The organism is Coprococcus sp. AM97-35, assembly GCF_027697525.1.
Lineage (GTDB): Bacteria > Bacillota > Clostridia > Lachnospirales > Lachnospiraceae > Allocoprococcus > Allocoprococcus comes.
The window spans coordinates 57,672-98,752 of sequence record NZ_JAQESL010000003.1; the positions used below are offsets into that span (position 1 = coordinate 57,672).

Here is a 41,081-nt window from a genome sequence, read left to right on the forward strand (position 1 = left end):
GAATATAAGTAATTGCTTTGTTATAAAGTACATAAAGGATACCAAGCGGAATCGCCGCACCGACAAGACCGATCAGGATACCTTCAATGATGAACGGTGCCCGTACAAAACCATCCTTCGCACCGATATATTTCATGATTGCAATCTCTTCCCTTCGGACAGTAATACCCATTGTGACCGTATTGCTGATCAGGAAAATGGATACTGCCAGAAGAATCGCGATGATAACAACCGATACATACCATACCAGCTTGTTCACGCTGTTCAGTGTATTGGCTACGGTATCTGATTTGTTAACCTTACGAACCCCGTCAAGGCTTTCTGCAAAGGAAACCAGCTTCTTCTGTGAAGCCACATCTGTCATATATACTTCATAGTTGTCAGATCCTGCCAGAGGGTTATCATTTTTAAATCCTTCTGCAAGGTCACTTGATTCGCCAAAATACTGATCTTTAAATGTCTCCCATGCTTCGTCCGCAGACACATACTTGATCTCTTTTACACCATCCTGCTTTTTAAGCTGTGCGCCAATATTATCAATCTGCTCCTGCGTTGCATCATCATTAAAAAATACAGTGATTGCCACACCTTCTTCTGCTTTGTGTACAATATACTGAAAGTTCATAATAATTGAGAAAAACAGTCCGAACACAAAGATACATGCAGCCATAGTTGCAACAGATGCCAGTGAAAACATCTTATTTCTTCCAATATTCTTAACTCCCTGTTTCACGGAGTATCCAACTGTACTAATCCTCATGCTTATACCCACCTTCTTGTTCGTCGCTGACAATGACACCCTTCTTCATCGTAATAACGCGCTTTTTCATCTCGTTTACAATTTCCTGGTTGTGAGTAACTACCAGAACTGTAGTTCCTCTCTCGTTCGCTTCTTCAAGAAGTTTCATGATCTCCCATGAGTTGGTTGGATCCAGGTTTCCTGTCGGCTCATCAGCCAGCAAAATAGCAGGCTCATTTACAACAGCTCTGGCAATTGCAACTCTCTGCTGTTCCCCACCGGACAATTCCTTCGGGAACGCTTTGTACTTCTGTGCCAGTCCGACAAGTGACAGAGCCGCCGGCACTTTCTTTTTGATGACACGGGTTGATTTTTCTGTAACCCGCTGTGCAAATGCAATATTCTCATAAATATTGCGGTCTTTCAGAAGTCTGAAATCCTGGAATACAACGCCGATTCCTCTTCTGTACTGCGGAATCTGGCGATGTTTCATACGATTCAGATTCTGACCGTTGACAATAATCGTACCTGACGTTGGTTCGATCTCCTTCATCAGAAGACGTATCAACGTAGACTTTCCGGAACCGCTGTCTCCAACTACGAATACGAACTCTCCCTGTTCGATCCGAAGGTTGATACCATTGAGTGCAGCAATACCCTTCGAGTATTCCTTGGTAACTTCTTTAAGTTCTATCATATGCTCCTCCTAATTATCCATACTCCGATATAACTTAATACTCCAGTGTTTCCATGTATTTCATATATTTGACTACCATCAGCGCGATCTTAAATGTGATTGCGTCCTCAAATACGCGCAGATCCAGTCCTGTGCTCTTCTGCAGTTTGTCAAGACGGTACACCAGTGTATTTCTGTGAATATACAGCTGTCTTGATGTCTCGGAAACATTCAGGCTATTCTCAAAGAACTTATTGATGGTCGTGAGCGTCTCTTCATCAAATTCGTCCGGAGATTTCCCCTCAAAAATTTCGCGGATAAACATCTTGCAGAGCGGAATTGGGAGCTGATAGATCAGTCGTCCGATTCCAAGCGCACTATATGCAATAACTTCCTTCTCGTCGAAGAAGATCTTTCCTACATCGAGCGCAAGCTTCGCTTCTTTGTAAGACTTGGATACTTCTTTGATGTCATTGACGATCGTACCATATGCGATACGGATATTCTCTTCTCCTTCTGCTTTCAGAAGATCAAGAATCTCATGCGCAGTCTTGTCCATCTCCGGATATCCATCGCCAGGACCTAATTCTTTTACTACGATGATGTTCTTCTCATCAACAGCTGTAATAAAGTCCTTGCCCTTTCCACCCAGAACAGAACGGAGACTGTCAAGCGCACTGACATCTCTCTCCCGAGAAGTCTCAACTATAAAGATATCACGTTTTACCTCTGTGTCAATATGTAATTTTTTGGCGCGATTATAAATATCCACCAGAAGAAGGTTGTCAAGAAGGAGGTTTTTGATGAAATTATCCTTGTCAAAACGCTCCTTATATGCTACCAGAAGATTCTGGATCTGGAAGGCTGCAATCTTGCCAACCATATAAACATCTTCACTGCCGCCATTGGCGATCAGAATGTACTCCAGCTGGTGTTCATCATAAATTTTGAAAAACTGATACCCCTGAATCACCTGGCTTTCTGCCGGAGATTCTACAAACGAAAGAACGGCATTCTCATAATCTCCAGGCTCCGGAAATGTTGTCGCCAAAGTCTTTCCATCTGTATCCATCACTCCAAGATCAATCCTTGTAATTGATTTCAACCCTTCAATCGTATTCTGCAGTATCTGATTTGATATCATATTCTCTCTCCTCCATCCTCCGTGGTTCTATACACTTTGTACAATCTTCATCCCCCGCAACTGTGGACTTAGCCATATACATATAATACTTTAATACATATTACCAAAAAAATAAAGAGGAAATCACATTTTTTTATGCATTTCCTCAATTGAGTTTATTATAAAATTTATTCTATCAAAAAAGATTTTTTGATTTTTTTTATTATTTTCAGTCTTTTGTCGCTTCAATTATACTTCTTTTCTTTTTTGCTCTTTTTTGATCTCCCGTTTTAAAATCCTTTTACCGATAAAATTTTTCAGGTGATCTGCCCAGTTCTCACCATTTGCAAAGGAAGCAATACTATGTCCTGTTCCAAACCACATTCTGGTATTCAGCTGCTCTTTGCACCGGTAAACAAACTGTTCCTGCCAAGGGAAATCCATGCTGGCAATCACACAGTCTACTTCTCCGCCGTTGACCAGATTGGTGATCCTGTCATCTTCACTTTCGTCTGCCGGTACTGCTTTCATACCGACAACCTGAATCCCACTGTATGCCTCATGCAGATAGCCCTGCAGTCTGTCTCCTTCTTCCTCAGATCCTGCCAGTATAAATATCTTACAGCGGTTCTTATGAAAATAATGGAATACCATCTTCAGCATCGTCTGATCCTCCATCTCCTGGATCCGCTTTCTATCTGTGATCTTTGCAGCTTCAAGAATCGTCATATCTCCCGGAAGCAGAAGATCCAGTTTCTCCAGCTCTTCTTTCATACCGTCAAGCTGTGTCGCTCTCATCAGGGTATCCACCGTAACAATATCTACTGTGTTAAGTTCTTCTGTCTGCATATATTCTGCAATGATCTTCATCGCATCTTTTGCCGTACAGTTATCAAGCTGTACGTCCAGTACGTTCATTTTTTCATTCATTTGCCTCACCCGTTCCATTTTCTCGGTTTTTGCGGTCAAGCGATTATATCAAACATACAGTGCTTTTTCAACAAACGTTGCAAAATATTCACATTTTTTAAAATTTGTAATATTATTGTAAATTCCCAGTCTCATTCTTCCTGGATTTTTTTGAAATGATTCCTCCGATCCGCCCGGTTTCTTTTGATGACAGACTCTTCCAGCCATCTTCCAGAACCTTATCGAGAAGTCCAAGCTCCTCCGCAATCTCGTATTTTACCCGCTCACTTGTTTCCAGATTGGGGATATCTTCGCGTCTGATTTTCTTTGTCTTTGTGCTTTTCATACCTTTCAACTCCTTTTTCAGAGTGTTTCCCCAATTACGGATTTTATACATTTATACCTGATTATTATAAAAGAAGCCGAAAACATTACTTCCGACTTCTTCTCCTTCTGCCTTTTCTTTATCGGCAAAGCTCTCTTATTTTTTATTCCGGATCCGGAATGATAACTGCTGCAACAAAATAGGCAACCACGGCAGTCCCACAGCTTACGCAAGCCAGCAAAACACCTCCAAGCCGGATCAATGTAGGATCGATATTAAAATATTCTCCAAGGCCTCCACATACACCGCAGATCTTACGGTTTGTTACGGATCTGTATAATCTTTTCTGTTCCATAAAAATTCCTCCTAAAAGTTTCTCCTATTTTTGTGTTTCTTCTATTATATATGTGTTTCATCTGATACATTTTTCTGTCTATGTTAATTCTAATGGAAACAGATCTCCACGCTGCCTGCTCCGTTCGATATCTCAATCGTGCGTTTACTGCCATTATCGATTGACTTCTCTGTGCTTAAGCCGCCAAGATCTATATCTTCTCCAATTTCTACCGAACCGGCACTGCTATCCAGTTCATAATTATAATCCTCCACTTTTCCTTCCAGATTCAGTGTGACGCTTCCAGCACCACAGTCAATGTCCACTTCTTTTTCCACTGTTCCATAAAAATCCAGACTTCCGGCACCTGTTTCTACATCTAACTCCTCTATATCTGCATTTTTTATTGTACAGCCTGATGCCCCGCTTTCAATCTTAAGGCTTTTCGCATTTAGTCCATCGATCTCTGCTGTTACTGCACCATATTCCATGTCCACCTGATCGAACTTGTAATCTCTTGGAAGATAGATCACAAGTGTTCCCTTTGCGTTTCTCACATTTTTGAAACTGAAACTGCTGCGCATTTTCGTTGTTATTTCCAGAGTTTTTCCGTCATGGGACAGCGTTTTCTGCACTGCGTTTTCCGTTTTCATTCCGGAATCATCCACATGGATCTTGTCATCTGTCCCCGTCTTGATCCGCACCTCACTTGCACCGATATCAAGCTTCAGATTCTCCACACCGGAAAATGCCTCTTCCGATACAACATTTTCTGTATCATCCAGCTCATCATCATCATCCCAATCGTCATCAAAAGAAACATAATTCTTTCTCATAATACCAATTCCATTCGGATATGCTTTTTCAAACTGTGAAAATGTGACTCCAAGGCATAACGCAATGATACAAAATACAACTCCTGCCCCTGTCAGGCTTATAATAACTGTCCAGAAAATCTTCCATCCTTTTTTCATCTGCATTCACCTCTCTTTTTCTGAAATGGTATGCGACAAAGATTTACAAATCCACGGAACATCATTGGAATCAGTTTGATGCATCCCCATCCGATCAATACTGTAAATACTGCCCCAAGTGCCAGCAGCAGGCAGCCGACACCAAGCATTCCGATTCCAAGAGCCGGGGAATAAAACAGCTGACCAAATCCATGAATCCCCAACAGAATCCCTACGGCTGCGGTTGCAACTGCTGCCACCCAGATCGCTATTGCTGATATTGCAAGTGCGACCAGAACTCCAAATGCCGCTAAAAGAAGACCAAGTGCTGTCGGAACTACAATTGGAAGCCCAATCACAAGGATACAGATGATCAGAATGATCTTGCCGGCACTGGATTTCTTCCGTGGCATTTCTGTCATCTGACCCGCACCATATCCCTGATTTCCCGCATATGTATATCCCTGATTAGAATTAGCTGTATAAGAATACTGTCTTTCCGAAAATGGATTCCTGTCATTCTGTGACTGTCTTTCTCCATATGTCTCCGAATAGCTATCTTTATAATAGTCATCTCTTCCTGCCGGATACTCACTGCTGTCAAAACGCCTGTCCTGATATCCTCGCTCTCCGTACTCTCCATAACTTTCCGCCTCATCGGTATTGCCATTTATCCCGGCACGGATCGTTTCGGCAAGCTTTGCAGGACTTCCCAGCTCTTCGATTACTTTTTCTTCATTCTCGCTTCCGGCGTCATCAAAATAATCATTGTAATACTGCATTGCTTCTTCTCTTTCTTCTTTCGAAATTCCATGAAGCAGTGCATCTAATTCCCTCATATACTCTGTACGGCTCATTCGGCTGCACCTCCCTCGAACATCTCTGTAATCTTCCTTGTGTAGTTCTTCCATTCGACTTTATATAAATTCAGCTGTGCCATTCCTTTTTCTGTAACTTTATAGTATCTGCGGTTTCTTCCGTCAAACTGCATATCATAGACCTCCAGACATTCATCTTTCTGAAGTCTTCTGAGTACCGGATACATTGTTGACTCTGATACATTCAGAACTTTCCGGACATCCTGGGTAATCTTATATCCATAGGTTCCTTCCTGCTCCCGCGACACAACAGCAAGCACGATCGCATCAAGGAGGGCAGCTCCGGTGTTAAATACCATATGATTCACATCCTTTTATTGTTTGTTATATTGTTTTGTTAAGTATATTATACGTTATATAATATAGTGAGTCAATATAATATTGTATAAGACTTTCTGAAGATTTCCTAAAGAAATGGGTGGGAGACGGATGGTGGGAGGAAGGTTGTGACAGCTTGCGGATAGAAATAAAGTCCACCGCTTCCCACGGGGCGAAGGCATTCCGATGAGCCTCTGAATGCAAACATTGTGTCAGCAATGGCTTCCACAATGTTTGAGTCTCATCTCCATTGCCCCTCAAGGGAAGTGGTGGACTTTATTTCTATCTGCAAGCCGCTCAAGGTTATAGAATGACCAGCCATCCGCTTGGGCGGGATGCCAGGGCTGATGCTGGGGCGAAATTTGAAGGATTGTGAACGGGGACGGGACGGCTGCAAAATTTTTCAGGAAGGAAAGTTATATAAAGGAGGCGCAGCGTCCCTGAGTGGGAGAGTTTCGTTTGGTATTATGTTTTGGATAAAGGGGACGCACAGCGCCTGTAAGGCGACTGTGCTGGGGAATCAAATATTTTAAATATTTGGGTAAAGAAAAAATGTGATTATTATTTGAATGATTAGAATAATAGGGATTCCTAATTTGAATTTCAGGTGGCGGGTTTTGTGGTGGTAGTGTTTCATGGCAAGGAGGGCGGCGGGGGAGCCGCCCAGAAGGGCCAGGAGGATGAGGGTTCGTTCGGGGATTCGCCATTTGTTTTGGCGGGCTTTGGTTTTATCGGCGGCGTAGGTGAAGTAGGTGATGATGTTGATCAATAGCAGGTATGCCAGGAGTATTATTTTAATCATTTTTGTAGCCCTCCAGGTGGATTTCTTTGCAAAGGGTGAAGGAGTAGATGATCTGTTCTTTTACTTTTTTCCGGGTGATCTGTTCGAGGGCTTTGGTGTAAAGGCGGAGCTGTTCCTGGTAGCGGTCTTTTAGTTCGGCTTCGGTTTGTACACGGTCGGTTTTATAATCGAGTACGATGATTTCTCCGTCTTCTTCAAAGTAAGCATCAATAATTCCCTGGATCAGTACCATTTCACCCTTTTTCTGATCCGGATAAAATTCTTTTGCATCTACACCGAGAACAAACGGCTGCTCGCGGTAAAGTGTTTTTGCCCTGGCTGCATTTTGCATTCTTTTTCCTACATTCGTATTAAGAAACTCCATAATTTCTTTTTTTTGAATACACCCGGCTGTTCCCGCATCCAGGTATCCTTCGTTTTTCAGATTCTCTATGTTTTCCTGCAGTAAATCCAACGTATATATTTTCGTAAAATCAAGAAGCTCCATTACTTTATGATAAGCTGTTCCTTTTGTTGCTCCTTTTACCTCTTCTTCCTCTTTCATAAAATTCGGAAGGATTGGAACAATCTCCTCTTCCGGAATCAGTATTTCTCCATCTTCTTCTTCCGAAGCTGCCGCATATTTTTTCAGCTCTGACACGGTGTACTTCATTTTCATCTGATCTTCACCCTGATACGGATATCTGTAGGAAAATGCTTCCTCGATTTTTGCCCGAAAACGTTCATCCGTCGCAGCCATCGGATGTTCTTCTGCTTCTATTTTTTCAAGGAACACCTCTTTTTCCAGATAATCTGCTGCTTCATTATCCACTTCACCTTCTACAAGCGTATCAACACCAATCACTTTTAATTCGATTGGAACTTCTTCTATTTTACGCACTGCCGCCGGAAGGATCCAGTCATAATAAGACGTTGCACGTGCAAGTTTTGTAAAGTCCAGTGTTTCTTTCTGACTGTTTTCCTGTTCCAGCTGACAGGCTTCCAGCTTGTCTGCCGCATGTGGAACCGTTCCGGTAAGAATCAGCTTTTCCTTTGCACGTGTAAGTGCTACATAAAGCACACGAAGCTCCTCACCAAGATTTTCCAGACCGATTTCATTTTGAATAACTTTCTTTAATAGTGTCGGAGATTTGGTTCGCCGCTCCAGATCGATCGCATCGATTCCAAGCCCCAGATCCGGATGGATCACAACGCTTGCCGTGGTATCCTGAATGTTGAACCTCTTTCCCATTCCGGCCACGATCACAACCGGGAATTCCAGTCCTTTACTCTTATGGATACTCATCAGACGAACTGCATCCGTCTGCTCATCGTAAAGCCCGGCTTCCCCAAAGTCTACATTATATTTCTTGAGCTGATCAATATAACGGACAAAATGATACAGTCCCTTATAGCTAGTTGCCTCAAATGCCTTTGCCCTGGTGATCAGCATATCAAGATTCGCGCGCCTTCCTTTTCCTCCTGGCATTGCCGCGATATAATCCCGGTATCCTGTCTTTTTCATGATCTCCCACAGGAGATCATGGATTGCCGTGTACGGTATCCGCTCCCGGAAATAAAAAAGCCATCCAAATACATCGCGCACTTTTTTCAGAATGCCCGCCGGAAGATCTGTCTTTTTTTCCGGATCCGCTGTTTCCAGTACATTCTGATAAAATGGTACTTCTGTATTCAATTCTCTGATCTGTGCCAGTTCCTCATTTGTCATTCTTCCAAACGGAGATTTCAGCACCGCAACGAGTGGGATGTCCTGACGAAAATTGTCAAGTACACGCAGATAGTCCATCATCCATCCAATTTCCAGAGTTTCAAAATACCCATCTGCCGATTCAGCCAGAACCGGTATTCCCTCCTCCTGCAAAATTCGTGTAACAGTATCGGTCCATCCTGCAGGGCTTCTTGTCAGGATTACAATATCCTGATAGCGTACCGGTCGCAACATTCCCGTTTCTTTATCTACAATCTGCTGACTTTCCATCAGCTCTCCGATTCTTTGTGCGATCAGACGGACTTCCAGCTCTTTTGCCGTCTGGCTTCCGCTTCGCACAGAAAGCCCGGTATCCTCTTCCTCACTTTTTGTATCCAGAAGAAGGATTTCTGTCTCATTCTTTTCAGATTCTGGGTAAGAAGCTCCCACATAAAGTGCAGCATTCTCATCGTATGTGATCCTTCCAAGCTCTTCGGTCATGATCTGTCGGAAAATGAAGTTTACCGCATCCAGCACTTCTGCCCGGCTTCGGAAATTTTTGTGCAGATCGATTCGCCTGTTTCCTCCGTCCGTCAGACTGTAGGTATTGAATTTTTCCATGAAAAGCTCCGGCCTTGACAAGCGGAAACGGTAAATACTCTGCTTCACATCTCCTACCATGAAGAGATTATTTTCCCCTCTGCTGATCCGGGACACACTGGTAAGGATCGCCTCCTGGATCAGGTTACTGTCCTGATATTCATCGATCATTACTTCCTCAAATGTATTCTGATACTCCTTGGCCACCTCAGAAGGCACTCTTTTTCCGTTTTCTTTTCTTGTCAGGATCTGCAAGGCAAACTGTTCCATATCCCGGAAATCGATCAGATTTTTTTCTGCCTTCTTAGCTGCAAGTACCCTCTGGTATTCTTTTACCAGACTGACCAGCTCATGTATCACCGGAATGCAGATTTTCCGGTCTGCTTCCATCTCAGATGGCGGCTGGAAAAAATAATTGTTTCGAATATCATCGATAAGTTTCTTCCAGGTATCCCGATAGGCTCTTACCTGCTCTCTTTTTGTCGGATCTACTGCGTCATCTTTCTTTCTGGACAGAGTTTTCCATGCCGGCTTTTCTTTCAGTGCCTCATACATTTCTTCATAGCTCTTTGCCGCAAAAAGCTTTCTCAGAACTTTCTGATCCGCTTCCAGCATTTCTCCATACATATACGGTCCGTCCGGTTCCATGCAGATCTGGTCCGCTTTTTCCATCAGCATCTGCATATCCGCAACTGTTCTCCGGATATACTCCATCACCTTTTCAATATAAATAGCTTTTTCCCCGCTCTCTTCGTACATCCTTGCACAGTCATCCAGCCACTCCTCCGGATCCGGATAACTTCCGGCAAATTCATACAGTCTGCTAATGATTTCTTCCACCTGCAGATCTTCCCTTCCGGTTGCAAAAGTCTCCACAAAACACAGGAAATCCTCGTTTCCTTCTTCATATTTTGCTTCCAGAAGCTCTTTCATCACGTCCTGCTTCAAAAGCTTTAATTCTCCTTCTTCCGCAATACGGAATCCCGGATCCAGATCGATCGTGTGAAAGTACTCCCGGATCACAGACAGGCAGAAGCTGTGGATCGTTGTAATCTTTGCTGTATGGATCAGGGCAGACTGCCGCTTCAGATGTTCACTTGACGGATCCTCCTCCAGCTCCTTCTCAATCGCAGCACCGATCCTTTCTTTCATCTCAGCCGCCGCCGCTTCAGTGTAGGTCACGATCAGCATATGGTCGACATCCACCGGATTTGCATCCCTTGTCAGTCTCGCAATAATCCGCTCCACCAGAACAGCAGTTTTCCCGGAACCAGCGGCTGCTGACACCAGAATATTATGATCACGCAGGTCGATCACCTGCTGCTGTTCTTCGGTCCATTTTACTCCCATGTCTGCTTCTCCTCTTCCAGCTTCGCCATAATTTTCTCCATTACAATTTCCTTCGGAAGCTTCTCAAGCTTCCGGTATTCATATCCTTCGATCTGCTCATCAAATCCGCAGATATCCCGGTATGGGCAATACGTACAGCCATTTTGCGTACCCATCTCATACGGTAGTGCCTCCGCCTTTCCGCGGTACATTGCTCCCTGAAGATCAGTCCGTCTTTTCTGTGCATAAGTCAGCACTGCATCAAACTCTTCCGGCAGGAGCATTTTGGATGCTTTAGAATAGCCGCTTTTCGTCTTTCCTGCCGGAATCACAAGCGAATTCCCCGAAAAATCCGCATCCAGTCTCTGAATCACGGCATCCTCCTGACGGATGATTCCATCCAGCCGAAGCTCCTTTAAAATTGCCTCTTCCAGTTTTTTTTCATCCAGCTCTTTCCCGACGATCGGATCCTTCATCCGATAGTAGAAAATACCTGCCGGCACAATCTTTTTACCCGGATGTTTTCTTTCCTCCAGTCGGACTGCTTCTTCCATATACACCACCAGCTGCATCTGCAGACCATGATAAAAAGCTGCCATATCAAAACTCTTTGCCCCGGTTTTATAATCCAGGATCTTCACATAGACCTGATCTTCCGTCTCACATGTATCGATCCTGTCAATCTTTCCGCTTCCAAAGCTTACCTCATAGCCCTCCGGTTTAAAGCTTCCCTTCCGAAGCTGCTTTGTCATCGCCCAGACCGTCCGGTTCATCATACGTTTCATACGTGGCACGATATACGCGTTCCGCGCACTGCTGTAGATTACGGTATTGCTGTAATCTACGATACTCTCATCCACGCTTTCCGACGCAAACTGTTCCTGCTGCTCCTTTGTAACCTCAGTCCATTCCAGGCCTTCCCGCTCTACCCGTCGGGCATATTTTTCCAGTGCTTTATGAAAAATATTTCCAAAATCAAGAGCAGCAAATTCATAGACCTCTCTCTCCTTAAGGCGAAGTCCATAGGTCAGAAAATGCGCACAGGCACAGGCAGCAAATTTCTCCAGTCTTGAAATGCTTGGTGCCCAGTCTCCATAAAGCTTCTGTGCAGTCTGCAAAGTCAGATTGTCCTCCGGCCTGCGGTATCTGCTGATCCTTGCCAGATCGTGCACCTTTTCGCTCCAGTCCTCCTGCGCACAATACCAACGGTACAGCTCCTGCCAGCTGCCTTCCTCCATCTTTTTCGGGTTCTGTAATCCTTCGATCAGTGACCCGATCCCGGTCTGTGGAAGCATTTCTTTTGTCTCCATCCCATACTGATCCATATTAAATACAGGAAGCTTTGTATACATCCGCTTCAGATCCCCGACCAGATATGCCGCCCTCCTGCTCTTTCCATCGGCCGATACTTTACTGTAGGTCAGCATCAATTCTTCCGTCGGCTTTGTCATGTGCAGATACAGATAAAATTTCTGGATGTAACTTTTTTCTCTTGTTCCCGGTGCAAGCGCAATTCCTCTTTCTTCAAAACGCTCCCGGTCTCTGTCTGAAATCAGTCCACCTGCGGATGCATTTCCCGGAATCAAAGAATCATTGACTCCCAGAAGGATCAGCGCCCGGATATCTTTCAGTCTCGTTCGCTCAATATCTCCTGCCATCACTTCATCCAGACTTGGCGGAATTACACCGATCCTTGCCTCTTCCATTCCGGCATCCAGAAGCTCCCTGTACTCTTTGAGCGCAATCCGCTCATCTCCAAGAAGACTTACAAACTTGTCAAACAGCTCCATCACCACACGATAGATCTGTGCATATTCTTTTGCAAGTGCAAGCTCTCCTGCTTCTGTAAATTGATTCTCCAATACTTTTACCTGCTTCTGGATTTCTTCTTTTTCCAGAAATTCACAGATTGCAAGCGTCACATCCCGCACTGTCTTCTGACGCTGCTTTAAGACAAACACCAGATCTTCTGTTTTTTCCACAAAGCATACCCGGAGATGATTCAGTACCTCCAAATCTTCCTCGGTCGTATCCTTCGCTCTGCGGATCCATTTTTCCTGCCATTTTTTGTAGCCACGGATGCCCAGAGCAAGTACATAATTTTCCAGAAGATCCAGTTCCTCACCGGTAAATCCGGTCAGATCCGTTCTTAAAAACCGGAACACACTTTCTGCCGAAAAATTCTGTTCTGCCATCGCAAGAAGACTCCGGATATACTCCACAAAAGAATTTAAAAGTACATTCCGCTTATAATCCATGAAAACCGGAATCTCATACTCCCGGAAAGTCTTCTCGATCTCATCCGCATAGAAATTCATGTCACTTGCGATCACCGCGATCTCCCGGTAACGATATTCTTTCTTACGAATTAAAAAACGTATCCTCTGGGCAGCGCATTCTACTTCCATCCTGGGATTTGCCGCTGCATAAACCCGCACATTTGACTGCTTTTCCCTGTAAGTCCTGCCACTGTAACGGAACAGTTCCTTCTCCAGAAATGCAAGTGCCGGCGCATTTCTAAAACGCCAGACCGGCTCCTGGTACAGACAGACCGGCTCTTCGACCAGCACCTTTTCCTCCCCTGCAATCTTCACAAGAGACGTCACCATCTGCTTACTCAGCGCAAACAGCTGATACTTGTCTTTCATCACGTAAGGATCTTCCCTCTTATCCATCGTGACAGTAATCATCACCTTCTGACAATGATGCAGCATTTCCCCCAGCACCTTGTTCTGAAGCGGCGTAAATCCGGTAAACCCATCCAGCGCGATCACACTGTCCTTCAGCATTCTCGATTTGTCCATCACATTGCAGAGAATGTCCAGAATTTCTTCTTTTGTAATATATTTATCTGCAAGATATTCTTCAAATACCTGATACATCACCTGGATATCCTTCAATTTCCAGGCAAGATACGAAGACTCATCTGCCTCCGTGATCATATCATCCATGCCATCCGGGGAAATGTTGTACTGCGTCAGCTCGGAAATAACGGATTTCACCTCACTGATGTAACCTGGCTTTTTGATATTTCCTTTTAAAACCTTTAGCGAATCTTCTTTTTTCCCCGCGAGTCGCCTGAGGATCAGATTCTTTCCTTCATCATCCAGAATCTCCCTGCTTCCATTCCCTGTTTCTTCCAGAACACGAAAAGCAAGACGTGCAAAACTCAGCACGTCTATGTTCATAATTCCATGTCTCGGATGCCGCAGGACCAGTTCCTTCTGCGTCTGCATCGTGAACTGTTCCGGCACCAGAATAATATAATTAATATCAGGATGTTTCATTGATTCCCGAATGATATGTTCATATAGATAATGTGACTTGCCCGAACCCGGATTTCCAAAAATAAACTGTAAAGCCATCTGTTATACCCTCCCGTCAAGCTCTTTCGGCACGTATGCAGATACATGGATTCCATCTTCTTTGTATTCTTCCTCCAGCAGTTCTCCATACTTCCGTATGAGCTGGATTTTCCCGGATTCCTGATAGGAATAAACTCGTTCGATATAAATTTTCTGCTCCCGCAGGATCTCTTCTATTGCCTGAAGAAGCGCCTCCAGACCTTCTCCGGTCTTTGCAGACACCTGTACGATCCGGTCTGCCTTAAAGTCCCGTACCGTCAGGCTTTCCCCGATCCTGTCCATCTTGTTAAATGCCGTGACCACCGGTTTGTCCATTGCCTCCAGACGTTGCAGTGTCTCATACACCACATACATCTGCTCGTCCATCTGTGGATTGGATGCATCGACTACATGCAGGATCAGATCCGCATACTTCGCTTCTTCCAGCGTACTTTTAAATGCATCGATCAGATGATGAGGCAGCTTCCGGATAAAGCCTACCGTATCTGTCAGAAGAATCTCCTGTCCGCTTGGCAGCTTCCGGCTTCTTGTCGTCGGATCAAGAGTTGCAAAAAGCTGATCCTCCTGCAGCACACCGGCTCCGGTCAGTGTGTTGAGAAGCGTGGACTTTCCGGCATTGGTATAACCAACAATTGCCACAACAGGGATCCGGTTCTTCGTCCGCTGCTCACGTGTCAGTTCCCGGTGTCTCTTCACCTCCCTGAGTTCACGGTTCAGCTGTGCGATCCGGTTCTTGATGAGTCTCCGGTCCATCTCCAGCTTCTTTTCTCCCGGTCCTCTGGTTCCGATTCCGCCTCCCAGACGTGACATCGCCCTTCCTGCCCCGGTAAGCTGTGACTGCCGGTACTTAAGCTGTGCCAGTTCTACCTGGATCTTTCCTTCACTTGTAGAAGCCCGTCCTGCAAAAATATCCAGAATGACCATCGTCCGGTCCATTACCTTCACATCCAGAATATCCGTCAGATTGTTCATCTGTGCCGGAGACAGCTCATCATCACAGACGATCCCGGTTGCGTCAAGCTCCCACAAAAGCTCCCGGATCTCCTCAATCTTGCCTTTTCCGACATAAGTTCCCGGATGGACAAGCTCTCTTCTCTGGATTACCCGTCCGACCGCTTCCGCACCTGCCGTCTTCACCAGATCCTTTAACTCATCCAGAGAATCTTCCGTGTCATCGTTCTCCCTTGTACTGACACCGACCAGAATTACCCTTTCCTTTTCTTCTTTTATTTCATAAAGTGCCATATTATTCTCCCCTGCCAGATTTCTTTCCGTCCCGGATCAGATCTGCTCATCCAATCCGCTCTACTGCTGATCTCCTTCCGAAATCTGTGTATTTAAAAATTCCTGCTCTTTCAGCGCTTTTTTGTCATCTGGATTTGCTTTCAGATAACTGTCCAGCTTCTCTTTTGCAGACTGGTAATCCCCTGCTTTTTCATAGGCAACTACCAGATTATATGCCATTTCTTTTAACAGCTCTTTTCCTGCGCCTGAAAGCTCCTGCCCATTTTCAAAATAATACACTGCCTTTTCCGGTTTATCCAGTTCCAGATCGCAGATTCCCAGAATATTATAAAGAGTTGCCGTCTCTTCCGTTCCATTCTTCAATGCTTTTTCCAACGCCTTCTCTGCCTTTTCATACTTTTTCTGTTCCCAGTAGCAGAGTCCGAGTCCGCGATAAGCCTCTCCCAGATTCTTCTTTTTGTCTATCGCATCCTGGAATTCCACCTCTGCATTTTTATAGTCTTTTTCTTCCAGATACTTCGTTCCTTTTTTTACAGAACCGGCGCATCCCGTTACTGTCATACAAAGCGCTACAAGGATCCCTATGATTACCTTTTTCTTTCTTCCTGCTGTCACTGTTATCGTTTCCTTCCTTCTATATTGATATATCATCTGTTATTCCAGAATATGCTCCATTCCCTGGTTCATGATGGTCTGGATATGATCATCAGCAAGGGAATAGAACACCGTTTTTCCTTCCCGTCTGTTCTTCACAAGCTTCATCTGCTTGAGCATCCTGAGCTGATGGGAAATCGCGGACTGCGTCATTCCAAGAACTTCCGCCAGATCACAAACACACATTTCAGACTGAAAAAGAACACATAAAATCCGGATCCGTGTGGTATCTGCAAATACCTTGAAAAAATCAGCAAGATCCTTCAAAACTTCTTCATCCGGTATATGCCCCTCTGCCTTATGTACAAGTTCTTCATGTATACAAAATGTATCACAACATTCTACTTCTGTCTTTTTCATAGTTACCCCTTTCATATGAATAAGTATTCATATATCTATTATGCCAAATGATCTCTTTACGGTCAACTATTTCCATTGATTCCGGCATGCAAAGTAAAAAGGAAGTTACTGTTCACTCCCCAATGTCATTTAATTAAGTTACAGGGTTAGCCCCTAATTGTGGGTCTAACCCAAATTTTTTCAAAAAAGCTACCCAAAGGGTTGACATAGGGTGCAAAATGTGCGGCCGCTCTCGCTACTGATAAATTTGTTGAGGTAGCGAGAGCGGCCCTTGAATTAGTGGTATATCACTTTCTCAAGGAGGCACATGATCATGATCCATCAACAAATCAAAGAACTGTTTTTTTCTTCTGTGGAACACATTGTTTCTGATATTTCACAGTATGCTGTCCATCCTGATTCCGATTTCAAGAGAAGCAAAAAAATCCCTGCCCAGAAACTTATTTCCTTTCTCGTTTCACAAGGCTCATCTTCCACCAGGGTTGAAATGTTTTATCCCCAATTAGGTGTAAAACTCTGCTCGATGGCGGGCGGCGGCGTACAAAAAATCTATATGGTGTTGTTAAGAGAACCGTCCCGGCGGGACAGGTCAGGCAGTGACCTGTTCCACCTCCGGGATGGGTTTGAGATTAAAATGAATTTCGATAGAAATGTGTCTTGTTTTATCTTCGTCAATGCGCTCATGCACGACGATTTCTTTGATTAAGCGGTTGAGGGTGGCTGCGTCCAGCTCTGTGATGTTGGCGTATTCCTGAATGGCGTCCACCCATTGTTTTGCGTCATTGGCAAGCTGGACTTCATCGGACAGCCGCTTTCTGCCCTCGGACACTTTTGCTTTAAGCTCCGTCTGCTCGGTCTGTGTCTTTTCCAGCATGGTGTTGAAATTCTGCTCACTGATACGCCCTGCAATCATATCCTCATAAAGCCGCATGACCATTTTGTCCAGAACCTCAATCCGTTCCTCGTCCCTTGTAAGGGAGCGTTCCATTGCTTCCCGCTGTTCCCGCTGCTCGGCTTCACAGGTATTGGTCAGGCGGTCAGCAACCGCTTCCCCGTCCATCAGGGCAGCTCTGGCACATTCCCGGATTTTCCGCAGCACATGGCTGTAAAGGGTGTCATAGTCAATCCGGTGCTGGGTGCAGTGGTTCTTTCCAAAGGCATTGTAGGTCTTGCAGGAATAAATCCGCTGGGGATGTTTTGCGTTTGTGTAGCGTACCGTCAGCGACTTCCCACACTCGCCGCATTTTAACAGTCCGGCAAACAGGCTGATTTCATTAGTCTGCCCCGGACGCTGGCGGGATTTCAGCTTGTTCTGCACAATGTCAAAGCTCATGCGGTCAATCAGCGGTTCATGCTGCCCCTCCACCACAATCCAGTCCTCCGGCTTCTTTTCCCCAATCGTGCCGATTTTGAAACGGTAGTCCTTTTTCTGGGAAGCAATCGCCCCGGTGTAGACGGGATTCATCAAAAGGTCTTTGATAACGGAGAAGTCCCACATATACCGCCCGTTTTCCGGGTCTTTCTTTTCCCATTTGGTGCGGGTATTGCGAAGCCCCCGTTCCCGGTTCCACCATGTGGGGCAGGGGATTTTTTCTTCCTCCAGCCGTCTGCGGATATAGTTCGGACCATGACCGTTCAGGGCATATCCGAAAATCAGCCGCACAATCGGGGCGGTTTCCTCGTCAATGAGCAGATGGTTTTTGTCCTCTGGGTCTTTCCGATATCCAAACGGGGCAAGACACCCGGTAAACTGTCCTTTCTGCGCTTTCAGAAGATAAGAGGAATGGACTTTCTTGGAAATATCCTTGCTGTACATCTCGTTCAGGATATTCTTGAACGGGGCAATATCGTTGTTATCACGCAGGGTGTCGATACCGTCATTCATGGCGATATAGCGGACGCCGTTCCTTGGGAAAAAGTCCTCAATCAAATGCCCGGTTTGCAGATAGTTACGCCCCAGTCGGCTGAGGTCTTTCGTGATGACAAGGTTGATTTGCCTGCGCTCAATGGCTCTCAACATTCTCTGTAAATCAGGACGCTCCATATTAAGACCTGTGAAGCCATCGTCCTGATAGACTGCCACAACCTCCCATCCCTGCTTTTCGCAGTATTTTTCCAGCATATCACGCTGGTTTGCGATACTGGCACTTTCGCCTTGCAGGTCATCGTCCTTTGACAGCCTGCAATAGACCGCCGCACGATAGCCCCCGGCAAGTGCTGAACCGATTGTTCTGTATTCCATTTCGTTCATCATAGCCATTTACCCACACAATCCAGACGGTATCTGGCTCTGTTGAACCTCATCTTCATTATACTTCAAATCTTTCTTTTTAGCAAGATATTCTTTTGTATTTGTTTTGCCGTATTTCTGGGAAATCAGGCTGACGAACACATCGGTGGCGTCCAGTTCCCCGTCAAATACGGTTGTCACTTCAATCTTGGTCTTATTTTTCGCCATAGGCAGTTATCCTCCATACATGAAAATAGCCAGACAGAGAACGGTCGGCAACGAAGTCCGGCAACGGGCTTCAAAAGACCTTGCAAACAATCTCAATCTGGCGTTGATTACTATTTATACTTTTCTTTTATTTTTCTGTTGTTTTGGTTGTCAGAGAGGGAAAAAGCCCGGAAATAAGGGATTTTCCCCGGCAACCGGCTCGGCAACGGGATAGCAACGAAGTCGGCAACGGGCTGTCATTTTCAGAATGGAAGCTCCATCTGCTCTGTGACCTCCACAAAACCGTCCATAGATTTTTCGGGCGGGTTGTCGGTGTCCGTTGCCGGGATTTCACGCTCCCAGCCCTTTTGTCTGCCGTATTCCACAAACATCCTCGGATTGGAAAAGTAGTTCCACCCGGTAATGCACTGGTTCATTATCTCGTTGATTTCCCGGATTTCCCATTGCTTCGGCTCATCAAAGGTGTGGTTTAAGGCTTCCTTGTAGAGCTGCTTGGAGCAGACCGTTTCCCCGGTGTACTTATCAAGGTAAGCCTGTATCATCCCGGCTTTGGTGTCCTCCGGCATAAAATCCCGCTGGTGTTCTTTGAGATACCGCTGTATGGCTGGGCTGAATGATAGCTTGAACATGCCGCTTCGGTAAATCTCCATTGCTTCCGCCCACATCTGGCTGATATAGGCTCTGGAAGCGGCTTCGTCCTCCAAAATGTGAACCTCGGCTTGCTCCGGGTACACCATGACCGGGATAAATCGGCGGTTGCCGGAACGGTCAAGGGGGAGAAAGTCAAGGGCGTTGGAAGTGCCGCCGAACACGCATTGACGGGGGCGGTCTGCCGGGTGAGTTTCATAGGGAATTTTGTAAACCTCTTTCTGGCGGCTTAGAAAGGACTTGATTTCCTCAATGCTCTTGGCATTGGCGGTTGCCATCATTTCCGACATTTCAATTATCCAGTGACCTTGCAGCTTGCGGTACACGTTATCATCGTCCAGCTTCCGCAAATCATCGGAAAACCACTCGTCCCGGACTGCCAGCAGCCGGAAGAAGGTGGATTTGCCAGCCCCCTGACCGCCTACCAGACACAGCATGATTTCAAACTTGCTTCCGGGCTTAAATGCCCTTGTAATCGCCCCCAGCATGAACAGCTTCAAGGCTTCATAGGTGTAATCGTCCACATCAGCTCCCAGAAAGTGCCGCAGACAGAAGCGGATGCGCTCAGTCCCGTCCCATGCAAGGCTGTTCAGAAAATCCCGGATGGGGTGGTACTTATTCTCATTCGCCACAATCCCGATGGCGGTTTCAATCTTTTTCTCACTGGTAAGCCCGTAGGTTTCCTCCAGATAGAGAAGCAGATACTTCATGTCCGTATCGGTCAGGGCTGTGCTTTCTCTGTGAAAACCGATGGGCTTTATGATGTCCTTGCGGTCGGTCAGGATGTTGTAGGCGATTGCCCCGGCAAGCACAGGGTCACGCTGGAATACGGTCAGGCAGTTCCGTATGCTCTGGCGGACGCCGCCTTTCTCGGTGGTTTCCAGAGTTGCCTTTACTTCCTCAACGCTCTGGGGCGGCTGCATGGCGTTCATGGTGTTTTTTAGTTCTTGCTGCGTCTGCGGCTGCAAGCTCTGCCATTCGCTGTTCAAGCTGTATCACATCCTTTCCGTAGTCCATAATCAAAACCGCTTTTTCCTCTGTCTCCCCGAACAGCAGCACATCCAGCAGATATTCCACATGGGCTTGCTTCTGCAAGGCTTCCACGAACCGGGGATGAAACGCTTCCTCCGGGGAGTGCGGGGCATAGTCGGTTTTCCATACCCGTAAGAGGTGTAGATAATCGGCAAGGACACGGAAGCAATGTGCCTTTGCTTCCCGGAACTGTTCTTCCGGGGATTTCTGCCGGGGCTTGGGCTTCCTTGCCCTGCCCGGTGGCTTCCAGTCCTCATAGGCAAGCCCGAAGTCACTCGCCAACTGTGCGGCGGCTTCCTTTTTCCCCAGCCCGTACAGGGCAGCTACAAAATCAATCACATCCCCATCTGCACCACATCCGAAGCAGTGGAAACGCTTGTCCAGCTTCATGCTGGGGGTCTTATCGTTGTGGAACGGGCAGCAAGCCATCCCGTTTCTGTTTACCCGGATTCCGTAATGCTCCGCAGCCTGTCTTGTCGTAACGGACTGCTTCACAGCTTCAAATACATTCAAATCAATTCCTCCTTGTAAAAAAGAAAAGGCACTTATCATTCTCAATCTGAAAATGGCAAGTGCCTGTTAAAGTTCCATATCCTGTTGTTTGTGTTTCGTCTGCGCCGGGGCGTTTTTCTGTGCTTTCTTCTCGTCAGCCTTATCCTGCAAGACTTCTTTGAGGGGCTGCTTCTTGGGCGGCTCTTTGCTTTCCTCTGTGTCGGGTGTGGCTTTCCGTACCCAGTAGCGGATGTCCCGCAGCTTCTTCAAATCTTCCTGCACCTCGGTCAACGGTACTTTCAAGTCTGCGATTTCGCCCACAAGCTTCGCCTGTTCCTGCAAAAGCTCCTTTTTCGTGCTGTCCTTATCATCCGGGTGCTTGGCAAGGTAGGCACTGGCTTTCTCAAACCGGGCAACCTCCGGGTGTTCCAGCTTGAATTTTTCCTTAGTTTTCTTGAAAAATATCTTCTGGTATTTCTCATAAACGGGCTTACATTCCTTACAGTCCGTCCGGGCGGCAAGGATAGCGTCAATCACGTTGCTGCGGGTTTCCTTTGGCTTCATCTGCTTTCGGTAGTCGGCGGCAGATTTCCCGGACGTTTCTATAAAGTTTTCCAAATCCTCCACGGTGGAAAGTCCCTTTCTCTGAAGATAGGACAGGGCTTCGCTGACTGCCTTTAAGTCTTTGGAAGTTCCACGGTTTTGTCCCGCCCGTGTCCAGTCGCTCCGTTCTGCCTTTCGTACCTCCATGTACTTCATCAACAGATTGGGAAGAAATACCGCTTCCTCCGCAGCTTTTTCCGCAAGCAGTTCTTTTCGTTTTTCACTAAGCTCGATAATCCAGCCTTTGAGATTTTTAATAAGCTGCCGGATAGACTTCATCAGGCTGTTGGCGGCTTTGATTTCCCGGTTCAGATTTCCGATGTTGGTCTGAATCCCTCGCTTTTCCATCTGCCGGACAGCAGCACCCTCATGGACGGTAGGGATAATATCAAGCCCCTGTCTTTCATAAGAACGGAGATCCACCCGCTCCGGGCGGTTGTTGGCTTCCAGATAGCGGTTCTGGATGATCTCCCATTCATGCCGCCAGATTTCACAATACTTGCGGTCGTTCCAGTCAACCGTATCTTCCTTGTGACTTTTCCATCTGCCGGACGGAAGTTTTATCCGTTCCCCGTTCTCGTCAAGGTCATAAACCTTGCGGCTCTTGGGAAGCCATTTCCCATGTTCATCCATTGCCCGCATAGTCAGCATGACATGAGCGTGAGGGTTTCCGTCCCCTTTGTCATGGATGGCAAAATCCACGCACATTCCTTTGGAAACAAACTGCTGATTGCAGAAATCCCGGACAAGGGCGGCGTACTGGTCGGGCGGTATCTCTCTGGGGATGGTAAGCACCCACCGCCTTGCAAGCTGGGAATTCCATTGCTTCTCCACCGCTTCGGCGGCGTTCCATAAAGTATTGCGGTCTGCATACGACCGTGGGGCATTTGCCGGAAGCAAGATTTCATTGTGGACGATACCACGCTTTTCCGGGTAGTGCTTCACTTCCTGATCGTATCCGCAGAACAGCTTTTCGCCGCTCTGGTAGGCAGCGGCGGCAACCGCAGACTGCTGTTGGCTTCGCTGCACAATCGAGATTTCGTTGTGTGGACAGGGCATTTCGTGTCCCTCCTTTCGGTAATTGGTGGATGGGGTGGCGTTTTACCACCTCATTTGGGGCAGAAAAAAAGCAGGAGACCTTTTCAGATTTCCTGCTCGGTGGTGCCGCCGGTGGGCGGCTGGTATTCAGTTTTGAAAGTTCGGGTCAGGGTGGCCCGATGATGAAATAAAATATCTGCATGAAGATTATTCAACTTCTTTTAGTAATTCTTCAACAGAAATACCGTAAAGTTTTGCAAGTGCAAAAAGATTTGATGTGGAAGGGTCGGATGTTCCATTTTCCCATTTTGAAACAGCCTGCCTGCTAACACCAATCGTTTCAGCAACAAATTCCTGCGTCATTTTGCACTGTGTTCTGTGTACTTTGAGTGCTTCACCCAACGATTTCCTCACTACGGATTTTTCCTGCCGTACATCTTTTGAATGGATATATTTGAGTAATGCACGAACAATAAGGGTAAGCAAACCAACAAAGATACATAAGAAAATTATTCCAACGATTATCATAAATACGGTTACTTTCATTTGACCACCTCCTAATGTTGCTGTTGGCTTCATTTCTCTGTACGGATATATTTAAGCAATGCACGAATAACAAGGATAAGCAAGCCGACAAAGATACATGAGAAAACTATTCCGACTACAATCATAATGATGTTTACTAACATTTGGATGACCTCCTTTCTTTGTTGGCTTTATTCTATCTGAATTACCGTGTTGCTACCACCAACTATCAAGCAATTATCAGTTGCATATCGGTTGCACAATGATAGCGTTCTGTTTTTTGACCTTATTATACTAAATTACCGTAGATAAGGATAGCTCGACTGATAAAACTTGCTGGACGGGAACAGCTTGCAGCGCAAGGTGTTTCCGGGCGGCAAGTCCACAAAAGGGTAGCTGGCGACAGCCAGCGCAGGGGAAGCGTAGCGTCCCCTGTATGATTTGGAGCAGACCATGACTGCGGAAAATCACAGCCCTCCGGCGAGGAGCCTTCGGAGAACGCAATGCACCAACCTTTGGGTGGTGTATAATTGCGCCCTTAGTAAACTAAGGGGGTTCCGGCATCTCCCGTTCCAGCAGTTTTTTCAATAGTTCCTGCGTGTCCTGTCTGTGAAAAATGAGTTTCAACAACAGCATGACATCATCATCTGTCAGGCGTTCCGGCTCTTGCAGAAAACTTTCCAGCATACCGCCACGGGTACAGAGCCGGTGCGTCCGTTCCTTTCGGGTAAGCTGTTTCAACTGGTGCTGCAATGCCTTTTCATCATTGATGGCTTTCCGCAGTTTCTTTTCGCTTTTTTCCAACTCCCGATTGAGTTTTTCCAGCTTTGAGGTATCAGGCAAGGGCAGCGTCCTCCTTTCCCGGTATCAGCACATAAATCCGGTTTGGTTCTCCAATGCCCTGACGCACCCGCATGATAAGTCCGGCAGTTTCCAGTTCATTCAGAGAACGCTTGACCGTCATGGAGCTGCGGGACAGGACTGCGGCAATGGCTGTGACAGGGAAGCAGACAAAGAGGATTCCGTTCTCGTCCTCCTGCCCTTTGGAGAGCATAGCGTCCAGCATCCGGCAGTACATGACCTTTGCGGTGCTGCTGACTGGAAATCCTGTCAACGCTCTGGGAAAAGGCATACAGGGCGGCAATGGTGTGTCTATCGTCATAAATTCAAAATTCATTCTGTGTGTTCCTCCTTTTTCTTTGCTCGTTTGGATAAATAACAGGGGCAGTCAATCACAACCGCCCGGAAGCTCTGCTTGCACCCATGCTGGCATTTCCGGCATAATTCGTTGTAAGTGACACGCCCCCGGTCATTGAGGTAAAAGGAAAGCTCATACTTCCTCTTTTTGCTCATTCTCGGCATATTGCGCTTCCTCCCGTTTTAGTGTATGGTTTCGGGGCGATTTTCGGTAAAATTACAGCCATAGAGCCGCTTAAAATCTCCCGAAGTATCAGCGATAGGGTAGACTGTCCCCCTATCAGATTGTTGTGTTTCGGTATCATTTCGGTGTCAGTTCGCCAGTTCTCCCCGGTGTCGTTCCTCCCCTGAATCTCACAGCGGCGTATCGCTCCCTTTGGTACGCTCGTTTTGGTCAGGGTTCCTCCATATCCCTGCCAAAATTCATGGCGCTACATCGCCGGGGAAGCATATCCCACACAGGCTGGTCATTCGATTGGAATAATCCATCGATGAACTACCTGTATCATAGAACATTTTTGTGCCCTGTGCCGTATGTCCACAAAGTAGGAATTAAGGGTAAAAATCAGAAATTTCCACGATTACGGAAAGTGTGATATAATCCAGATAAGCGGCAGCAATGAAACCGTTGGAAAGGAGCGTGTGCCCATGAAAGGAGCAACAAGCATACAGGAACGCCTTTGGGAACTCCGCAAGGACAAAGGCTTAAATCTGGAAGAACTATCAAAACTAACGGGTATTTCTAAATCAGCCCTTGGCAGTTATGAAAAAGAAGATTTTAAGGAAATCAATCATGGCAACCTTATCACGCTGGCAGACTTCTATGGGGTTTCCGTCGATTATCTGCTGTGCCGGACAGAGAACAGGGAGCAGATCAACACGCCACTGACGGAGCTGCATTTGAACGATGAAATGGTTGCACTTCTGAAAAGCGGTCGGATCAACAACCGTCTGCTCTGCGAACTTGCCACCCATAAGGACTTTATCAAGTTTCTTGCGGACATTGAGATTTATGTGGATGGGATTGCCACCATGCAGATTCAAAACCTCAACACCCTTGTCGATACTGTCCGACATGAAATCATAGAACGGTATCGCCCTGGCGAAGATGACCCACATTTGAAAGTGCTGCAAGCCGCCCATATCAGTGATGATGAATATTTCAGCCACATGGTTCTGGATGACCTAAACCTGATTATCCGGGATATTCGGGAAACCCATAAAAAGGATAGTGAGAGTGCGCCCCAGACCACTGTTGCCAATGAACTGAAAGAAAATCTGGAAGCGGTCGAAAATTTCAAGGGCAGCCGTTTGGAAAAACTGGCAGTGCTTTACTGCAAGCAGCTCGGTATCAACTATAAAAATCTGTCAGATGAAGAATTTCGCTGGCTTATTCGGATTCTCCAAAAATCAAAGAAAACGGGAACGCCTATCAACCAGAGGAAAAAACGGTAAAGGAAAACCGCTGTTGCATGGTTTGTTGGATTCCATGTAGCAGCGGTTTGTGCTGTGGTTATTACTTCATTCGTTTTCTTAATATTCGGCGATAATTTGTTTCTCCCTTTGGTGCGTCCTGTATAATTTCCAACACACCATCTTCAAGCATTTTATCAATGCGATTGGAAATCCATACATCACTAATTCCAAGTTGATATTTTCCTAAAACATTACCTATGACAATAGCCATTTTGAATTGCTCTGGCTGTTCCGCAATTTCACGAAGAATGAAACTATCATATATATCTTCTGAAACGCTTTGCAATTTACCATTTAACATTGCACGCAAAGGTGCATTTTCATTTTGAAGTTGATTCCATTTCATAGCACAAGCTGAAAGAAATACAGGATTAGCTTTCTCTTGTAGAGTTATATAGTTTCCCCATTCGCCAGGAGAGACCTCGCCCCATGCTATTTTGGATGTCATAGTATTTTCTTTTCCATATTCCCATGTAGGTAACTTAACCAAATAAATTGTTGTCTGGCAGTTTAAGGGTTGAAGTTGTTTCATAAGCCAATACATACCACAAAGCTCATCTGGATTATAGCTATACCAAATGCGAATTTCTTCCCCAGCTACATATCGTTCAATCACTGAGGTCAATGTAGTTTTAATTTTCTGTATTTTTTCTTCAACCTGATAATCTAAATCCTCTACAAAGCAGACAGACAGCATTTTCTTGAAAACATTTTTCCGCTGTTCGCCAATTCCATTATCAGAAATATCTCCCACACTAAGAGCCATATCAAAACAATAAACATCACAGCTCTTGCCTCCCAATGGAATAGCATTCTCCCAAGCAATGCGTTCTTGTTCCTGTGCTTGAAGCTGTGCTTTTTTCATTTCATCTGAAGATGGAACACTCCCGTCTTCATGCCTCATAAATATTGAAACAGCACTTCCTCTATACTTTCCCTTGCCGTAAGTTTGGGCAATTTTCAAACTTCCACAGGCACTTTCACCAAATACAATTTCAATCATCTTATATACCTCCGATTTAATTGCTCCCGTTATGAATAAATCATCTCATGCAAAACAATTTCTTCTGCCCGGTTATGAATGTTATTGCAACGCTGCACCCATTCCATTTGGTGGGTACGCTTCAATTCCTCGGTTACGCCCTCGGCAGTTTTCATCTGCTCCATGATGGTGTCTAACCGTTCCTGTGCCTGTTCGTTCAGGTCTGCAAGATATGTCCACAATTCCCCGGTCAGTATCAATGTATTCAATCTGGCTGGGTGGACTTCCCTTAAATATTCCCGGTGCATCCGTCCGTACTTTCCGATAGGGCGGTGTTCCTCCGGCAGTTTCAAGTCCGGGATGTAATAATCTCCGACAAGGATATAATCAATTCCGTTTTCCGTTATTCTTGGTTTCAATTCGCTCATGTTCCTTACCTCCTGTGGAAGCAGGCTCGTCTGGTACTAACTCAATCACATCGGTAATCTCACAATTCAGCGTTTCGCAGATACGGGCTAATGTATCCATGCTGATGTGCTTTCCCTCTTTGCTCATGTTGGCAATCATATTTGTTGTCATACCAGCGGCAAGCCTTAAATCCTCTTTTCTCATATCACGCTCTAACAGTGTGTGCCAGAGTGGCTTATAGCTGATGTGCATATTGTTTTCCTGCCTTTCTATCTATACCACCGGGGCGGCTGCCCCGGCAGGAACTTTTCTCTTATTATAGCACCAATCTTGTGAAATCACAATTTATTCTTGTAGCCTGCCGCTGATACCGTCTGGATTGTGCTTTTCCTTTCGTTTTTTGTTCCAACTAATTAGCCATGAACTGCTTGATTTCTGGGGACTGGATTCTTCCATACCAACCGCTTCTGCTCTCAGCCAGCAGCGCGCAAAGCTTAAACCTGATGCGCTGGAAGCTGTATTCCGGCACTTTAATTCCGCTTCCATGGAATTGCCGCCCGCTTCCTTTATGGATTCGCATTACCGTTTCCTGGCTGCCGATGGCTCTACCTGCACTTTTTTCAGCACTCCGGCTTTCTCATCACCAGACTACTACTGTTGACCGGCACGATGTTTTGGATGGAATAAAAAATATCTATATCGGTGACCGCGGCTATTGCTCTTATAACAACATGGCACATGTTGTGGAACAGGGACAGTATTTCCTGTTCCGTACCAAGGATATCCATTCCAAAGGACTGGTCGGCAATTTTAATTTTCCAGATGCGGAATCCTTCGATATTGATGTCAGCGTCATACTGGTCCGGAGCCATTCGAAAAAAGTTTTGGCAGACATCCACACAGAAGGTTACATACGCTTTGTTGATCAGGCAGCTGCTTTCGATTACATTGAATATGGAAGTTATGATACATATGAGCTGTCCTTCCGTATTCTACTCTTCCCTATCAGCACTTCTACATACGAGTGCATCGTGACCAATCTGCCACGTGATGAATTCCCTGTGGAACGTATCAAAACCTTGTACAATGCCAGATGGTCTATTGAATCCTCATTTAGGAAACTGAAATATACCATTGGGTTGAGTAATTTCCATGCGTATAAACCCGAATACGTGAAACAGGAAATATGGGCAAGGCTACTTGCGTATAACATAACCGAAACAATGATAAACTACACACTACTGGAAAAACATAGGACAAAACATGAATACAAAGTCAATTTCACTATGGCTGCCCATATCTGCAGAGCCTTTCTCCGTCTGACCACGGAGAAAGACCAATATGATGTGATGTCCCTGCTGAAAAAGGAATTGATCCCTATCAGGAATGAACGCCAATACCCAAGACTCCAAACGACTCATTTCCGAAGACCGCGATATTTTATATATCGGGCAGCATAGACACCTATATCATTATAATCCGTTTTGAGGCAGATTTGCAATCTGTCTTCTTGTCATGCTTTCCTTCATGAGTAAATCGTAAACATATCTGTAAAACGGTTCCACTAAGGCTCATCTGTAATTTGTTCTGTAAGAATTCACTTCCTGATTAAACGTTAACTAAATGACATTGTACTGTGAACAGTAACAAAAAGAATGTGCATCTCCGACACGTAGTGCCTTTTGTTTCATAGGAAGTTCCTATGAAATAAAAAAGGAAAAACAGACTGCAAATAAATCTTCACAGTCTGCCCGAAATCTCTATTTTTTATTCTTTACAATTCATCAATCTGCCAGTCGATTGGCTCTACACCATGCGCCTCAAGGAATTTATTTGTCTGGCTGAACGGTTTGCTTCCGAAAAATCCACGATACGCAGAAAGCGGACTCGGATGCGGTGCTTCCAGGATCAAATGGTTCGGATTGGTCAGCATTCTCTTTTTCATCTGTGCCGGTCTTCCCCACAGGATAAATACGATCGGCCTGTCTTGGGTATTGAGTACACGGATTGCTGCATCTGTAAATTCTTCCCAGCCAATTCCACGATGTGAATTAGCCTGATGTGCTCTTACCGTAAGAACCGTGTTGAGAAGAAGTACTCCCTGCTCCGCCCATTTCACCAGATTGCCGTGGCTTGGGATCGTACATCCCAGATCATCATGCAGTTCCTGATAAATATTCACCAGTGACGGTGGAATATCAACCCCTGGTTTCACAGAAAAGCTTAACCCCTCTGCCTGTCCATCTCCATGATATGGATCCTGACCAAGGATCACAACCTTGACATCCTTAAGCGGTGTCAGATGAAATGCATTAAAAATGTCATCTGCCGGAGGATATACCCGGTGTGTCCGGTATTCCTGATTCACTGTTTCAAACAGTTTCTTATAGTATGGCTTGGAAAATTCACCTTTCAGTGCATCCAGCCAGTCATTGTTAATTGCTGCCATATTCCCCACCTTTTCTCTACAGACGTACCGATACGCCTTTTTCTCTCAAATATTCTTTTACTTCTCTGATCTCCAGCTCTTTATAGTGGAACAGGGATGCCGCAAGTGCCGCGTCTGCCTTCCCCTCTTCACCGAGTGCTTCGTAGAAATGCTCCAGATTACCTGCTCCTCCAGATGCGATTACTGGAATTGATACATTTTCCGCGATCGTCCTTGTCAGCTCCAGATCGTATCCGGCCTTCGTGCCGTCACAGTCCATACTGGTCAAAAGAATCTCTCCTGCGCCAAGTGCTTCTACTTTCTTCGCCCACTCGACCGCATCAATCCCCATATCAATGCGTCCGCCATTTTTATAAATATTCCAACCGCTGCCGTCTGCCCTTCTTTTCGCATCAATCGCGACAACCACGCACTGGCTTCCAAACTTCTCAGCTGCTTCCCGGATCAGTTCCGGTCGATTGATCGCAGAAGAATTGATGGAAATCTTGTCTGCACCTTCCCGGAGCAATGCCTTAAAATCGTCAACGGTCCGGATTCCACCACCTACCGTAAATGGAATAAACACACACTCAGCAACTTTACGCACCATGTCAACCACCGTGCTTCTGTCGTCCGAAGATGCCGTGATATCCAGAAATACCAGTTCATCCGCACCTGCCTTATCATAAGCCTTCGCAATCTCAACCGGATCTCCTGCATCTTTGAGATCCACAAAATTCACACCTTTTACAACCCGTCCGTTCTTCACATCAAGACATGGGATAATTCTCTTTGTAAACACTGTCTGCCCTCCTACAATTCTACAAAATTTTTCAGTATCTGAAGTCCTGTATCACTGCTCTTTTCCGGATGGAACTGGCAGGCAAATACATTTCCCTGTTCAACCGAAGCATGAATATGTGTGCTGTACTCGGTTGTCGCTTTTACAATACTTTCATCTGTTGCTTTCAAATAGTAGGAATGAACAAAATATACATACGGCTCTTCAGGTAAATCTTTAAACAATCTGCCGTCATTCTGAAGCTTCAGAGAGTTCCATCCCATATGCGGGATCTTAAGTCCCGGACAGTCCGGAATTCTAAGGATCTCTCCTTTTAGAATACCAAGCCCCTCCACACCTGGCGTCTCGTCACTTCTTTCAAACAAAAGCTGAAGCCCAAGACAGATTCCAAGAAGCGGGATTTGTCTCTTTGCTACTTCACGAAGCACTTCATCCAATCCATATTTTTTCAGATTGTACATGGCATCGCCAAATGCACCGACTCCCGGAAGGATCACTTTATCGGCAGAAAGTATCTCTTTTCTGTCTCTTGTGATAACCGCATCCTCACCAAGATATTTTAACGCTTTTTCTACACTTTTAATGTTTCCTGCATCATAATCAATAATCGCTATCATCCGCATATCCTCACGATTTTTATATTCTTGTAGTTATTCAAAAGAGCTTTTTCCGCTCATGTCACAATCTTCTTCCCTGTGTCAATCAGGAATAAGTTCTTTTATAATGTACCACGTTACAGTGTGAATTGCAAGATTCGCGTTTATTTCATGTCCAGTTCAAACCAGAACTCAACACCATTGGTATGATTGATCGCACCGTATCCTTTTCCAAAGGAGTCCATGATCGCCTTCACAATGGAAAGCCCGATACCATTTCCCCCGTATTCTCTGGTCCTTGCCTTATCAACCTTATAGAATTTCTCCCAGATATGTGGCAGATCTTCCTCCGGAATCGGCGTTCCGGTATTGAATACGGTAATTTTTGCCATATCATTTTCCTTGGTGATCTTAATCTCGATCACCTTCTCACCATCGACATGGTTCAGTGCATTGTTGACATAGTTCCGGACAACCTGCTCAACCTTAAACTCATCTGCCCAGACATAAACAGGGTTCTTGTGGCGGAAAATCACTTGTGCTTCTTTCTGCTCGATCAGAATATCCAGACTCTGCAGGACACCCGAAATCAATGAAGTAATATCAAACCGTTCAAACTGTACATCATCCTCACCAAATTCCAGCTGGTTCAGGGCAAGTAGATTCTTCACCATCCGGTTCATCTTTCCTGCCTCGTCCATAATGACTTCACAGTAGAACTCCCGGCTCTCCGGATCATCATTGACTCCTTCTTTCAGACCTTCTGCATATCCCTGGATCAGGGCAATCGGCGTCTTCAGTTCATGGGAAACATTCCCCAGGAATTCGCTTCGCATATTTTCTCGTTTTTCTTTCTGTTCAATGTCTTTCTGCAATTTATAGTTGGCTTCTTTCAGATTGGAAATCGTCTGCTCAAGTCTTTCTGACATCCGGTTAAAGTTCTCTCCCAGTACACCGATTTCGTTGCTTCCGCCGCTGGTATATTTTGCATCAAAATCCAGATCGGCCATCTTCTGTGAAAGTGTTGCGAGCTCCATGATCGGCTCCGTGATCCTTTTTGAGAAATACCACGCAAGCAATACACTCACAAGAATCACACATCCGCCGACGACTCCGATAAATCTGTTAAAAATCATGACTGCCGAACGAATACTCTCCAGCGGGCTTCGCATGATAAAGATATCACCATTGTCAAAGTTTCCCCACATGGTCAGGTACTCTGTATTATTTTGCGGATCAACCGACTTGCAGATATCATAACTGTCCGTTTTTTCCAAAACCTCCTGATGATTCTTATCGTACAGATATCCGAAAAGCTGTACGACCATCATCTGTTTTTCTCTTACATTAGTATAAACCACATTGTATTCTGAATCGATGACTGCAATGGAAATATTATTTTTCTCTGTAAATCTTCCCAGGTCTTTTTCCGGTGTCTCAGAATCGATTGTCCCGTTCTCCACACCTTCCTGCACCATTGTATAGGCCTTTATAAATTCTGATTTCTTATTGGAAATATAATACTTCTCCAGAAAGCTTCCGTTGACGATCATAAATACAACGATCATAAACAGAATCAGACCTACAAAAACAGTCATCATCTGTCTTTTTATTGAATATTTCATGACTGTACCTCGAATTTATACCCCATACCCCAGATAGTCTTAATATAATCTCCTTTATCACCAAGTTTACTTCTCAGCTTCTTTACATGGGTATCAATGGTTCTGGCATCCCCGAAATAATCGTAATTCCATACATTGTTAAGAATCTTCTCTCTCGATAAAGCGATCCCCTGATTCTCCACAAAATATGTCAGAAGTTCAAACTCTTTGTAACTGAGTTCGATCGGCTTTCCATCGATCTTCACCATATGTGCTGCTTTATCAATCTCGATCCCGTCCGCATGAAGCAGATCATCCGAAGCAAGCGCATTGGTTCTGCGCAGAATCGCAGTAACTCTTGCAACCAGGATCTTCGGGCTGAACGGTTTGGAAATGTACTCATCCACACCGAGTTCAAACCCCTGAAGCTCGTCCCTCTCTTCACTTCTTGCGGTCAGCATAATGATCGGAACCTTTGATTCTTTACGGATCTCACGGCAAGTCTGCCAGCCATCCATATGCGGCATCATGACATCCAGGATGATCAGTGCAATATCTTTTTCCTCATAAAAAATGTCCATTGCTTCCATACCGTCTCCGGCTTCGAGTACCGCATATCCTTCTCTTTCCAGGAAATCGCGCACCAATTTGCGCATACGGCTTTCATCATCTACTACAAGAATTTTCAGTTTATCCATAACTCTCACGGGCTCCTTTTATCACTTTATTTCTAATTATACACCAGAATAGCAGATAATTGTGTTCTTTATGTGAAAGAAGAACAACAGGATCGTAGTTTCGTATTTATTTTTATCCTAAAAAGCCAAGATGCTCTAACAAAATCTTCAGGCCAAGCAGAATAAGGATGACCCCACCGACAATTTCGGCTTTGTTCTTATAGCGGGCTCCAAAGACGTTACCAATCTTTACTCCGGCAAAGGAAATGATGAAGGTCACGATTCCGATAAAACAGACCGCCGGAATAATATTTACCTTAAGAAATGCAAAGGTAATTCCTATAGCGAGTGCATCAATGCTGGTTGCTACTGCGAGAAGGAACATGGTCTTCACATCCAGGCTTGCATCGGCTTCCTCTTCGTCATTGTCCAATGCTTCGTGAATCATATTTCCACCAATCAGCGCAAGTAATACAAATGCGATCCAGTGATCTATAGAAGCAATGGCTTCCTGGAACTGCGCTCCTAAAATATAACCAATTGCCGGCATCAATGCCTGAAATCCGCCAAACCATAAGCCAACAATAGCCGCCTTTTTGAAAGTGCACTTCGGCATAGCAAGTCCTTTACAGACAGAAACTGCAAATGCATCCATGGACAGCCCTACTGCAATCAAAAACAATTCAATTAAACCCATAATTTTTCTCCTTTTTAAAGCTAATCATCTTATCCAATGTGAAAATAATTGTCTGCGGCAATGCTTTGCCTGCACTTGGCTCATCGTATATAATCGAGCAGGCCGACTCCTACTCGATTTGTATACTTTGTACACCATCTCGCTTAACAGCTCGATGATGTACATTCGCCAAATGCAGATACTTGTGCAAGCACAAATCTGCACTTGGCTCATCGTATACACAAAAAAAGACTTATTCGTAGCATAAAATACTACGAATAAGTCTCATTATTTAAAGCTATGCCAGACAGCCATTGCTGTCAGTATGTTGACAAAGCTACGTCATCGCGCCAACTACTCCCTTATCGATAAAAATTATTATATCGGCCAGGTTCTTTTCTGTCAAGCCTGATTCTCTGCAAATTCAGATCAGACTCCTTCTCCAAAATCAGCTTTTGACTGCTACGCCATGATCGGCTTTAATGCTTCTGCGAATTTGTCTTTCTTTGCCTGTGCTTCTTCCAGATCTTTTCCAAGTGTTGTGTAATAGATCTTAATCTTCGGCTCTGTTCCTGAAGGACGAACAATAACAGTCTCGCCATCTTCCAGTTTGTAGATCAGTACATTCGCAGAAGGAAGTCCGGTTTCTTCCGGTTTAGTGTAATCTGTAACAGATGCAACCTTGATTCCGGCTACTTCTGTGAGCGGATTCTTACGAAGGTTTTCCATGATATCTGCCATCTTGTCCATTCCGCTAAGTCCCGGGAATTCAAAGCTGTCTACTTTGTTCAGATAACGTCCGTACTGCGCGTAGATTTCTTCCAGTCTCTGCTTCAGTGAGCTTCCGATGCTTCTGTAGTAAGCTGCCATTTCGCAGATCAGCATAGATCCGATAACAGCATCTTTATCACGTACATACGGTCCTGCAAGGTATCCGTAGCTCTCTTCAAATCCGAAGATGAAACGGTCTACTTCTCCGGCCTCTTCAAGTTGTGCGATCTGGTCACCGATCCACTTGAATCCGGTAAGTACGCTTCTGAGTTCTACACCGTAATGCTCTGCAACTGCATCTGCAAGCGGAGTAGATACGATTGATTTTACAGCAACTGCTTTCTCAGGCATGGTTCCTTTTTCAATACGTCCTGCGCAGATGTAATCGAGAAGCAGAACACCGACTTCGTTACCACTTACCAGTTCGTAAGAACCATCCGGGCACTTCATTGCAATACCTACACGGTCTGCATCCGGGTCTGTTGCAAGCATCAGATCTGCATCTGTCTCTTTTGCAAGGTTAAGTCCAAGCTCCAGAGCTGCAAAAATTTCCGGGTTCGGATAACTGCAGGTCGTGAAGTATCCGTTTGGATATTCCTGTTCCGGAACGATTGTGATATCTGTGATTCCGATGTCTTTTAATACCTGTGTTACCGGAACAAGTCCTGAACCATTGAGCGGACTGTATACCAGCTTCAGTCCTGCTGTCTTGCAAAGTCCCGGTCTTACCTGACGTGATTCGATCGCTTCATAAAGCGCCTTCTTGCAGTCATCTCCTACGAAACGAATCAGCCCTTTTTCTACACCTTCTGCGAAGGATATGTATTTTGCACTTGTGAGGACATCTGTCTTCTGGATTTCAGCATATACGATTGCTGCTGCATCATCTGTCATCTGGCATCCGTCCGGTCCATATGCTTTATAACCATTGTATTTTGCCGGGTTGTGGGATGCAGTTACCATAACACCTGCATTGCAGTTATAATAACGTGTCGCAAATGAAAGTGCCGGCACCGGCATCAGCGCGTCATAGATTCTGACATTGATTCCGTTTGCTGCCAGAACACCTGCTGCTGTCTTTGCAAATACATCACTCTTCAGACGGCTGTCGTAGCTGATTGCCACAGTCTGTGTGCCACCCTGTGTCTTAACCCAGTTCGCCAGTCCCTGTGTTGCCTGACGTACTACATAAATATTCATACGATTCGTTCCTGCTCCGAGAACTCCACGAAGTCCGGCTGTTCCAAACTTCAGAGCTACAGCGAAACGATCTTTTATCTCTTCGTCATTTCCTTCAATTCTCGCTAATTCCGGACTCAGATCGGCATCTTCCAGATCTGCTTCCAGCCAACGTTTGTACTCTTCCTGATACATCTTGACCACTCCCTACTATAATTTGTTCTTATTTTTGTACATTTTGACAAAAATATACTTTAAATATACCATATCTTTGACTAACCCGCAATGATTTGGGTAAGAAAAGTCCGTTAAAACATTCTTCATTTTGAGAAAATTTTGCCTTAAGTCCTTCGTAAACAATAATCTGTCTTACTCCATTCCAAACATTTTCATTGTATCCACAAACTTCCCGTCCTAATTTTTTAATTTTTGCTACATCATCTGTACCCAATATTTTATATGCTGTCTCAACATCCTGAAAACAAAGTGCTTTCCGATACATCATGAATTGTTCCATTGATGAAAATTTAATCCCATTCACTTCAAACTCTGATAAATACCAATTTCCTAAATATCCATTTTCTTCATCTGGATTATGAAAACAAATAATCTCCATCAATCTTCACCCAACCTTTCACTACAATCATACCAAATTTATATCTTTCCTGCCATCGCAACAAGCACTTTCATCACCCCGGCAAGCACCATCACCCAGATTGGATTCATCTTCACCTTCCTGAGCAAGATCACACATACCACAAATATTCCAACCATCAGCCAACTGGTATCAGATATCACCATTTTCACGGAAACTCCCCAGAATGCTGTCTGCAAAATGGAAATTCCCGCCGATCCGATCAGTGCGACCACCGCCGGTCTGATCCCTCCAAGTATTCCCTGCAGCATGTCCATTTCCCGGTATTTTAAGTACAATTTTGCAATGATCGTCACGATAATGCAAGATGGTGTGATATATCCAAGTGTAGCCACAACCGCTCCCGGCATTCCGGTCAGTTTCATCCCAACAAAGGTTGCTGCATTGATCGCAATCGGTCCCGGAGTCATCTGGGAAATGGTGATCAGATCCGTAAATTCCGTCATGCTGAGCCAGTGATGCACATTTACGACCTGCCCCTGGATCAGTGGAAGTGCCGCATATCCACCTCCAAAGCTGAACAAGCTGATCTGAAAAAAGCTTAAAAATAATTGTATATACATCATACTCTTTTCCTCCGTCTGTTCCAGATTGTCCGGATTACACCAAAAACTCCACTTGCAATCACAATATAAATCACATTGATTCCCAATACACAGGCTGCTATAAAGGCTGCAATCATAACAATCGTTGCCACATTATCTTTCTTTTTTATAATTCCACATCCCATTTCATAAGTGACCGAGGCAATCACAGCTCCGACACCTGCCTGCATCCCTTCCAGCATCTGACTCACCAGATAATTATCCCGAAATGCATGATAAAAAGCAGAGATCAAAGAAATGATCACAAACGGTGGAATAATCGTTCCAATAATTGCAACCAGTGTTCCTGTAAGGCCGGCAAGCTTATACCCAACCACGATTGCCCCATTTACCGCAATCGGTCCCGGTGCTGACTGCGCGATTGCCACCAGATCCAGCATTTCATTTTCTTCAATCCAATGATAATCATCCACAAACTTTTTCTTCATCAGCGTAACGATCACATAACCGCCGCCAAATGTAAATGCACTTAGATATAATGTAGATAGAAAAAGTTTAACCAACACTTCTCTTTTATTCTTCATAATTTTTATCCTCCACCCATTAGTATATCTTTGCTTTATACAGATGTAAATTAAAATCCAGGTAAATTTCAAAACCTTTCCGAAACCTTTCCAATACAATTTTACCTCTTGACTTTTCCAACAATCTCATTTATCATATATAACATATCAATTTAGTAGGTTTATAAAGGAGTGACACAGAATGAACATCTTATGCTTTGGCGACTCAAACACATATGGCTACAAACCGGACGGAACCGGCAGATTTGACACCGACACCCGATGGACCAGTCTGCTTCAGAAGAAGCTGGGTGCTGACCACCGTGTGATCGAAGAAGGTCTTTGTGGAAGAACCACTGTATTTCAGGATGATCTTCGTGAGGGACGCCGTGGACTTGATCTGATCGGTGTCTCGATGGAAATGCATAACCCTATCGATCTCCTTATCGTTATGCTCGGAACCAACGACTGCAAAACAAGATACAATGCGTCCGCAGGAACCATTGCCAAAGGATTGGCTCAAGTCATCCAAAAAGCCCGGAAAAATGCTTCCCAGCCTTTTGATCTCCTCGTCATTTCACCGATTCATCTGGGTGAAGGTGTTGGCGATCCTGGCTTTGATCCGGAATTTGATGAAAAATCCGTAGAAGTTTCAAAAAAGCTTGCTGAAGAATATCGCAAAGTGGCACTTCTGCATCATGCAGCATTTCTGGATGCCTCTGCTTTCGCATCTCCGAGTACAAGCGACCGCGAGCATCTGGATGCAGCCGGTCACGCTGCACTTGCTAATGCAATCTATGAAAAAGTTATCGATATGCAAAAAGAACTGGAAAAAGCGGTATAGATTTTTAACGTCTATACCGCTCTTCGTATTCGTATTCTTCATTAAATATAAATCCGCATGATATTGATCACAAATCCAATCGCCCCAAGTGTCATAAACACAAGCGCAGCTCCTGCTGCCTTTTTTCTTGTTTCAATCTTTTCCTGATCTTCGATGCTCATATTCTGGACCGGATATTTTCTTCTACCGATCAGATAAAGAATCAGTCCACTTGAATTATTTCCATTCATCGCCCAAAATCCCCAGAATTTCGGGTGCTTTAAGCCTCTTGCTTTTGCATCTGATACCGTCATCTGATAAATCTGCCATGCGGTGCAGATTGCTCCTACCAACGCAATTGCTCCGCTTGCTACTGCTGCTATTTGATTCCATCCCATAATAATCCGCCTCCTAAATCCGTTTGATAATCTGATAAAGCAATGCCGATGAACTCATGATTACCACACAAAATACAATTACCAGATAATAGGTTCCTTCCGGCAACAGTATGTTCAGCGCAATCAACAGTATCATCAGTATAATATTTAAAAGAATTGCTCCAGTCAGTTTTTTGTTGCTTTTTACAACATTTGTACTCTCTTCCAGATGTTCTGCCATCTTCTGATCTCCTTTCAACAGTTCATCAAGACTTACGGAATATAGATCACTAAGTGCAATGACACTGATAATATCTGGATACGATTTTTCATTTTCCCAATTGGAAATAGTCTGGCGGGAAACATCGATTTTCTCTGCAGCCTTCTCCTGGGTAAGCCCGGCTTCTATCCGTGCATTTTTTAGTTTCTTCCCTATTTCCATAATTCCTGTTTCTTCCTTTCACGGACATCATTCCATATAGAACACCAAAAGTCTATCAAACATCTTTTACAAATGGCATTTTTGCCTGTCAAAATTCTTTTACACCGGCAAATATACCTGTATCTTACCATCCGGAGAGATTTGTATCAAGAAAACTATGGCACTTTCTCCTCGCATCTGTTAAAATAGGATTTCAGAAACGGAGGTTTTGAAATGCTAAAATCCTATGTCTGTTTTGACCTGGAAACAACCGGGCTTGACCCACTATATAATGAAATTATTGAAATCGGAGCATTGAAAGTCCGTGACGGAAAGGTTGCCGAACGTTTTATGGAATTCATTCATCCACAGGAAGAGATTTCCCCGATGATCACGAATCTCACCGGCATTACGAATGAAATGGTTGCAAATGCCAGACCTGCCGATGCTGTGATCAGTGATTTTCTTGAATTCTGTGAAGATGATGTCCTGATCGGTCACAATGTAGGCTTTGATTACAGCTTCATGAAATCAGGTGCTTCCAATTTAGGACTTACTTTTGAAAAATTTGGAATCGACACATTTAAGATTGCCCAGCGCACCTTAAAATCACTTCCCTCCAAAAGTCTCTCCAGTCTGTGTGAATACTACCAGATTGAAAATAAAGCTGCGCACCGCGCCTACTATGATGCACTTGCCACAGCCAAGCTGTATCAGACACTGGCACACTATTTTGAAAATGAGGATCCTTCTCTTTTCAAGCCACAGCAGCTTACATACAAAATAAAAAAAGTGCAGCCTGCCACAGCAAAACAAGTTGCTCTTTTGCAGAGACTGTGCAGCCAGAAGAAAAAAGTACCGGAATGGAATCCGGATACGATCACGCGCAGTGAAGCATCTCGGCTGATTGATTCTTTGCTGAAATCCAAAGTAATTTAAAAGCATCGTCTGCAGATTCCCGTTATCTCAGAAACTAAAAAGATAGAGTCCGTCTTGAAAAATTTTTCTTCTCATAAACGTACTCTATCTTTTTTCTTATCCCAGATACGCGATTGCCTCTTCTCTTGTTCCGGAAACGCGTCTTGCATCCTCTGGTATCAGAAACTTCCAACTTCCAAATTCTATTTATTTACTTTCCAGTTTTCCAGAAGTTTTAATTCTATTTTCGTTCCATTCGGCAGTGAGAACCAGTGGTCGTTGATTGCTTTTACCGGATAAGCCTTGATCTTTTCCATCGTTTCTTCCACGGAATCCACCGCGATTGAAATGTGGTCGTAGCCATTTTCTCCCTCTGTGTTAATTTCTTCCATTTCGCAGAGCTGGATTCCTTCTTCGTACCAGCATTTTCTTCCCGGTTTTTCACCGATCTCTCTCCACATATGCATTTCAAATACATCTTCAAAAAATTTCTGTGCATTCTCGTAAGATGCCGTTCTGATTGCTGCATGATCTATCTTTGCCATATTCTATATCCTCCTATTTTCGAAGTTTATGTTCTATTTTAGGATAATTCATTTTGTGAGAGCGTGCAAGAAAAACAATGATATGAGGAGATAGATAAAAGTTATTGACAAATACGGTTGTGACACCCGTCTTCATACAACTGGCACTCAAACTTATTTGTTGCAGAGATGTGATGTGTGGGAGCCATTAGCTATCATATATGTAAAAGTTTCAAGACATTGGACAATGTAAACATACCGTTTTTCCATGCAAAAAGAAGTCCCAAACAAGGACTCCTTCTTTAGTAGCGGGAACTGGATTTGAACCAGCGACACCGCGGGTATGAACCGCGTGCTCTAGCCAAC

Annotated in this window: 45 protein-coding genes (1 of these 45 only partly in view); 5 read left to right on the forward strand and 40 right to left on the reverse strand. The window is 44.8% G+C overall.

Annotated elements, in window-relative coordinates:
- The 20 genes from ftsX to mobQ all read right to left on the reverse strand — a co-directional run.
- Positions 1-760, reverse strand: the 5' portion of a protein-coding gene (gene ftsX / locus PG840_RS03650; protein ID WP_118199623.1) for a permease-like cell division protein FtsX. Its footprint begins 149 nt before the window's first position; the window shows 760 of its 909 coding nt (coding positions 1-760); its start codon is at positions 758-760; the stop codon falls past the left edge of the window.
- A complete protein-coding gene (ftsE, locus tag PG840_RS03655) occupies positions 750-1,436 on the reverse strand; it encodes a cell division ATP-binding protein FtsE (RefSeq protein WP_008372900.1) in 687 nt (228 codons plus the stop codon). Before ftsE ends, ftsX begins: the two co-directional genes overlap by 11 nt.
- 34 nt (positions 1,437-1,470) lie before the next feature.
- Positions 1,471-2,559 carry a PucR family transcriptional regulator gene (locus PG840_RS03660; RefSeq protein WP_008372899.1) on the reverse strand — a complete coding sequence of 363 codons (1,089 nt, stop codon included), beginning with the start codon at positions 2,557-2,559 and terminating at the stop codon, positions 1,471-1,473.
- 228 nt (positions 2,560-2,787) lie between these two features.
- Positions 2,788-3,468, reverse strand: a complete 681-nt coding sequence (locus PG840_RS03665) for a WecB/TagA/CpsF family glycosyltransferase (protein ID WP_270202882.1) — start codon at positions 3,466-3,468, stop codon at positions 2,788-2,790.
- A 112-nt stretch (positions 3,469-3,580) separates the two neighbouring features.
- Positions 3,581-3,793, reverse strand: a complete 213-nt coding sequence (locus tag PG840_RS03670; protein WP_022220993.1) for a small, acid-soluble spore protein, alpha/beta type — start codon at positions 3,791-3,793, stop codon at positions 3,581-3,583.
- Positions 3,794-3,935: 142 nt separating this feature from the next.
- Positions 3,936-4,127, reverse strand: coding sequence for a PspC domain-containing protein (locus PG840_RS03675; RefSeq protein ID WP_008372894.1), 192 nt, complete (start codon positions 4,125-4,127; stop codon positions 3,936-3,938).
- Between the two features lie 89 nt (positions 4,128-4,216).
- Positions 4,217-5,080, reverse strand: coding sequence for a DUF4097 family beta strand repeat-containing protein (locus PG840_RS03680; protein WP_270202883.1), 864 nt, complete (start codon positions 5,078-5,080; stop codon positions 4,217-4,219).
- Complete coding sequence (locus PG840_RS03685) at positions 5,077-5,916, reverse strand: DUF1700 domain-containing protein (RefSeq protein ID WP_270205894.1); 840 nt, start codon at positions 5,914-5,916, stop codon at positions 5,077-5,079. Before PG840_RS03685 ends, PG840_RS03680 begins: the two co-directional genes overlap by 4 nt.
- Positions 5,913-6,236, reverse strand: a complete 324-nt coding sequence (locus PG840_RS03690) for a PadR family transcriptional regulator (protein ID WP_117557754.1) — start codon at positions 6,234-6,236, stop codon at positions 5,913-5,915. Before PG840_RS03690 ends, PG840_RS03685 begins: the two co-directional genes overlap by 4 nt.
- A 548-nt stretch (positions 6,237-6,784) precedes the next feature.
- Positions 6,785-7,057: a DUF1294 domain-containing protein gene (locus PG840_RS03695; RefSeq protein WP_117557752.1), complete on the reverse strand. Its 273-nt coding sequence runs from the start codon at positions 7,055-7,057 to the stop codon at positions 6,785-6,787.
- Positions 7,050-10,694 (reverse strand): helicase-exonuclease AddAB subunit AddA, encoded by a 3,645-nt coding sequence (gene addA, locus PG840_RS03700; RefSeq protein WP_270205895.1) that lies wholly within the window; start codon positions 10,692-10,694, stop codon positions 7,050-7,052. Before addA ends, PG840_RS03695 begins: the two co-directional genes overlap by 8 nt.
- Entirely contained in the window at positions 10,685-14,038 is a 3,354-nt protein-coding gene (locus PG840_RS03705; protein ID WP_270205896.1) for a PD-(D/E)XK nuclease family protein, read from the reverse strand. Before PG840_RS03705 ends, addA begins: the two co-directional genes overlap by 10 nt.
- A 3-nt stretch (positions 14,039-14,041) precedes the next feature.
- Positions 14,042-15,283, reverse strand: coding sequence for a GTPase HflX (gene hflX, locus PG840_RS03710; RefSeq protein WP_270205897.1), 1,242 nt, complete (start codon positions 15,281-15,283; stop codon positions 14,042-14,044).
- 60 nt (positions 15,284-15,343) lie between these two features.
- Complete coding sequence (locus PG840_RS03715) at positions 15,344-15,898, reverse strand: tetratricopeptide repeat protein (RefSeq protein ID WP_182420291.1); 555 nt, start codon at positions 15,896-15,898, stop codon at positions 15,344-15,346.
- A 39-nt stretch (positions 15,899-15,937) separates the two neighbouring features.
- Positions 15,938-16,297, reverse strand: a complete 360-nt coding sequence (locus tag PG840_RS03720; protein WP_022220999.1) for an ArsR/SmtB family transcription factor — start codon at positions 16,295-16,297, stop codon at positions 15,938-15,940.
- Positions 16,298-16,886: 589 nt separating this feature from the next.
- On the reverse strand, positions 16,887-18,557 hold the full coding sequence (locus tag PG840_RS03725; protein ID WP_270613365.1) for a recombinase family protein: 1,671 nt from the start codon (positions 18,555-18,557) through the stop codon (positions 16,887-16,889).
- The gene (locus PG840_RS03730) at positions 18,558-18,755 is read right to left on the reverse strand and encodes a hypothetical protein (protein ID WP_002595176.1); all 198 of its coding nucleotides are present in this window, start codon (positions 18,753-18,755) and stop codon (positions 18,558-18,560) included. It abuts the gene before it with no gap.
- A 242-nt stretch (positions 18,756-18,997) separates the two neighbouring features.
- Positions 18,998-20,335, reverse strand: coding sequence for a virulence-associated E family protein (locus PG840_RS03735; protein ID WP_270613389.1), 1,338 nt, complete (start codon positions 20,333-20,335; stop codon positions 18,998-19,000).
- Positions 20,304-20,948 carry a CHC2 zinc finger domain-containing protein gene (locus tag PG840_RS03740; protein ID WP_025544160.1) on the reverse strand — a complete coding sequence of 215 codons (645 nt, stop codon included), beginning with the start codon at positions 20,946-20,948 and terminating at the stop codon, positions 20,304-20,306. The genes PG840_RS03735 and PG840_RS03740 overlap by 32 nt, the downstream gene beginning before the upstream one ends.
- Before the next feature lie 66 nt (positions 20,949-21,014).
- On the reverse strand, positions 21,015-22,589 hold the full coding sequence (mobQ, locus tag PG840_RS03745) for a MobQ family relaxase (RefSeq protein ID WP_270613366.1): 1,575 nt from the start codon (positions 22,587-22,589) through the stop codon (positions 21,015-21,017).
- A 29-nt stretch (positions 22,590-22,618) separates the two neighbouring features.
- Between mobQ and PG840_RS03750 the strand changes: the two genes are divergently transcribed.
- Positions 22,619-22,759, forward strand: a complete 141-nt coding sequence (locus tag PG840_RS03750; RefSeq protein WP_008394608.1) for a hypothetical protein — start codon at positions 22,619-22,621, stop codon at positions 22,757-22,759.
- A 16-nt stretch (positions 22,760-22,775) separates the two neighbouring features.
- On the opposite strand, the gene PG840_RS03755 is transcribed toward PG840_RS03750, so the two are convergent.
- From PG840_RS03755 to PG840_RS03770, 4 genes are all read right to left on the reverse strand, one after another.
- Positions 22,776-23,114, reverse strand: coding sequence for a helix-turn-helix domain-containing protein (locus PG840_RS03755; RefSeq protein WP_003509323.1), 339 nt, complete (start codon positions 23,112-23,114; stop codon positions 22,776-22,778).
- 525 nt (positions 23,115-23,639) lie between these two features.
- The gene (locus PG840_RS03760) at positions 23,640-23,936 is read right to left on the reverse strand and encodes a DUF3847 domain-containing protein (RefSeq protein ID WP_005927679.1); all 297 of its coding nucleotides are present in this window, start codon (positions 23,934-23,936) and stop codon (positions 23,640-23,642) included.
- Positions 23,929-24,270, reverse strand: a complete 342-nt coding sequence (locus PG840_RS03765) for a DeoR family transcriptional regulator (RefSeq protein ID WP_005927681.1) — start codon at positions 24,268-24,270, stop codon at positions 23,929-23,931. Before PG840_RS03765 ends, PG840_RS03760 begins: the two co-directional genes overlap by 8 nt.
- On the reverse strand, positions 24,267-24,455 hold the full coding sequence (locus PG840_RS03770) for a hypothetical protein (protein ID WP_005927683.1): 189 nt from the start codon (positions 24,453-24,455) through the stop codon (positions 24,267-24,269). Before PG840_RS03770 ends, PG840_RS03765 begins: the two co-directional genes overlap by 4 nt.
- Positions 24,456-24,938: 483 nt before the next feature.
- On the opposite strand from PG840_RS03770, the gene PG840_RS03775 reads away from it, so the two are divergent.
- Positions 24,939-25,745: a helix-turn-helix domain-containing protein gene (locus PG840_RS03775; RefSeq protein ID WP_005924756.1), complete on the forward strand. Its 807-nt coding sequence runs from the start codon at positions 24,939-24,941 to the stop codon at positions 25,743-25,745.
- Between the two features lie 61 nt (positions 25,746-25,806).
- Here PG840_RS03775 and PG840_RS03780 read toward each other — a convergent pair whose 3' ends face one another.
- From PG840_RS03780 to PG840_RS03790, 3 genes are read right to left on the reverse strand one after another with little or no spacing between them, the layout of a single operon-like run.
- On the reverse strand, positions 25,807-26,769 hold the full coding sequence (locus tag PG840_RS03780) for a DUF3658 domain-containing protein (RefSeq protein WP_005927687.1): 963 nt from the start codon (positions 26,767-26,769) through the stop codon (positions 25,807-25,809).
- Positions 26,770-26,798: 29 nt separating this feature from the next.
- Positions 26,799-27,176 carry a TnpV protein gene (locus PG840_RS03785; RefSeq protein ID WP_005927690.1) on the reverse strand — a complete coding sequence of 126 codons (378 nt, stop codon included), beginning with the start codon at positions 27,174-27,176 and terminating at the stop codon, positions 26,799-26,801.
- On the reverse strand, positions 27,136-27,408 hold the full coding sequence (locus PG840_RS03790) for a helix-turn-helix domain-containing protein (protein WP_002593556.1): 273 nt from the start codon (positions 27,406-27,408) through the stop codon (positions 27,136-27,138). The genes PG840_RS03785 and PG840_RS03790 overlap by 41 nt, the downstream gene beginning before the upstream one ends.
- 167 nt (positions 27,409-27,575) lie before the next feature.
- Between PG840_RS03790 and PG840_RS03795 the strand changes: the two genes are divergently transcribed.
- Positions 27,576-28,616 carry a transposase gene (locus PG840_RS03795; protein ID WP_270205637.1) on the forward strand — a complete coding sequence of 347 codons (1,041 nt, stop codon included), beginning with the start codon at positions 27,576-27,578 and terminating at the stop codon, positions 28,614-28,616.
- A 314-nt stretch (positions 28,617-28,930) separates the two neighbouring features.
- On the opposite strand, the gene PG840_RS03800 is transcribed toward PG840_RS03795, so the two are convergent.
- The 10 genes from PG840_RS03800 to PG840_RS03845 form a co-directional block, all read right to left on the reverse strand.
- Positions 28,931-29,605 carry a uracil-DNA glycosylase gene (locus PG840_RS03800; protein ID WP_022220126.1) on the reverse strand — a complete coding sequence of 225 codons (675 nt, stop codon included), beginning with the start codon at positions 29,603-29,605 and terminating at the stop codon, positions 28,931-28,933.
- A 16-nt stretch (positions 29,606-29,621) separates the two neighbouring features.
- A complete protein-coding gene (hisF, locus tag PG840_RS03805; RefSeq protein ID WP_117823503.1) occupies positions 29,622-30,386 on the reverse strand; it encodes an imidazole glycerol phosphate synthase subunit HisF in 765 nt (254 codons plus the stop codon).
- A gap of 11 nt (positions 30,387-30,397) precedes the next feature.
- Positions 30,398-31,003 (reverse strand): imidazole glycerol phosphate synthase subunit HisH, encoded by a 606-nt coding sequence (gene hisH, locus PG840_RS03810; RefSeq protein ID WP_270205636.1) that lies wholly within the window; start codon positions 31,001-31,003, stop codon positions 30,398-30,400.
- Between the two features lie 143 nt (positions 31,004-31,146).
- Positions 31,147-32,607: a sensor histidine kinase gene (locus tag PG840_RS03815; RefSeq protein ID WP_270205635.1), complete on the reverse strand. Its 1,461-nt coding sequence runs from the start codon at positions 32,605-32,607 to the stop codon at positions 31,147-31,149.
- Positions 32,604-33,284, reverse strand: a complete 681-nt coding sequence (locus PG840_RS03820) for a response regulator transcription factor (RefSeq protein WP_022220129.1) — start codon at positions 33,282-33,284, stop codon at positions 32,604-32,606. Before PG840_RS03820 ends, PG840_RS03815 begins: the two co-directional genes overlap by 4 nt.
- A 112-nt stretch (positions 33,285-33,396) precedes the next feature.
- Positions 33,397-33,960, reverse strand: a complete 564-nt coding sequence (locus PG840_RS03825; RefSeq protein ID WP_055249194.1) for a manganese efflux pump MntP — start codon at positions 33,958-33,960, stop codon at positions 33,397-33,399.
- A 441-nt stretch (positions 33,961-34,401) separates the two neighbouring features.
- On the reverse strand, positions 34,402-36,084 hold the full coding sequence (locus PG840_RS03830; RefSeq protein WP_270205634.1) for a phospho-sugar mutase: 1,683 nt from the start codon (positions 36,082-36,084) through the stop codon (positions 34,402-34,404).
- A gap of 28 nt (positions 36,085-36,112) precedes the next feature.
- Complete coding sequence (locus PG840_RS03835) at positions 36,113-36,505, reverse strand: NADAR family protein (protein ID WP_173825395.1); 393 nt, start codon at positions 36,503-36,505, stop codon at positions 36,113-36,115.
- A 38-nt stretch (positions 36,506-36,543) separates the two neighbouring features.
- Entirely contained in the window at positions 36,544-37,110 is a 567-nt protein-coding gene (locus PG840_RS03840; protein WP_270613367.1) for a chromate transporter, read from the reverse strand.
- A complete protein-coding gene (locus tag PG840_RS03845) occupies positions 37,107-37,673 on the reverse strand; it encodes a chromate transporter (RefSeq protein ID WP_055249188.1) in 567 nt (188 codons plus the stop codon). Before PG840_RS03845 ends, PG840_RS03840 begins: the two co-directional genes overlap by 4 nt.
- A 181-nt stretch (positions 37,674-37,854) precedes the next feature.
- Here PG840_RS03845 and PG840_RS03850 point away from each other — a divergent pair, with 181 nt between their 5' ends.
- Positions 37,855-38,496: a GDSL-type esterase/lipase family protein gene (locus PG840_RS03850; protein ID WP_270205633.1), complete on the forward strand. Its 642-nt coding sequence runs from the start codon at positions 37,855-37,857 to the stop codon at positions 38,494-38,496.
- A gap of 41 nt (positions 38,497-38,537) precedes the next feature.
- Here the strand turns inward: PG840_RS03850 and PG840_RS03855 are convergent, their stop codons facing one another.
- Positions 38,538-38,873, reverse strand: a complete 336-nt coding sequence (locus PG840_RS03855) for a hypothetical protein (protein WP_055261784.1) — start codon at positions 38,871-38,873, stop codon at positions 38,538-38,540.
- Positions 38,874-38,886: 13 nt separating this feature from the next.
- On the reverse strand, positions 38,887-39,294 hold the full coding sequence (locus PG840_RS03860) for a helix-turn-helix domain-containing protein (RefSeq protein ID WP_195502519.1): 408 nt from the start codon (positions 39,292-39,294) through the stop codon (positions 38,887-38,889).
- A gap of 213 nt (positions 39,295-39,507) precedes the next feature.
- On the opposite strand from PG840_RS03860, the gene PG840_RS03865 reads away from it, so the two are divergent.
- Positions 39,508-40,212, forward strand: a complete 705-nt coding sequence (locus PG840_RS03865) for a 3'-5' exonuclease (RefSeq protein ID WP_270205632.1) — start codon at positions 39,508-39,510, stop codon at positions 40,210-40,212.
- Positions 40,213-40,394: 182 nt separating this feature from the next.
- Here the strand turns inward: PG840_RS03865 and PG840_RS03870 are convergent, their stop codons facing one another.
- Positions 40,395-40,736 (reverse strand): VOC family protein, encoded by a 342-nt coding sequence (locus PG840_RS03870; RefSeq protein WP_117557694.1) that lies wholly within the window; start codon positions 40,734-40,736, stop codon positions 40,395-40,397.
- Positions 40,737-41,081 lie beyond the last annotated feature (345 nt).

Excerpts from the sequence above, each read along its gene's own strand:
- ftsE (WP_008372900.1), bottom strand. The coding sequence starts at position 1,436 with ATGATAGAACTTAAAGAAGTTACCAAGGAATACTCGAAGGGTATTGCT.
- PG840_RS03660 (WP_008372899.1), bottom strand. The coding sequence starts at position 2,559 with ATGATATCAAATCAGATACTGCAGAATACGATTGAAGGGTTGAAATCA.
- PG840_RS03665 (WP_270202882.1), bottom strand. The coding sequence starts at position 3,468 with ATGAATGAAAAAATGAACGTACTGGACGTACAGCTTGATAACTGTACG.
- PG840_RS03670 (WP_022220993.1), bottom strand. The coding sequence starts at position 3,793 with ATGAAAAGCACAAAGACAAAGAAAATCAGACGCGAAGATATCCCCAAT.
- PG840_RS03675 (WP_008372894.1), bottom strand. The coding sequence starts at position 4,127 with ATGGAACAGAAAAGATTATACAGATCCGTAACAAACCGTAAGATCTGC.
- PG840_RS03680 (WP_270202883.1), bottom strand. The coding sequence starts at position 5,080 with ATGAAAAAAGGATGGAAGATTTTCTGGACAGTTATTATAAGCCTGACA.
- PG840_RS03685 (WP_270205894.1), bottom strand. The coding sequence starts at position 5,916 with ATGAGCCGTACAGAGTATATGAGGGAATTAGATGCACTGCTTCATGGA.
- PG840_RS03690 (WP_117557754.1), bottom strand. The coding sequence starts at position 6,236 with ATGGTATTTAACACCGGAGCTGCCCTCCTTGATGCGATCGTGCTTGCT.
- PG840_RS03695 (WP_117557752.1), bottom strand. The coding sequence starts at position 7,057 with ATGATTAAAATAATACTCCTGGCATACCTGCTATTGATCAACATCATC.
- addA (WP_270205895.1), bottom strand. The coding sequence starts at position 10,694 with ATGGGAGTAAAATGGACCGAAGAACAGCAGCAGGTGATCGACCTGCGT.
- PG840_RS03705 (WP_270205896.1), bottom strand. The coding sequence starts at position 14,038 with ATGGCTTTACAGTTTATTTTTGGAAATCCGGGTTCGGGCAAGTCACAT.
- hflX (WP_270205897.1), bottom strand. The coding sequence starts at position 15,283 with ATGGCACTTTATGAAATAAAAGAAGAAAAGGAAAGGGTAATTCTGGTC.
- PG840_RS03720 (WP_022220999.1), bottom strand. The coding sequence starts at position 16,297 with ATGAAAAAGACAGAAGTAGAATGTTGTGATACATTTTGTATACATGAA.
- PG840_RS03725 (WP_270613365.1), bottom strand. The coding sequence starts at position 18,557 with ATGGCTATGATGAACGAAATGGAATACAGAACAATCGGTTCAGCACTT.
- PG840_RS03730 (WP_002595176.1), bottom strand. The coding sequence starts at position 18,755 with ATGGCGAAAAATAAGACCAAGATTGAAGTGACAACCGTATTTGACGGG.
- PG840_RS03735 (WP_270613389.1), bottom strand. The coding sequence starts at position 20,335 with ATGAACGCCATGCAGCCGCCCCAGAGCGTTGAGGAAGTAAAGGCAACT.
- mobQ (WP_270613366.1), bottom strand. The coding sequence starts at position 22,589 with ATGCCCTGTCCACACAACGAAATCTCGATTGTGCAGCGAAGCCAACAG.
- PG840_RS03750 (WP_008394608.1), top strand. The coding sequence starts at position 22,619 with ATGGGGTGGCGTTTTACCACCTCATTTGGGGCAGAAAAAAAGCAGGAG.
- PG840_RS03755 (WP_003509323.1), bottom strand. The coding sequence starts at position 23,114 with ATGAAAGTAACCGTATTTATGATAATCGTTGGAATAATTTTCTTATGT.
- PG840_RS03765 (WP_005927681.1), bottom strand. The coding sequence starts at position 24,270 with ATGAATTTTGAATTTATGACGATAGACACACCATTGCCGCCCTGTATG.
- PG840_RS03770 (WP_005927683.1), bottom strand. The coding sequence starts at position 24,455 with ATGCCGAGAATGAGCAAAAAGAGGAAGTATGAGCTTTCCTTTTACCTC.
- PG840_RS03775 (WP_005924756.1), top strand. The coding sequence starts at position 24,939 with ATGAAAGGAGCAACAAGCATACAGGAACGCCTTTGGGAACTCCGCAAG.
- PG840_RS03780 (WP_005927687.1), bottom strand. The coding sequence starts at position 26,769 with ATGATTGAAATTGTATTTGGTGAAAGTGCCTGTGGAAGTTTGAAAATT.
- PG840_RS03785 (WP_005927690.1), bottom strand. The coding sequence starts at position 27,176 with ATGAGCGAATTGAAACCAAGAATAACGGAAAACGGAATTGATTATATC.
- PG840_RS03790 (WP_002593556.1), bottom strand. The coding sequence starts at position 27,408 with ATGCACATCAGCTATAAGCCACTCTGGCACACACTGTTAGAGCGTGAT.
- PG840_RS03795 (WP_270205637.1), top strand. The coding sequence starts at position 27,576 with ATGAACTGCTTGATTTCTGGGGACTGGATTCTTCCATACCAACCGCTT.
- PG840_RS03800 (WP_022220126.1), bottom strand. The coding sequence starts at position 29,605 with ATGGCAGCAATTAACAATGACTGGCTGGATGCACTGAAAGGTGAATTT.
- hisH (WP_270205636.1), bottom strand. The coding sequence starts at position 31,003 with ATGATAGCGATTATTGATTATGATGCAGGAAACATTAAAAGTGTAGAA.
- PG840_RS03815 (WP_270205635.1), bottom strand. The coding sequence starts at position 32,607 with ATGAAATATTCAATAAAAAGACAGATGATGACTGTTTTTGTAGGTCTG.
- PG840_RS03820 (WP_022220129.1), bottom strand. The coding sequence starts at position 33,284 with ATGGATAAACTGAAAATTCTTGTAGTAGATGATGAAAGCCGTATGCGC.
- PG840_RS03825 (WP_055249194.1), bottom strand. The coding sequence starts at position 33,960 with ATGGGTTTAATTGAATTGTTTTTGATTGCAGTAGGGCTGTCCATGGAT.
- PG840_RS03830 (WP_270205634.1), bottom strand. The coding sequence starts at position 36,084 with ATGTATCAGGAAGAGTACAAACGTTGGCTGGAAGCAGATCTGGAAGAT.
- PG840_RS03835 (WP_173825395.1), bottom strand. The coding sequence starts at position 36,505 with ATGGAGATTATTTGTTTTCATAATCCAGATGAAGAAAATGGATATTTA.
- PG840_RS03840 (WP_270613367.1), bottom strand. The coding sequence starts at position 37,110 with ATGATGTATATACAATTATTTTTAAGCTTTTTTCAGATCAGCTTGTTC.
- PG840_RS03845 (WP_055249188.1), bottom strand. The coding sequence starts at position 37,673 with ATGAAGAATAAAAGAGAAGTGTTGGTTAAACTTTTTCTATCTACATTA.
- PG840_RS03850 (WP_270205633.1), top strand. The coding sequence starts at position 37,855 with ATGAACATCTTATGCTTTGGCGACTCAAACACATATGGCTACAAACCG.
- PG840_RS03855 (WP_055261784.1), bottom strand. The coding sequence starts at position 38,873 with ATGGGATGGAATCAAATAGCAGCAGTAGCAAGCGGAGCAATTGCGTTG.
- PG840_RS03860 (WP_195502519.1), bottom strand. The coding sequence starts at position 39,294 with ATGGAAATAGGGAAGAAACTAAAAAATGCACGGATAGAAGCCGGGCTT.
- PG840_RS03865 (WP_270205632.1), top strand. The coding sequence starts at position 39,508 with ATGCTAAAATCCTATGTCTGTTTTGACCTGGAAACAACCGGGCTTGAC.
- PG840_RS03870 (WP_117557694.1), bottom strand. The coding sequence starts at position 40,736 with ATGGCAAAGATAGATCATGCAGCAATCAGAACGGCATCTTACGAGAAT.